The sequence below is a fragment of the Streptomyces sp. NPDC058697 genome (genome assembly GCF_042715345.1).
Lineage (GTDB): Bacteria > Actinomycetota > Actinomycetes > Streptomycetales > Streptomycetaceae > Streptomyces > Streptomyces liliifuscus.
This window is the reverse complement of the sequence record NZ_JBHXSU010000049.1, coordinates 1-44,480: the sequence shown is the minus strand read 5'-3', so window position 1 is coordinate 44,480 and position 44,480 is coordinate 1. Positions and strand designations below refer to the sequence as shown.

Sequence of the window (44,480 nt, the reverse complement as noted above, 5' to 3'; positions counted from 1 at the left end):
TCACCCTCTCGGGCTTTCCTCCGGGCTTCCCTTCGGTCTTGCGTTTCCGACTCTATCAGACCGTTTTCCGATCCGATTTCCTCGGTGCTTTCCAGGTTTTCGCTTTCGCGTTTCCCTTTCCGGCGACTCCGACTTTATCAGAACTTCTGAGTCGGAATTCCCGCCCCGGTTCGGGGTGGTCCGGACGCACAGTTGCGTCGGGTTCCCGTTCAGGCGGAGCCGTAAACGTACTGGAGCGGGGCGCCCCGATGCAAATCGAGGGGCCCCGCTCCGGGTTCACGCGTACGAGGTGCTCAAACCTCGACCACGACCGGCAGGATCATCGGCCGGCGGCGGTAGGTGTCCGAGACCCATTTGCCCAGCGTGCGGCGGATCAGCTGCTGCATCTGGTGGGGTTCGACCACGCCGTCCTGGGCCGAACGCTCCAGGACCTCGGTGATCTTCGGGAGGACATCACCGAAGGCGGAGTCGTCGATGCCCGAGCCTCGGGCCTGGATGTGGGGACCGCCGGTGATCTTGCCGGTGCTGGAGTCCATCACCACGAAGACCGAGATGATGCCCTCGTCACCGAGGATCTTGCGGTCCTTGAGCGCGGGCTCGCCGACATCGCCGACCGAGAGGCCGTCGACGTACACGTATCCCGCCTGGACCTTGCCGGAGATCTTGGCCTTGCCTTCGACGAGGTCGACGACGACGCCGTCCTCGGCGATGACGATCCGGTCGTGCGGGACGCCGGTGAGGGCGCCCAGCTCGGCGTTGGCGCGCAGATGGCGCCATTCGCCGTGGACCGGCATCAGGTTGCGTGGCTTGCAGATGTTGTAGAAGTACAGGAGCTCGCCGGCGGAGGCGTGGCCCGAGACGTGCACCTTGGCGTTGCCCTTGTGGACGACGTTGGCGCCCCAGCGGGTCAGGCCGTTGATGACGCGGTAGACCGCGTTCTCGTTGCCCGGGATGAGCGACGACGCCAGGATCACCGTGTCGCCCTGGACGATGCGGATCTGGTGGTCGCGGTTCGCCATGCGGGACAGCGCGGCCATCGGCTCGCCCTGTGAGCCCGTACACACGAGGACGATCTCGCGATCCGGGAGATCGTCGAGCGTCTTGACGTCGACGACCAGGCCCGGCGGGACCTTCAGATAGCCCAGGTCTCTGGCGATGCCCATGTTGCGGACCATCGAGCGGCCGACGAAGGCGACCCGGCGGCCGTACTCGTGAGCGGCGTCGAGGATCTGCTGGATGCGGTGGACGTGGCTGGCGAAGCTGGCCACGATGATCCGCTTGCTCGCGCCGGCGAAGACCTGGCGCAGCACGTTCGAGATGTCGCGCTCGGGCGGGACGAATCCCGGGACCTCGGCATTCGTCGAGTCCGAGAGGAGGAGGTCGATGCCCTCCTCGCTCAGACGCGCGAACGCGTGTAGATCTGTGAGACGGCCGTCCAGCGGAAGCTGGTCCATCTTGAAGTCGCCGGTGTGGACGACCATGCCCGCGGGGGTGCGGATGGCGACCGCGAGGGCGTCCGGGATGGAGTGGTTGACCGCGACGAACTCGCAGTCGAAGGGACCGATGCGCTCTCGGTGGCCCTCCGCGACTTCGAGCGTGTACGGACGGATGCGGTGCTCCTGGAGCTTCGCCTCGATGAGGGCGAGGGTCAGCTTGGAGCCGATGAGCGGGATGTCCGGCTTCTCGCGGAGGAGGAAGGGGACGCCGCCGATGTGGTCCTCGTGACCATGGGTGAGGACGATGCCCTCGATGTCGTCGAGGCGGTCCCTGATGGAACTGAAGTCCGGCAGGATCAGGTCGATTCCGGGCTGCTCCTCCTCGGGGAAGAGCACACCGCAGTCGACGATCAGAAGGCGGCCTCCGTACTCGAAGACCGTCATGTTTCGGCCGATTTCTCCGAGGCCGCCGAGGGGGGTGACCCGCAGGCCGCCCTTCGGGAGGACCGGCGGAGCGCCGAGTTCAGGATGCGGATGACTCAAAAGACTCTCCTCACCACACGCGCCACGTACCTGGCAGGGCACGTGGCGCGCGTGACGTTCGTGCAGTAGCAGTTGTCTGGTGGTGCAGGCCCTCCGGCCTGCGGGTCGTGCGTATTCAGTTGTGAAGTCTGTGGTTAGAGCTGTACCCCGCCGGCAGCAAGATCGATCTTGAGCTGGGCGGTCTCCTCGGGTGACAGGCCGACCATGGGCAGACGCAGCGGTCCGGCGGGCAGGCCCTGGAGGGCGAGCGCGGCCTTGGTCGTCATGACGCCCTGGGTGCGGAACATGCCGGTGAAGACCGGGAGCAGCTTCTGGTGGATCTCGGTGGCCTTCTGGACGTCGCCGCTGACGTACGCGTCGATCATGGCCCGCAGCTCGGGGGTGACGACGTGACCGACGACGGAGACGAAGCCGACCGCGCCCACGGAGAGCAGCGGGAGGTTCAGCATGTCGTCGCCGGAGTACCAGGCGAGGCCGGAGCTGGCGATGGCCCAGCTGGCGCGGCCCAGGTCGCCCTTGGCGTCCTTGTTGGCGACGATACGCGGGTGCTCGGCCAGACGCACCAGCGTTTCCGTGTTGATCGGGACGCCGCTGCGGCCGGGGATGTCGTAGAGCATCACCGGGAGTTCGGTCGCGTCGGCGATGACCTTGAAGTTCTGGTACAGGCCCTCTTGCGGGGGCTTGTTGTAGTACGGCGTGACGGTCAGGAGACCGTGTGCGCCGGCCTTCTCGGCCGACCGGGCGAGCTCGACGCTGTGGCGCGTGTCGTTCGTGCCGACGCCCGCGACGACGTGGGCCCGGTCGCCGACCGCCTCCAGTACGGCTCGTACGAGATCCGCTTTCTCCGCGTTGCTGGTGGTCGGGGACTCGCCGGTGGTGCCGTTGACGATCAGGCCGTCGTTGCCTGCGTCCACCAGGTGGGTGGCGAGCCGCTGAGCGCCGTCGAGGTCGAGTGCGCCGTCCGCCGCGAAGGGCGTGACCATGGCGGTGAGGACCCGCCCGAAGGGGGTCTGCGGAGTGGAGGTCGGAGCCATGGGTAACACGCTACTCGCTGCTCAACGTGCGGTCTGCCCTCGGGGGCGGCGACAAGTCATGACAAAGGAGGAGCCCGGCACTGCCTGCTCGGGGGTTCAAGCAGTGCCGGGTCCGTTTGATCAGGCTAGATGAACTTCTCGAAATGCCGCAATACGGACACTTCGCATGGTTGACCCGCACACATGTGCCCGACCGGGTGACGGAGGTGCGCTACGGCGCCACGCGCCCGTTGGCATTGAAGGCGGCGTGCGTGAGGGGCATGAGCCGGGCCCATTCCACCTCCATCTTCTCGCCGACCATCTCGATCTCCCGCTGGGGGAAGGACGGGACCTTCGCCAGCTCGTGCTGGGTGCGCAGGCCGAGGAAGTGCATCAGCGAGCGGGCGTTGCACGTCGCGTACATCGACGAGAAGAGGCCGACCGGGAGGACCGCACGGGCGACCTCGCGAGCCACGCCTGCGGCGAGCATCTCCTGGTACGCCTCGTACGCCTGGCGGTACGAGTCCTCCATGACGCGGCCCGTGAGCTCCTGCTGGGCCGGGGTGCCCTCCACGAAGACGTACTTGCCGGGGCGCCCCTCCTGGACCAGCTTGCGGGACTCACCCGGGACGTAGAAGACCGGCTGCAGCTCCCTGTACCTGCCCGACTCCTCGTTGTACGACCAGCCGACGCGGTGGCGCATGAACTCGCGGAAGACGAAGATCGGGGCGTTGATGAAGAACGTCATCGAGTTGTGCTCGAAGGGGCTGCCGTGCCGGTCCCGCATCAGGTAGTTGATCAGGCCCTTTGAGCGCTCCGGGTCTTTCTGCAGCTCTTCCAGGGACTGCTCCCCGACCGTCGAGACGCGGGCGGCGAACAGCACGTCGGAGTCGGAGGCGGTGTGCTTGACCAGCTCGACGGTGACATCGCTGCGGAAGCTGGGCTTGAGGTCGTCGGCGGGTGTGTCGGTCACGGCTTGGAGGGTCCTTCCCATCACTGTCTCGGGCGGCGTCCACTCTACGGCCCGGCACTGACAACGGGGCGTTCGGTGCCGTGCTGCGACATACTTCGCCGAACTTCTGCGAAGTCGGTGAAACTGGGCACCAATTGGGGCTCTCGCTCGTCTGTATTGGTGACAGCGATTCGTTCGAGTCGGCTGTTCCGTCAGACCCCCTTCGAGTCTCCAGAGGAGAAGCGCACTTCATGTTTCGTCGGCGCGAGCCCGTTCCGTTCGCCTTCATCGCCGAAGCCGACAGGTTCCGCAGCAATGTCACTCCCCCACCGCGCCAGCGGGCCTCCGCCAGTGAGCTGGCGGGCCGATGGCTCATAGGCCTCACCGTGGTCGCGGGCCTCGTGGGCTCCCTGCTCATAGGGACGCCCGCCCTGTCGGCCGACAGCTCACCTGCGCATACGCAACAGTCGGACGCGTCGCAGGGCCGTTGACCCTCCTCCGGCCCGGATGGCCTGGGAGCACCCCCATGGACCCCCGAGGGTGGTGACCGGAGATCCCGCTAGGTAGCCTCACCGGGCATAGTCCATGCGTGGATTGAGTGAGGATCAGTCGTGCCCCTGCCCTTTCTGACCGCCGATCGCGCTTTCGACGAGGCGGGCGAGGATCTCGCGCTGCCGTTCGACGATCGCGACCAGTGGCGACGCCCCTACCGGCCCGGACCGTGGCGTGTCGCCGCGGCGGCGCTTCTGCTGCTGCTCGCGTCGTACGTGCTGTTCGCGGCGGTCATCGTCGCGGCGGCCGGCAACCGGTCCGGTGGCGCGGTGTTCCTGGGGCTCGCGGCGCTCGTCATCGTGTGTGCCCTGCGGCTGCTGCGGATGGGCGCGTGGGTGAGCGCGTACGGGCTGCGCCGGGTCCGTTTCCTGGTCACGAGCACGGCTCCCTGGGCGAAGGTCCAGGCGGTGCGGACGGTCCAGCAGCCGGTGCGCTGGCTCGGGCTGCCGCGCACGGTGCAGGGGCAGGCACTCGTCCTGGTCAGCGCCGACCGCTCCGGTGCCGAGCCGACGCAGCTGCTGACCACGCACAACGCGGACTTCCTCGGGCGCCCCGACGCGTTCGACCGGGCCGCGGACGGCGTCGAGGTGTGGGCGGACGAGTACCGCGGGCACGCCTGACGGTCGGCGCAGCCGGCACAGCCACCACGGTCGCCTGAGTCAGTGACTCAGGCCCGTACGGGTTTCCCGTCGTGCAGGGCGATCGCGTGCTGCATCGCCTTGCGGGCCCGGGAGGTGTCGCGGGCGTCGTGGTAGGCGATGGCCAGCCGGAACCAGCTGCGCCAGTCGTCGGGGGCGTCCTCGGTCTCGGCCTTGCGCCTGGCGAAGACCTCGTCGGCCGAGTCGCGGTCGATCCGGCCGGCCGGGGTGCGCTTCAACTCGTCGACGGGCAGGCCGCCTTCGGCGTCGAGCTCGGCGGCGAGCCGGTTGGCCCTCTGGACGAACTGGGTGTTCTTCCAGAGGAACCAGATGCCGATCACCGGCAGGATGAGAACGGCCACGCCGAAGGTGACGGTGAGCAGGGTGCCGCTCTGTATGAGCATCACCCCGCGGCTGCCGACCAGGACGAAGTAGACGACCAGGACGGCGGCCGTGACGGCGTATGTGATCTTCGCGCCCATGGCGGTTACTTCAGATCCAGGAAGTGTTCCAGGCCGAAGGTGAGGCCCGGGGTGTCCACGACGCGGCGTACGCCGAGCAGGATGCCCGGCATGAAGCTGCTGTGGTGGAGGGAGTCGTGGCGGACGGTGAGGGTCTCCCCCTCCGCGCCGAGCAGCACCTCCTGGTGGGCCAGCAGACCGCGCAGGCGCACCGAGTGCACCGGGACGCCGTCGACGTCCGCGCCGCGGGCGCCGTCCAGGGCCGTGACCGTGGCGTCGGGCTGCGGGGCGCTGTCCGCCCGCTGCCGGGCGGCGGCGATGAGCTGGGCGGTGCGGTGGGCGGTGCCGCTCGGGGCGTCCACCTTGTTCGGGTGGTGCAGCTCGATGACCTCGACGGACTCGAAGTACGGGGCGGCCACCTCCGCGAACTTCATCGTGAGAACGGCGCCGATGGAGAAGTTCGGGGCGATGAGCACGCCCGTCTCCGGTGACGCGGCGAGCGAGGTGTTCAGCTGCGCGAGGCGCTCGTCGGTCCAGCCCGTCGTCCCGACCACGGCGTGGATGCCGTGGCGGACGCAGAAGTCGAGGTTGCCCATGACCGAGGCGGGCGTGGTCAGTTCGACGACGACCTGGGCGCCGGCGTCCACCAGCGTCTCCAGTTTGTCGTCGCGGCCCAGGGCGGCCACCAGCTCCAGGTCCTCGGCCGCCTCGACGGCTCGTACCGCCTCGGATCCGATACGGCCCTTCGCGCCGAGGACCGCCACGCGCAGCTTGCTCATCTTCTTGCTTCCTTACCGGATTCGGAGGGTTACGCGACCGCTTCGTGCAGACGGGAAGCCTGTTTGTCCTTCAGCGGGCCGATGACCGACAGCGAGGGCCGCTGTCCCAGGATCTCGCGGGCCACCTCCCGTACGTCGTCCGGGGTGACCGAGGCGATCCGGGTCAGCATGTCGTCCACGGACATCTGCTCGCCCCAGCACAGCTCGCTCTTGCCGATACGGTTCATCAGCGCGCCCGTGTCCTCCAGGCCGAGGACCGTGGAGCCGCGGAGCTGGCCGATGGCACGGCCGATCTCGTCGTCCGACAGGCCGTGCTCGGCGACCTGGTCGAGTTCGTCGCGGCAGATCTTCAGCACGTCGTGGACCTGGCTGGGCCTACAGCCCGCGTACACACCGAAGAGACCGCAGTCGGCGAAGCCCGAGGTGTACGAGTACACGCTGTAGGCGAGGCCTCGCTTCTCGCGGACCTCCTGGAAGAGGCGGGAGGACATGCCGCCGCCCAGCGCGGTGTTCAGGACGCCCAGGGCCCAGCGGCGCTCGTCCGTGCGGGCCAGGCCCGGCATGCCGAGGACGATGTGGGCCTGCTCGGTCTTGCGGCCGAGGAGTTCGACGCGACCGGCCGTACGGATGGTGCGGGAGCCGTCGCGCGGGGCGATCGGGGCCGCGTCCGGTTGCCTGAGGGCGCCCGACTTCTCGAAGGCGGCGCGGACCTGGCGTACGACCTTGTTGTGGTCGACGTTTCCGGCGGCGGCGACCACGAGGTGGGTCGGGTCGTAGTGCTTCTTGTAGAAGCGGCGGATGCGGTCCGCGGTGAGGGCGTTGACGGTGTCGACCGTGCCGAGGACGGGGCGGCCGAGAGGCGTGTCGCCGAGCATGGTGTGCGCGAACAGGTCGTGCACGCAGTCGCCCGGGTCGTCCTCCGTCATGGCGATCTCTTCGAGGATCGCGCCCCGCTCGACGTTCACGTCCTCTTCGAGGATGAGCGAGCCCGTGAGCATGTCGCAGACGACGTCGATGGCGAGCGGGAGGTCGGTGTCGAGCACGCGTGCGTAGTAGCACGTGTACTCCTTCGCCGTGAACGCGTTCATCTCGCCGCCGACCGCGTCGATGGCGGAGGAGATGTCCAGGGCGCTGCGCTTCTGGGTGCCCTTGAAGAGCAGGTGCTCCAGGTAGTGCGTGGCGCCGTTCAGAGTCGGCGTCTCGTCGCGGGAGCCGACGTGGGCCCAGATGCCGAAAGTCGCGGAGCGGACCGACGGCAGGGTTTCGGTGACGATGCGCAGGCCGCCGGGGAGGGTGGTCTTACGGACCGTGCCGATGCCGTTGGTGCCCTTGATCAGGGTTTGGGTACGGGCGACGGCCCGCGCCTCCGAGGAGGTGCGGGCCGTCGTCGTGGAGCTGGTCGACGTCACTTGTCGCCGTCGTCCTTCTTGTCGTCCTCGGCGTTCTCTTCGCCCTCGATGACCGGGATGAGGGACAGCTTGCCGCGGGAGTCGATCTCGGCGATCTCGACCTGGACCTTGGAGCCCACGCCGACGACGTCCTCGACGTTCTCCACGCGCTTGCCGCCGGCGAGCTTGCGGATCTGCGAGATGTGCAGCAGACCGTCCTTGCCCGGGAGCAGCGACACGAACGCACCGAAGGTCGTCGTCTTCACGACCGTGCCCAGGTAGCGCTCGCCGACCTCCGGCATGGTCGGGTTCGCGATGCCGTTGATCGTGGCGCGGGCGGCCTCGGCCTGCGAGCCCTGGGCGGCACCGATGTAGATGGTGCCGTCGTCCTCGATCGTGATGTCGGCGCCGGTGTCCTCCTGGATCTGGTTGATCATCTTGCCCTTCGGGCCGATGACCTCACCGATCTTGTCCACGGGGATCTTGACCGTGATGATCCGCGGGGCGTTCGGGGACATCTCGTCCGGCGTGTCGATCGCTTCCATCATCACGTCGAGGATGTGGAGGCGGGCGTCACGGGCCTGCTTGAGGGCCGCGGCCAGGACGGAGGCCGGGATGCCGTCCAGCTTGGTGTCGAGCTGGAGGGCGGTCACGAACTCCTTGGTACCGGCGACCTTGAAGTCCATGTCGCCGAAGGCGTCCTCCGCACCGAGGATGTCGGTGAGGGCGACGTAGTGCGTCTCGCCGTTGATCTCCTGGGAGATCAGGCCCATGGCGATACCGGCGACGGGGGCCTTCAGCGGCACACCGGCGTTGAGCAGCGACATGGTGGAGGCGCAGACCGAGCCCATGGACGTCGAGCCGTTGGAGCCGAGGGCCTCGGACACCTGACGGATCGCGTACGGGAAGTCCTCGCGCGAGGGCAGGACCGGGACGATCGCGCGCTCGGCGAGCGCGCCGTGGCCGATCTCGCGGCGCTTCGGGGAGCCGACGCGGCCGGTCTCGCCCACGGAGTAGGGCGGGAAGTTGTAGTTGTGCATGTAGCGCTTGCGGGTCACCGGGGAGAGGGTGTCCAGCTGCTGCTCCATCCGGAGCATGTTGAGGGTGGTGACGCCCAGGATCTGGGTCTCGCCACGCTCGAACAGCGCCGAGCCGTGCACGCGCGGGATGGCCTCGACCTCGGCGGCGAGCGTACGGATGTCCGTGACGCCGCGGCCGTCGATGCGGACCTTGTCCTTGATGACGCGCTCACGGACCAGGGACTTGGTCAGCGAGCGGTACGCGGCGGAGATCTCCTTCTCGCGGCCCTCGAACTGCGGGAGCAGCTTCTCGGCGGCGATCTCCTTGACGCGGTCCAGCTCGGCCTCGCGGTCCTGCTTGCCGGCGATGGTGAGCGCCTGGGAGAGCTCGCTCTTGACCGCGGCGGTCAGGGCCTCCAGGACGTCGTCCTGGTAGTCGAGGAAGACCGGGAACTCGCCGGTGGGCTTGGCGGCCTTGGCGGCGAGGTCGGCCTGGGCCTTGCAGAGCACCTTGATGAAGGGCTTCGCGGCGTCCAGACCGGAGGCGACGATCTCCTCGGTCGGCGCCTCGGCGCCGCCCGCGACCAGCGCGATGGTCTTCTCGGTGGCCTCGGCCTCGACCATCATGATCGCGACGTCGCCGTCCTCCAGGACGCGACCGGCGACGACCATGTCGAAGACGGCGTCCTCGAGCTCGGTGTGCGTCGGGAACGCGACCCACTGGCCGTTGATCAGCGCGACGCGGACGCCGCCGATCGGGCCGGAGAAGGGCAGACCGGCCAGCTGCGTGGACGCGGAGGCGGCGTTGATCGCCACGACGTCGTACAGGTGGTCGGGGTTGAGCGCCATGATCGTGGCGACGACCTGGATCTCGTTGCGCAGGCCCTTCTTGAAGGACGGGCGCAGCGGGCGGTCGATCAGGCGGCAGGTGAGGATCGCGTCCTCGGAGGGCCGGCCTTCGCGGCGGAAGAAGCTGCCGGGGATCTTGCCGGCGGCGTACATCCGCTCCTCGACGTCCACCGTGAGGGGGAAGAAGTCGAGGTTTTCCTTGGGCTTCTTGGATGCGGTGGTGGCCGACAGCACCATGGTGTCGTCGTCCAGATACGCCACGGCGGAGCCGGCGGCCTGCTTGGCCAGGCGGCCCGTCTCGAAGCGGATGGTGCGGGTGCCGAAGGATCCGTTGTCGATAACGGCCTCGGCGTAGTGGGTCTCGTTCTCCACTAGCGTTTTCTCCGATACTTTTCGTCTTTTGTCCCGATCCGCCCGTGTGGCGGGGGGACGTGAGCGGAGAAGCGCGCCTTCTGGTGCGGGCCGGTCTTCGATCGAAGCACCCGGGGTTCGCATCGCCCGGGAGCCACTACCGAGGACCGGCGGCGGCGAGGTGCACTTCATCCTCGTGATATTGCGTTGTGCTACCACACTACAAAGGTGCAGTGACACTCCGCACGTACAGCAAAGGGAGCGGCCCCCTAAGAGTGGGAACCGCTCCCTTCACGGCGTCTTACTTGGCGCCCGCCGCACCGCGGCGGATGCCCAGGCGGTCGACCAGCGCACGGAAGCGCTGGATGTCCTTCTTCGCCAGGTACTGCAGGAGGCGACGGCGCTGACCGACCAGGATGAGCAGACCACGACGGGAGTGGTGGTCGTGCTTGTGGGTCTTGAGGTGCTCGGTCAGGTCCGAGATACGGCGCGAGAGCATCGCGACCTGGACCTCGGGGGAGCCGGTGTCGCCCTCCTTCTGACCGAACTCGGTGATGAGCTGCTTCTTCGTTGCGGCGTCGAGCGACACGCGTACTCCTCGTAGTCTTTGAGTAGCCACCGAGTGCCCCTGGTCCACATCTCAGGGGAGCTTCCGTAACTCGGGAGGCGGGATCCGCTGGGCGCGTCCTCCAGGGCCCTTGAGGGCGGTCCGGGGGTGCGTACACATACGGCCGTCACACAGCGTACCAGGGGGTGGGGGTCCCGCTTACCGGGGTTCCGGGAGTCCGGGGAGGCCAGGGGCGGTCCCAGTAGGGTGACGCGACAGTTCGTTCGTCAGGTCGGGGCCGTACGTCGGACGCGTACGCCGGGAAGGGGTCGCTTCGCCATGGCCGAGGCAGAGGACAAGGACGTCAAGGCGCGCAAGGAGCGGGAGAAGGACGAGCTCTACGCCCTCGACATCTCGGGCGTCGAGTGGCAGAGCGCGCCGGGTACGGAGGAACACGAGGAGCGGGTCGAGATCGCCTACCTGCCCGGCGGCGCGGTGGCCATGCGGTCGTCCCTCGACCCGGACACGGTCCTGCGGTACACGGAGGCGGAGTGGCGGGCCTTCGTGCTGGGGGCGCGGGACGGCGAGTTCGATCTGGAGCCGGCACCGCACAACGGCGGGGTTTCGACGGAGTAGCGGAGCAGTCGAGCAGTCGCCTTCGAGCGCGCGGGGACCGGTGGCTTGTATGCCACCGGTCCCCTTTGTTGTGTCTTTGTCGTGTCGGGGGGCCGCCTTGTTGTGCCGGAGCGCAGCACGGTGGAGTGGATACGCGCTTCTTAAGCGCGCTTTTGTCCACTTTGCCGTCCGTGCAAGGCCGTTCATACGTCACTTCTGGGCAAGTTGTGACGCAGTGGGTGGGACCGGAGGGGTGGACGGGCCTGCCGTGGGGGTGGTTGTGGTGATTAGGCTGGGGTGGGCGCGGCAGCAGAACCCGGGGACGGGGCCGCCGCGTCGGACGGGGGGAGCCGGGGCGCGACGGACGGCCTCGGACGATCGGAACGGTCGCCCCAGCTCGGTATGAGGGTGCTCGACCACACCAGGAGGAATTGTGAACAGCGATCGGGACGGGATCCGCGGGGGCTGGGCCACACCCGGCGATGACCAGTCCGACGCGGAGTCCGCCGTCGAGACGACGGGCGAGTTCACCATCGACTACGCCCCTCCCGCCTGGTACACGCAGAACGCGTCGGGGAGTTCGGACGCTTCGTCGGCTCCCGTCGAGGAGGAGTCGGACGGGGCGGAGGTCTCGGACGGGTCCGAGGGGGACGGGGCCGCGGGTGCGGCTCCAGCTCCAGTTCCGGCCCCAGTTCCGGCTCCGGCTCCGGGGGCAGGTGCGGGGGTGCCCGAGGCGCCTGTGGTTTCGCCGGCTTCGGTGCCTACGTTCGCTCCTGGGGCTCCTTTCGCTCCGCCCGCTGCTGTTCCTCCCTCGCCTGTTCTCCCCTCCACTCCTCCTGACGGTGGTCCGGGTGCCGTTCCGCGGTTGCCCGTGGGGAGTGGGTTCGAGCCTCAGGCCCCGGCTCCTGTCGCGCCCACTGCAGGTCCTGCCGGTGTGCCGAATCTGCCGAACCTCCAGGCTCCGCCGGTGACGCCTCCGGACGAGATCGAGGAGGACAGCGGGGACATCGAGAGTGGCGCCACCATGCGGATCTCCGCTGTCGCCGTGAAGCGGGAGGTCTCGGAGCGGGCTGCGGCCTCGGGCGGGGTCGCGGCTTCGGACGAGGTAGCCGACGACGACGCCCAGAGTTCCGAAGGGAATTCCGGCGAGATCTCCGGCGATGCCTCCGACACGGGTGTCGACGCGAGTGTCGACGCGGAGGTCGTCGAGGTGGCGTTCGGGCGCGAGTCCGATGACGACGACGGTGTGGACGGCGTCGACGACGCTGACGACGTGGATGGCGATGGCGTTGACGAGGGAGCCGTGGTGGCGGCCTCCGAAAGCGTGACCGACGCGTCGGACGAGGTCGAAGCGACTGACGCGACCGCCGCGACCGCCGCGACCGCCGAAGACAAGGACGCCGTCGCGGACGATTCCGCGGGGGTGGTCGAGTTGCATCCGGTTGACGTCGACGCCGAGGACTCCGCTGACGTCAGCGATGCCGTGCCTGCGGCGGACGACGAGCCCCAGGACGCGGAGCCGAGGGATGCGGCTCCGGAGACCGCCGCCGACTCGGACTCGAACTCGGGCTCCGAGCCGGAGGATGCTCCGCCCGCGAGCCAGGCAGAGCCTCAGGACGCCGAGCCGCAGGACGCCGGCCCTCAGGATGCGGAGCCGCAGGACGTAGTGCCCGAGCCCGCCGTTGACGTGGCCGACGCCGTGCAGGACACGCCTCCCGCGTGGGCTCCGCCGCCGGTGCCGCAGGGCGGCCTTCCGCCGTTGCCGCCCTCGTACCAGCCTGCCGCGCCCGCTTCGGCCGCTCAGTGGCCCGCGTCCGCGGAGGATGAGGGCGGGCCGTCTGCGGTGCAGACTCCGGCTCAGCCGTCCGTACCGCCGCAAGGGCAGCAGCCCTTCCAGCCGCAGGCTCCGCAGCCTTCGCCGCCGGCCTGGCCCGCCGCACCTGGTACGCCTGCCACGGCCGAAGCTCCTGCCGCAACCGCGTCGCCCGTGCCGCCCGCGCTGCCTGCCGTTGACGTGCCGGCTCCGGCCGCTCCCGGGCAGCCGGGCGGTTACGGATTCCCGCAGTTCAGCGCTCCGGGTACGGCTCCCGGTCCGCAGGACAGCACTCCCCGTACGACTCCGGAGCCCCAGGACAGCGTCCCTGGTACGGCCCCTGCGGCGCAGGCCTCTCCCGGCTTCCCGCAGCCCGGACCCACGACCGCGCCTCCGGCTCAGGCCCCTGCGCCTGCGCCCTCACCTGCTCAGCAGAACCCGGCCCCGGCACCCCAAGGCGGCTACGGCTTCCCGCAGTCCGGCCCCGTCGCCGCCCAGCCCACTCTCCCGGCGCCTCAGGCACCCCAGGCCCCGGATGGCTACGGTCTCCAGCAGCCGGGCCTTCCCACGCCGCCCCAGCAGCCCGCTCAGGTTCAGCCCGCTGCGGCCCAGCCCGCTCCGGTGGCGCCGAACGCCCCGGCGCAGGCTCCCGGTTACGGGTTCCCGCAGCAGGGGTCCCCCACCCCGAGCACGCCCAACGCGCCCGGCCCGCAGCCCGGTTACGGGTTCCCACAGCCCGGCGCTCCCGCTCAGAGCGGGCCCGGCGCGCCCGCGCAGCCGCCCGCGGGTTACGGGTTCCCCGCGCAGGGGACCCCTGCCGCGAACCCGCCCAACGCGCCGGGCCCGCAGCCCGGTTACGGGTTCCCACAGCCCGGCGCCGCGCCCGCCGCGAACCCCCCGGCGCCGCACGTGCCCAACCAGCCGACCGGAGCCGACGCCGGAGCCGGATCGGGCTACGGATTCCCGTCGCCCGGGACGCCCAACCCGCCCGTTCAGCCGGGAGGTTACGGATTCCCGCAGCCGCCCGCCGACCAAGCCCAGGCCCAGGCCCAGGCCCAGGCTCCTGCACCGCAAGCCCCGGCGCCCCAAGCTCCGGCCCCGCAACAGGCACCCGCGCCTCACCAGCCCGTCGCCCAGCCGCCCGCCGCGCAGCCGCTCCCCCAGCAGGGGCAGCCCCACCAGCAGCAGCCCGTACCGCAGCAGCCGAACGCCGGTGCCGGCCAGCCCGGCGTACCCCAGCCGGGGGCCCATCAGCCGCAGGCTCACCAGGCCCAGCCCCAGGGCCAGGCCCCGCAGCCGCAGCACCAGCCCGGTCAGCAGGCCCCCGTCGACCCCCGTACCGGCACCGCCTGGCCGCAGCCCGTGCAGCACGATCAGCGGCAGCCGACCAATCCGGGGGCGCCGCTCGGCTACACGGCGGCCGTGGAGCTGTCGTCGGACCGGCTGCTCAACAACAAGAAGCAGAAGGCGAAGAGCGGTCGGCCCGCCGCCGGTTCCTCCCGGTTCAAGATCGGTGGGAAGAAGGAAGAGGCCGAGCGGCAGCGGAAGCTCGAACTGATCCGTACGCCGGTGCTGTCGTGCTACCGGATCGCCGTCATCAGCCTCAAGGGCGGTGTCGGCAAGACGACCACGACCACCGCGCTCGGCGCCACGCTCGCCACGGAGCGGCAGGACAAGATCCTCGCCATCGACGCCAACCCGGACGCCGGTACGCTCGGCCGCCGTGTGCGCCGGGAGACCGGGGCCACGATCCGCGACCTCGTCCAGGCGATCCCGTACCTCAACTCGTACATGGACATCCGGCGGTTCACGTCCCAGGCGCCCTCCGGTCTGGAGATCATCGCCAACGACGTCGACCCGGCCGTCTCCACGACGTTCAACGACGAGGACTACCGGCGCGCGATCGACGTGCTCGGCAAGCAGTACCCGATCATCCTCACGGACTCGGGTACGGGTCTGCTCTACAGCGCGATGCGGGGCGTACTCGACCTCGCCGACCAGCTCATCATCATCTCGACGCCGTCGGTCGACGGTGCCAGCAGCGCCAGTACGACGCTGGACTGGCTGTCGGCGCACGGGTACGCGGATCTGGTGTCGCGGTCCCTGACCGTCATCTCCGGGGTGCGCGAGACCGGCAAGATGATCAAGGTGGACGACATCGTCAGCCACTTCGAGACGCGCTGCCGGGGCGTCATCGTCGTGCCGTTCGACGAGCATCTGGCGGCGGGCGCCGAGGTCAATCTCGACATGATGCGGCCGAAGGTGCGCGAGGCGTACTTCAACCTCTCGGCGCTGGTCGCCGAGGACATCGCGCGCCACCAGCAGTCGCAGGGCCTGTGGACGTCGGACGGCAACCCGCCGCCGGTCGCCGCCCCTCCGATGCCGGGCCAGCCCCTGCCCGGTCAGCCGATGCCGGGTCAGCCGTATCCCGGCCAGATCCCCCAGCAGGGCCAGCCGCCCGCACAGCCGGGTCAGCCCTATCCGCCGCAGCAGCACCAGCAGCCCCATCAGCACCCGGGCCAGCCGTACCCGCCGCAGCCCGGAGCCCAGCCCCAGCACGGGCACGGCACCCCGCCGCAGCCCGGCGGCTACCCGCAGCCGCCTCAGCAGCAGCACGCCCAGCCCGGTCAGCACGCTCAACCCGGTCAGCCGGGCCAGCAGGGTCACCCCGGCGCCGCACCCCAGGGCTGGCAGCCCCAGCCCGCCCCGGTCCAGCCGGGTCAGCAGCCCGGTCAGCCGGGTCACCCCCAGCCGGGCGCCCCCTTCCAGCAGCCCCCGGCCCCGGTCGCCCCCGGCCAGCCCTTCAACCCCAACGCCCCCGCGCCGACAGCGGCACCGGCACCGGCACCGGCACCGGGTCAGCAGTTCCAGCCGGGCCAGCCCTACCAGCCCCCGCAGGCGGACCAGGGTGCGCAGGATCCTCAGGCCCCGGCCCCGCAAGCCCCCCAGGGTCAGACCCCGCCGCCTCCGCCGCCCCACCAGTAACCGGCGTCTCCCGTAACCCATACGGCCGAACTCGCCGCTCCCGTTCCACCCCGAAGGGCCCGCCCCGTGAGCCGCGGCGCGGGCCCTTCGCGTACCCCCGGACACCTCCCGGAGCCGCCCCGCCCATCGCGGCCCAAAACGCCACCACACCAGCCACGTTCCCTGCCGCCACGCTCCGACCAGGGCCCCTTCACCGGTATGGACCAATGGCCGTGAAATCAGCGTCAACTCGTTATTTCCGCAGGCCACACGGGGTTCCCGGGCCGTTGACGGGTGCGACCAGCGCTGATAGACACTCACATCTGCCCGGCCGCGGTCACCGGATCGAGCAGTGCAACAGCCCATCTCCGTGCGAGTGATGACGCGAGGTCAGCGACCCATGGACACACACGACCAGTACGGCGCGAGAGGCACTGTCCTCCGCCTCCTCGCGGCCGCCGGTGCCGCCGCCCTCACCCTCACGGTCGGTCTCGTGACCCCGCTCAATCCGGCGCCCCAGCAGGCCGAGGCGGACGGCAAGAAGGTCCTGACGGTCGCGGTGGCGCAGAGCGTCGACTCGCTGAGCCCGTTTCTCGCGGCTCGCCTGGTCAGTACGAGCATGCACCGGCTCACGTACGAGTACCTGACCAACTACGACCCGAAGGACAACCACGCGATCCCGGGTCTTGCCACCAAGTGGGAGCCCTCCGCGGACAAGCTCACCTGGACCTACACGATCCGCGACAACTCCAAGTGGTCCGACGGCAGGCAGGCCACCGCCGAGGACGCGGCGTGGACGTTCAACACGATGATGACCGACGAGGGCGCGGCCACCGCGAACGGCAGCTTCGTCGCGAACTTCGAGAAGGTCACCGCCCCGAGCCCCACCAAGCTCGTCATCGAGCTGAAGAAGCCGCAGGCGACCATGGCCGCGCTGGACGTGCCGATCGTGCCCAAGCACGTCTGGGAGAAGGTCGACGACTTCTCGAAGTTCAACAACGACAAGTCCTTCCCCGTCGTCGGCAACGGCCCGTTCGTCCTCTCGGGCTACAAGGCCGACAGCTACGTACGGCTGAAGCCCAACAAGTCGTTCTGGCGCGGGGCCCCGAAGTTCGACGAGCTGGTGTTCAAGTACTACAAGGACGGTGACGCGGCGGTCGCGGCCCTGCAGAAGGGCGAGGTGTCGTTCGTCTCCGGGCTCACACCCGCGCAGGCGGCGGCGCTCAAGGGCCAGGCGGACGTCACGGTCAACGACGCGCCGGGGCGCCGCTTCTACGCGCTCGCCACCAACCCGGGCGCGCAGTCGAAGGACGGCGAGAAGTTCGGCGACGGCCACGAGTCGCTGCTCGACCAGCGGGTCCGCCAGGCCCTGTTCATGGCCGTGGACCGCCAGACCGTCATCGACAAGGTCTTCCAGGGCCACGCGGAGGAGGGCGAGGGCTACATCCCGCCGCGCTTCTCCACGTACTACTGGCAGCCGGCCGACGGCCAGAAGATCACGTACGACCCCGGGAAGGCGGCTCGGCTCCTCAAGGAGGCCGGCTACCTGAAGAACGGTGACGGCAAGCTCGTCGGCAAGAACGGCAAGCCGGTCACCTACCGCGTCCTGTGCCACGCGACGGACCCGCAGGACAAGGCGGTCGGGAAGTACCTGCAGGAGTGGTGGGGCAAGCTCGGTATCGGGGTCGAGCTCGACTGCCGGGACAACGTGAGCGATCCCTGGCTGGCGGGTGAGTACGACCTCGCCTTCGACGGCTGGTCCGTCAACCCCGACCCCGACTTCGTCCTCTCCATCCACACCTGCTCCGCGCTCCCGGCGACGCCCAAGGACATCGGCGCGACCGACAACTTCATCTGCGACAAGAAGTTCGACGAGCTGTACGCGCAGCAGCTCGCCGAGTACGACCCCGCCAAACGGGCGGAGATCGTCAAGCGGATGGAGTCGCGGCTGTACGACACCGGGTACATGAACGTCATGGCGTACCCGAACGCGGTCGAGGCCTACCGCACCGACCAGATCGCGTCGATCACGAAGATGCCGGAGGCCGCGGGCAACATCTACGGCCAGGACGGCTACTGGAGCTGGTGGTCGGCGACTCCGGCCGCCGCCAGCGAGTCCTCCGACGACTCCAGCCAGACAGGCGTCATCATCGGCATCGTCGCGGGTGTCGTCGTCCTGGCGGGTCTCGGGGTGTTCTTCGCGATGCGCCACCGCGCCACCGCCGAGGACCGCGAGTAGCGGCCCGGTACCGCGCACAGTCAGCCAGTCGGGAGTGGCCGAGAGTTGAGAACCGTTCATGACCGCTGAAGCGACACCCCCGCTGGTCGGGAAGACCGACGGTCCGGCCTCCGCCGGAGCGCCGGTCCGCGGACCGCGGGCGCGCACCACCGCCGGGTATCCGCGGTACGTGGCGGGCAAGCTGGGCGGCGCGGCCGTCTCGCTGCTCGCCGTCCTCGTCACGAGCTTCTTCCTCTTCCGGCTGATCCCCGGCGATCCGGTGAAGTTCATGACCGGCGGGCGTCAGGTCTCGGCCGAGCAACTCGCCGCCTACCGGCGGGAGTTCGGGCTCGATCTGCCCATGTGGGAGCAGTTCACGGACTACTGCGGCAAGGCGCTGACCGGCGATCTCGGTACGTCGTACCAGTTCCGGGCGCCCGTCATCGACAAGATCACCGAGGCCCTGCCGAACACACTGCTGCTCACCGGCACGTCGTTCGTGCTCTACACGGTGCTCGGCATCTTCCTCGGCACGCGGGCGGCCTGGCGCAACGGCCGGCTCGGCGACCGGATCAACACCGGTCTGGCGCTGACCCTCTACTCCATCCCGTCGTTCTGGCTGGGGCTGCTGCTCATCATCGTCTTCGCGGTGGGCATCGGGCCGGTCCCCGGTCTCTTCCCGACGGGCGGCATGGAGTCCGGCGACGAACAGGGCTTCGCGTACGTCCTCGACGTCGCCCATCACCTCGTCCTGCCCGTCGTGACGCTGGTCGCGGTCGAGTACGGGCAGACGCTGCTCGTCACGCGCTCGGCGCTGCTCGACGAGATGGGCAGCGACTATCTGACGACCGCCCGGGCCAAGGGCCTGCGCGACGATCTCGTACGCCGTCGTCATGCCGTGCCGAACGCGCTGCTGCCGACGATGACGCTGATCTTCATCAACCTCGGCCGGACCGTCGCGGGCGTGATCCTGGTCGAGACGGTCTTCTCCTGGCCGGGCCTCGGCGGGCTCTTCTACCAGGCGCTGAGCGTGCCCGATCTGCCGCTGGTGCAGGGGCTGTTCTTCGTCTTCGCCGCCGCGGTGATCGTGATGAACACGCTCGCCGACCTGATCTATCCGCTGCTCGACCCCAGGGTGGGCCGATGACGACGACGGACCCGGACGAGCCGATGGCCACCGAGGCGCCGCCCCCGGTGGCTCCCTCCGAAGTCCCCTCGCCTCCGAAGGCGGGTCCCCGCGCGCTCGCGTGGCAGCGCCGCCGTCGCTCCGCCGCCCGCTTCTGGCAGCGGTACCGCGCCCATCGCGCGGGCGTCCTCGGTCTGACCGCCCTCGCGCTCTTCGCGCTGATCGCGCTCACCGCGCCGCTGACCGTCGGCTCCGACGTGCAGAGCGTGACGAACGCGCCGGGACGGCCCATGGAGAGCCCGAGCACCGAATTCCCGCTGGGCACCGACCAGTTCGGGCGCAGTCTGCTCGGGCTCTTGGTGTGGGGATCGCGGGTCTCCCTCCTTGTCGGGCTGCTGGCGGCCGTCCTCTCGGTGGCGATCGGCGCGCTCATCGGCATCACCGCCGGGCACTTCCGGGGCTGGTTCGCGACGGTGATGATGCGGATCACGGACTGGTTCCTGGTCATGCCTACGCTGGTGCTCGCGATCGCGCTCGCGACCGTGATGTCCCGCTCGCTCGGCACGATCATCCTGGCGATCGGCGTCACGACCTGGCCGACGACGGCCCGGCTGGTGCGCGCGCAGACCCTCGCCGTGGAGTCCCGGCCGTACATCGAGCGTGCCAAGGCGCTCGGCGGCGGCCACTGGCACGTCATGTCCCGGCACGTGCTGCCCAACGTCATGCCGCTTGTCCTGGCGCAGACGACCCTGATCATCTCCTCCGCGATCCTCGCCGAGGCGACCCTCGCCTTCCTCGGCCTGGGCGACCCGACGGTCGTCTCGTGGGGCGGTCTGCTCCAGGACGCGCGCGAGGCGGGCGCGGTCAGCGCCGGGAAGTGGTGGTACCTCGTGCCGCCGGGTATCGCCATCGCCGTCGTGGCCCTCGCCTTCACGCTGTGCGGGCGCGCGGTCGAGTCCGTCCTCAACCCCAAGCTGGGGGTGACCCGTTGAGCACCTTGACCGCACAACCCCTGCTGGACGTACGGGACCTGGAGGTGACGTACGCCGGAGGAGCGGCCGCCGTGCGCGGGGTGAACCTCACCGTGGACGCGGGCCAGAAGCTCGGCATCGCGGGCGAGTCGGGCTGCGGCAAGTCCACTCTGGCTCTCGCGCTGCTGCGGCTGCTGCCGGCCGGGACCCGGGTGACCGGGGAGATCCTCCTGGACGGCGAGGACGTACTGACCATGAAGTGGGGGCGGGTCCGGGCGGTCCGCTGGGCCGGTGCCTCGATCGTGTTCCAGGGCGCGATGCACTCCCTCAACGCCGTGCACCGCGTCGGCGACCAGATCGCCGAGCCGATCCTGCTGCACAGGAAGGCGACCCCGGCGGGCGCGCAGAGGAAGGCCGGCGAACTCCTGGAGCACGTGGGGCTTCCGGCGGCGCGGGCGTCCGCGTATCCGCACGAGCTGTCCGGCGGCCAGCGCCAGCGCGTGATGATCGCCATGGCCCTGGCCTGCGATCCCCGCCTGGTCATCGCCGACGAACCGACGACTGCGCTCGACGTGATGATCCAGGCACAGATCCTGCGGCTGATCCAACAGCTCGTCTCCGAGCAGGAGTTGGGGCTCGTCATGATCAGTCACGACCTGGCGGTCCTGTCCGACACCTGCGACCGGCTCGCGGTGATGTACGCCGGGCGGGTGGTGGAGGAGGGTCCGGCCCGGCAGGTGTACGAGGACGCCCAACACCCGTACGGACAGGCGCTGTCGGATGCCTTCCCGCGGATCGGGGACGCCGGTTCGCGGTTCGCGCCGCGCGGGCTGCCGGGTGATCCGCCGGATCCAGCGGCCCTCCCGAGCGGCTGTACGTTCCATCCGCGGTGCGCGGTGGCGCTGGACTCGTGTGCCGCGGAGGACCCGGCGCTGCGGGCGGCGGCGGAGGGCCGGCGGGCGGCTTGTGTGCACGTGGGACCGGTGGCCGTGGCCGACGAAGCGAGGAGCACCCCATGACGACGACCGAGACGGTCCCGCCGCTCCCCCAGGCCCCCTCCGCTCCCCTGCTGAGCGCCGAGGGCCTGCACGTCACGTTCCCCGCCCGGCGCGGCGACACCGCCCGGGCCCGGGCCGTCGACGGCGTGGACCTCGACATCCGGGCCGGTGAGATCGTCGCCCTGGTCGGCGAGTCGGGCTGCGGCAAGACGACCCTGGCGCGCTCGCTGCTCGGTCTCGTCCCGCCGACCGCGGGCCGCGTCACCTTCGCGGGCCGCCCCCTCGACTACTCCTCGCGCGCTCTCAAGGCGTACCGCAAGCGCGTCCAACTGGTCCTCCAGGACCCGAGCGGCTCGCTCAACCCCCGGCACACGGTGTACGACGCGGTGGCGGAGGGCCTGCGCATCCACCGGTACGGGGGCGACGAGCGCGAGGCGGTCTCAACGGCCCTCTCCCGGGCGGGACTTCGCCCCCCTGAGCGCTTCTTCCTGCGCTACCCGCACGAACTCTCCGGCGGCCAGCGCCAGCGTGTCGTCATCGCGGGCGCGCTGGTCCTGAACCCCGAACTCATCGTCGCCGACGAGCCGGTGGCCTCCCTCGACGCGTCGGTACGCGGCGAGATCCTGGCCCTGCTCCTGCGGCTGCGCTCCGAACTCGGCCTGTCCGCCCTGGTGGTGACACACGACCTGGGCCTCGCGTGGAACATCGCGGACCGGGTCGCGGTGATGTACCTGGGCCGGATCGTCGAGACGGGAGCGGTGGAGGACGTCCTGACGGCCCCTCAGCACCCGTACACCCAGGCCCTGTTGTCGGTCCTCCCCGAGGCCCCCGGCGACCCGGTCGTCCTCACCGGCGAGCCCCCCGACCCCTCCCGAATCCCCACCGGCTGCCGCTTCCACGCCCGCTGCCAGATCCTGGCAACGGGCGAGGCGGAGCGCGCAGGCGTCGCGGACGCGTGCAGAGGGGAGGACCTACCGGTGCTGGACGGGGGAGGCGGGGCACAGGTGGCATGCCACTGGGCGAGGGCGTCCTCGGTGGCTAGTGGTCCAGCAGGGGCGCCCCTTTAGGGGCGCGGGGAACTGCGCGACCAGCCACGACGGCGCCGCAGCCGACCACCCACCGGCGGGACGCCTACAGCCCGCCGTCGTACGCCGAAATCAGCTCCCGCGACCGCTTGACATCGTCAGAGATCGCCTCCAGCAACGCCTCGATGGACTCGAACTTCGCCTGCCCCCGCACAAAGGCCAGAAAATCCACGGCCACATGCAGCCCGTACAGATCGAGCCCCACCCGATCGATGGCGTAAGCCTCCACCGTGCGCTCGGTCCCGTCGAACTGCGGATTCGTCCCGACGGAGATCGCCGCGGGCATCGCCTCACCCTGCGCGTGCAGCCACCCGGCGTAGACGCCGTCGGCGGGGATCGCGGTGTGCGGGAGCGTCTCGACGTTCGCCGTGGGGAAGCCCAGCTCACGGCCGCGCTGGGCACCGCGCACGACGATGCCCTCGACGCGGTGCGGGCGCCCGAGGATCTCGCGCGCGCCTTCGACATCGCCCTCGGCGACCAACCGCCGGGTCATCGTGGAGGAGAAGGGCTCGCCGCCGCCGGCGTCACCGGTCACGTAGAGATCCACGACCTCGACCTCGAAGTCGTACGTCTTGCCCTGCTCGGCGAGGAAGGCGACGTTGCCGGCGGCCTTGTGGCCGAAGCGGAAGTTGGGGCCCTCGACGACGGCCTTGGCGTGCAGCTTGTCGACCAGGACCTTCACCACGAAGTCGGCGGGTGACAGCTTCGAGAACTCGGTGGTGAAGGGCAGGATGAGCAGCGCGTCGACGCCCAGCTCGGCCATCAGCTCGGCACGGCGGTGGTGCGGGGCGAGCAGGGGCGGGTGGCTGCCGGGGCGCACGACCTCGCTGGGGTGCGGGTCGAAGGTGACGACCACTGACGGGACGCCCAGCTCACGCGCCCGTTCCACGGCATGCGTGATGATCAGCTGGTGCCCGCGGTGGACCCCGTCGTACGAGCCGATGGTGACGACGCTGCGCCCCCAGTCCTGGGGGATGTCCTCCAAGCCACGCCAGCGCTGCACTGTGACCGCTCCTCGTCGAACCTGTGTCCGTGTCTGCCTCATTACGCAGCTCTAAGAGTGCCATGCCGGGTCCGCTCGGCCCGCATCGGCATGGGGCGCTGTGACAGGGGGCACGTGACGGCCGCGGGGCACCTGCGGTCACACCGGAACCCGTGCCCCCGTCAGGTTCTCGATCATGCGCCGCGTGCTGGGTCCGACCAAGGTGGACCAGTCCTCGGGAGCGTCGGTGAGCCAGCCGGCGACCAGGGCGGCGAAGCCGGGAACACGGCGGCTCTGGTCGAGAAGGGCCCGGTCGAACACGGTGGCGCCGTCCGGGGTGCGGACGAGCAGGAGGCCCGCGCTGTGGACCAGCGCGCGGGTGTGTTCCTCACCGCTGCGGGACACGCTGCCAGCCGCGCCCTCCGCGGCGGCCCGTACGAGCGCGTCGAGCACCACCGGGTCGTCCTCGCGTGTCAGCAGCAGATCCAGGAACTCGCGGCGCAGCGGGTGGGCCATGAGCGTGCCGGGTGCCGCGAACACCTTGGCGAGCGCGGCCCGCAGCTGCGGCCTGCCCCCGTCGAGCAGCCCGGTGACCAGGGGATACAGCACGGAACGGGCGGCGGGGCCGTGCTCAAGGCGCCGGTCCACGTACGCCGCCACATGCGCGGCCGCCTCCGGACGCCGCTCCACGACATCCCGTACGAGCACGGCGACGCGGCGGGCCAGCGCGGGGGTGGTGACCTCGGCGAGCGTGCGCAGCGCCTCGCCCGTGTCCGGCTCGCGCAGCCGGTCTCCGAAGGCGGCGAGGACCGGTTCCGGATGCGTCGCCAGCGCCGCCACCAGCGCGCTCGCGGGCAGGCGCGGGTCGCCCGCCCTGAAGCGCGCGAGGGCTCCCGGCAGATGGCGGGCCCGGGTGTGCGGATCGCGGACGAGGAGCGCAAGCGCGGCCCCGTGCAGGGTGCAGTCGCCGGGGCGGGCGAGCACGAAGAGCGCGGCATAGCGCAGCAGCTCGCGGTCGGCCTCGGTACGTACGTGCGGCGCGGCCCGCAGTCCGTGGGTCATCGCCGCCGCCCGGCGGGCCGGCCGCTCGTCGTGCGTCCAGCGGTCGACCGCCCGGCACACCGCTGACGGTTCCTCCTCCGCGAGGACGGCCAGGAGCTCGTCGGCACGTGGGTGCGCACTCTCGGCCAGGGCCTCCGTGAGGTCGTCCAGGGCGCGGCGCCGATGAGTGTGGAGAAGGGCCTGGGCCGCGGTCGCGACGGTGGCGTCGGGGGTCGCGGGCAGCGGGCGCTCGTCGTCGAACCAGTGGGTCAGGTGGGGCTGAGCGCTGGCCGGGTCGGCGGCCAGCAGCCCGGACACGGCATCCAGGTAACGGAGTTCGGTGGCCGGCGGTGCCTCGTCCGCGACGACGAGCCGCCTCAGCAGATCGAAGCGGTGCGCCTCCGGCAGCGGCAGCCGGGTCCAGAAGACGGGCCCGAACTCCCCCGGCATGGCCCGCCCTTCGGCCCGCCACGTCACCACCCGCTCGGCGAGGTGCCGCAGCACTCCGACGTACGGGGTCGCGTCGGGGACCCGGAGCAGTACGCCACTGAGGAGGCGGGTCGCCCACCAGGCCCCGGCATCCGTCGGCTCCAGCTCGTCGACCGCGCGAAGCAGCTCACGCAGCCGGAGGGTGAGGTCGGCGTCCCCCTGTTGACGCGGCAGGAGGAGCAGCGCCTGGAGGACGGGGCCGATGCGGTGAGGGGGGACGGGGGGCGACTCGGGCTCGTACTGGAACTCGGGCTCGTACCGATGCTCGGCGCTGCGGTGGTGCACCAGCGCCCGGAGTGCCGCGTCGAGGTCGAGGTGCGTGCCCTGGATCCAGTCGGCCAGCTCCTCGTGGGCGAAGCGGTAGCCGTCTCCGGCGGGCACGAGGAGGCCCTCTGTCAGGACCGCGGAGGCCCATCCGGTACAGCCGCCGAGCCGCCGGTCGGGCACCGGCCCCCACGGGAACACGGACTCGAACCCCGCCCGGTCCAACTCCCCCTGCCCCGGCCCCAGACAGCGCCGCGCGGCCGCGTGCACCTGCCCGGAGACCCTGGCCGCGAGCCGCCGTACGGCCGTGCCGCGCAGGCCGTTCGCCGCCGCGAGCCGTACGGCCACCCGCAGGCACATCAGATCGAGGTACGCGGCGAAGACCTCGTCCCGCCCGACAGGCTCGACCGACTCGTCCCGCCCCACCGGACCCACCGGCTCCGCCGGCCCGACCAGCTCGTCCCGCTCTTCCCGCTCTTCCGAGGCGGAAGGCAGCGACATCGCGGCCCGTACCTCCGACAGCAGTCGCAGCATCAGCGGATGGCGGGCGTCGGGGCCGTCCAGGGCTCCCTCCGGCACGCCGTAGCGCGCCCTGGCCCGCCGTGCCTCGCCCTCGTCCAGATCCCCGAGCCGTACACAGGCGGGCAGCTCGCCGGGCGCCTCGGCTCCGCCCAGCTCGGACCCGTACAGCAGCTCGCGCGGAAACTCCGCGCCCGCCCGCTCCCAGTACTCGGCCCGGCACGCCACGACAAGACGTGCCCCGTGCGCCCGCAGCCACTCGGCGGTGCCCTCGGTCCACTCGGACAGCCGGTGCGCGAGAGCGGGCGGCATCTCCTCGGGGCTGTCGAGGAGGAGCAGGAGGGGGCGTCCGGCATCCCGGGCGAGACGGGCCAGACGCTCGGGCCCGATGTCACCGAGTTCACCGCCCGAGGGCCCGGGCTCCGACGAAAGAGCCCATGCGCCGACTCCCCCGACCTCCGCCGCACTACCGGGGGCCGAGACCGAAGCGTAAGCCGAAGCCGCCACGATCCGCCCCGCCCGCTCCAGCGCCCTCCTCGCCGCGTCGGCCACCGAGGAGTCGGTGTCCAGCAGGTCGGCGCCGCGCAGCCACAGCGTCGGGGCCGGTTCCGCGCCCCGGTCGCGCCGGGCGGCGAGGGCCGCCAGTTCCGTCGTACGGCCGCTTCCCGGAGCCCCGACGAGCCCCAGAACGGCGTACGGACCTTCGCCGAAAGCCCTGAACTCCCGTGCCGCATCGGCCCGTTCGACGGGGTCGACCCCACCGGAGCCCGGCGGGGCCTCGACGGTGGCTGCCAGTTCCAGCACACCCGCCAGATTGAGGTCGTCCCCGTACGCGGGGACCGTCGCCGCGTTGCGAGCCAGTAGTTCGGCGAGCGCACCGCCGGAGCCGGAGCCAAAGGCCGCCAGCGGCACGGCGAAGCCCCCCACCCGTCGACCGGAGTGAAGTGCCGTTCCCAGAACGGCGACGACCGCACCGGTGGCCGCGTCGACCACCGGCCCCCCGGCCGCCCCGCCCCCGAGCCGCAGCGCATCGCTTCCCGCCGTGCCGATCGCCAACTCCAGGGCGTCGTCGAGGAGATGGAAGCGGTCGGTCGCCGTGTACGTCACGGCGGACGTGCCCAGCACCCGGGCCTCGCGCCAGCCTCCCGCGGCGATACGGACGTACGTGCCGCTCTCCACGGAGTCCCGGACGGTGATCGGGAGGGGATCGAGGCCAAGCCCGTCCGAGCCAAGCCCGTCCGAACCGAGACCATCCGAACCGAGACCGTCCCTGTGGAGGCCTCTCGTGTGGATCAGGGCGAGGTCCAGGGACGGAAAGGGCGTGACCGAGTCGGCCGTCACCAGGCAGGTGCGGTCACCAGGGGCGTGCAGGACGAGACGGGCGAGCCCGTCGACCGCCTCGTGGCTGGTGATCACCGTGCCCTGGTGGTCGGCGACGAACCCGGTGCCGCGCGGCCGCCCGGCGAGATCACTGATCCGCACCAAGGCCCGGTCCGCGGCTTCGACCACCGCTTCGACCACCGCGTCGGCCGGGTGCGCTGCTTCGGCGGCGTATCCCGCGTCGGCCGATCGCGTCGCCTCGGGTGCGTGCCGGGCAGCGACCGGCAACTGATGACGGCCCCCGGTCCGCGGGCCCCGTCCCGCCATGCTCGAACCTCCCCGCCGCGCGCGTCGCACCGTGCCACCGACGCCTCGTCTCCGACGGTAGGCGCGAGGTGATCGGGTGCGACAGATCGCAAGCCGAACGAGCCCCCTTCCGCTCCCCCGGTTCACTCCGAGCGCCTGCCCGGACGGGTGAATAGACGAGGTCGGATGGATACACCCTTGGGTGGGGGAACCGAGGGGGACAGTGGAGCGGCGCACACAGGAATCCCCGTGAACGCCGCTCCACGACGAATCGGGCCGAGCGGACCGACGCGGCCGACCCGGCTGACCCGGCTGACCCGGCTGACCGCAGAAGGCAACCGGGGCCGACCACTCCAGGTCAGCCGAACACGGCCAGGCTCTTCGCCTTGCCCTTCTGCTCCTCCACCAGTGCCAGGAACCGCCCCTCGGGATCGAACACCCCGACGGCCCCGGCCCCTGCGTACTCCTCGGGCATCTCCAGCCGCACACCGTTCGTCAGCAGCTGCCCGCGCTTGGCGTCCACGTTCCAGCGGGGGAACGCGGCCGCGGCGGCCTCCGCCATCGGCATCACGGTCAGCTCCTCCTGGAGCTGGTCGAGGGTCCGGGCGGAGTCGAGCTTGTACGGGCCGACGCGGGTGCGCCGCAGCGCCGTCAGATGGCCGCCGACGCCCAGGTCGGCCCCCAGGTCACGGGCGAGGGCGCGGATGTACGTACCGGACGAGCACACGACCGAGACGACCAGGTCCAGGACGGGCGTACCGTCCTCGGCGACCGCGTCCCGGATGTCGTACACGGCGAACGACGAGATCCGTACCGGACGGGCCGGGATCTCGAAGTCCTCGCCGTCGCGTGCCCGCTTGTACGAGCGCACTCCGTCGATCTTGATGGCGCTGACCTTGGACGGCACCTGCATGATGTCGCCGCTGAGCTTGGCGATACCGGCGTCGACGGCGTCCCGGACCACCTTGGAGGCGTCCGTGGACGAGGTGATGTCACCCTCGGCGTCGTCGGTCAGGGTGTTCTGCCCGAGCCGGATGGTGCCGAGGTACTCCTTCTCGGTCAGCGCGAGGTGTCCGAGGAGCTTGGTCGCCTTCTCGACGCCGAGGACGAGCACGCCCGTCGCCATGGGGTCGAGGGTGCCCGCGTGTCCGACGCGGCGGGTCTTCGCGATCCCGCGCATCTTGGCGACCACGTCGTGCGAAGTGAAGCCCGACGGCTTGTCCACGATGACAAGGCCGTCGGGCGTCTTCTGCTTCTGCGTCATTCCGCGGCGTCGCCGTCCGTCTCGTCGTCCTCGCCCGGCTTCTTGTACGGGTCCGCCTCACCGGCGAAGGTGGCGCCGGCCGAGACCTCGCGCACCTTCGCGTCCGAGGCCCGTGCCTTGTCGAGCAGGTCCTCGATGGTCTTGGCGGTGTCCGGCAGAGCGTCCGCCACGAAGGTGAGGGTCGGCGTGAACTTCACGCCGGCGGCCGCACCCACGGCCGAGCGGAGCACGCCCTTGGCGCTCTCCAGGCCCGCGGCGGCCTCCGCACGCTCCTGGTCGTCCCCGTACACCGTGTAGAAGACGGTCGCCTCCCGGAGGTCCCCGGTGACCCGGGTGTCCGTGATGGTCACATGCGAACCGAGCCGCGGGTCCTTGATCCCGCGCTGCAGCTTCTGGGCCACCACCTCTCGGATGAGGTCCGCCAGCTTCTTCGCCCGCGCGTTGTCGGCCACTGGTCCGTCTCCCTCTTTCTTACTGTTCTGTGTACGGCCGATCCTCGTCGCCGCACGCTGCATACGCTCAGTCGTCGTCTTCGCCGTGGAACCGCCGTCTCACCGACAGCAGCTCCACCTCGGGACGGCCGGCGACCAGACGCTCGCAGTGGTCCAGTACGTCGGTCAGGTGCCCCGCGTCCGCCGACACCACCGCGAGGCCGATGCCGGCCCTCCGGTGGAGGTCCAGGTGGTCGACCTCCGCCGCGCTCACCGCGTACTTCCGCTGGAGTTCGGCCACGATGGGGCGGACGACGGAGCGTTTCTCCTTCAGTGACCGTACGTCGCCGAGGAGCAGATCGAAGGACAGAGTCCCCACGTACATATGTGTATCCGGATGTCCCGCCGGTACGGGGTAGATGGCCCGGCCAAGCTCTTGGCGGGACACCAGAACGGTACAACGAACGGCCGGGGCCGCTCGACGGAGTTTTCGCCCCCGCCGCCCCTACCCATTCCCGTCACTTACTCAGGGGCTCCGCCCCCGAACCCCCGCTCCTCAAACGCCGGAGGGGCTGAGTTGTAGCGGGGGTCTAGGGGCGGCGGGGGCGAAAAACCCCGCAGGGGCCGGTCGACGAGGACGTGTGTCCTCGTCGACCAACCCCACACGGTTCAAACCCCGCGGGCTACGACCGCGGCTTCTCGCGCATCTCGTACGTCGCGATGACGTCGTCGATCTTGATGTCGTTGAAGTTTCCGAGGTTGATACCGCCCTCGAAGCCTTCGCGGATCTCGGTGACGTCGTCCTTGAAGCGGCGCAGACCGGAGATGGTGAGGCTCTCCGCGATGACCTTGCCATCGCGCAGCAACCGCGCCTTGGTGTTGCGCTTGACCTCGCCGGAGCGAACAAGCACACCGGCGATGTTGCCCAGCTTGGACGAGCGGAAGACCTCGCGGATCTCCGCCGTGCCGAGCTCGACCTCTTCGTACTCCGGCTTGAGCATGCCCTTGAGGGCTGCCTCGATCTCCTCGATGGCCTGGTAGATCACCGAGTAGTAGCGGACGTCGACGCCCTCGCGCTCCGCCATCTGTGCCGCGCGGCCCGCAGCGCGGACGTTGAAGCCGATGACGATCGCGTCGGAGCCGGTCGCCAGGTCGATGTCCGACTCGGTGACCGCACCCACGCCGCGGTGCAGGACGCGGATGTCGACCTCTTCGCCGACGTCGAGCTGGAGCAGCGAGGACTCGAGAGCCTCCACCGAACCGGACGCGTCGCCCTTGATGATGAGGTTGAGTTCCTGCACCAGACCGGCCTTGAGCGCCTCGTCCAGGTTCTCCAGGGAGAACCGGACTCCGCGCCGGGCGAAGTTGGCGTTGCGCTCGCGCGCCGCGCGCTTCTCGGCGATCTGACGTGCCGTGCGGTCCTCGTCGACGACCAGGAAGTTGTCGCCGGCGCCCGGGACGTTGGTGAGACCCAGGACCAGGACGGGGGTCGACGGACCCGCTTCCTCGACGTTGTTGCCGTTGTCGTCGAGCATCGCCCGGACACGGCCGTACGCGTCGCCGACCACCATGGTGTCGCCGATGCGCAGCGTGCCGCGCTGGACCAGGACCGTCGAGACGGCACCGCGGCCACGGTCGAGGTGGGACTCGATCGCAATACCCTGCGCGTCCTGCTCCGGGTTGGCCCGCAGGTCGAGCGAGGCGTCCGCGGTGAGGACCACGGCCTCCAGCAGGCTCTCGATGTTGAGGCCCTGCTTGGCGGAGATGTCGACGAACATCGTGTCGCCGCCGTACTCCTCGGCCACCAGACCGAACTCGGTGAGCTGACCGCGCACCTTGGTCGGGTCGGCGCCCTCGACGTCGATCTTGTTGACCGCGACCACGATCGGCACCTCGGCCGCCTTGGCGTGGTTCAGCGCCTCGATCGTCTGGGGCATCACACCGTCGTTGGCCGCCACCACGAGGATCGCGATGTCGGTCGACTTGGCACCACGGGCACGCATGGCGGTGAACGCCTCGTGACCCGGCGTGTCGATGAAGGTGATCCTGCGCTCTTCGCCGTTGACCTCGGTCGCCACCTGGTAGGCACCGATGTGCTGGGTGATGCCACCGGCCTCGCCCGCGACGACGTTCGTCTTGCGGATGGTGTCGAGGAGGCGGGTCTTACCGTGGTCGACGTGACCCATGACGGTCACGACCGGCGGACGCGCGACGAGGAACTCCTCGCCACCCTCGTCCTCGCCGAACTCGATGTCGAAGGACTCGAGCAGCTCGCGGTCCTCCTCCTCGGGGCTGACGATCTCGAGGACGAAGTTCATCTCGTCCGCGAGGAGCTTCAGCGTCTCGTCGGAGACGGACTGCGTGGCAGTGACCATCTCGCCGAGGTTCATCATCACGCCGACGAGCGACGCCGGGTTGGCGTTGATCTTCTCGGCGAAGTCGGTGAGGGACGCACCGCGCGACAGACGGACGGACTGTCCGTTGCCACGAGGCAGCATCACACCGCCGACCGACGGGGCCTGCATGGCCTCGTACTCCTGGCGCCTCTGCCGCTTCGACTTGCGGCCACGACGCGCGGGACCGCCGGGACGGCCGAAGGCGCCCTGCGTGCCACCACGGCCACCCGGACCACCGGGACGGCCACCGAAGCCGGGACGACCGCCGCCGCCACCGCCGGGACCACCCGGACGGCCTGCGAAACCGCCGCCACCGCCACCGGGACCACCGGGACGACCGGCGAAACCGCCACCGCCGCCACCGGGACCGCTGGGACGACCGGCGAAGCCGCCGCCACCCGGACGACCGCCGCCACCGCCACCGCCGGGACGACCGCCGCCGCCGGGACCGCGGCCACCGGGGCCACCGCCGCCGGGACGCGGCGTACCCGCAGCGGGACGCTGCGGCATCATGCCGGGGTTCGGACGGTTACCACCGGGGCCGCCACCGGGACGCGGAGCGCCACCGGGACCACCCTGCGGACGAGGCATGCCGCCCGGGCTCGGACGGTTGCCGCCGGGGCCGCCACCGGGACGCGGAGCGCCACCGGGACCACCCTGCGGACGGGGACCACGGTCCTGGCCCGCGCCCTGGGGACGCGAGCCGCCCGGAGCACCGGCACCGGGGCCGCCGGGACGCGGGGCACCGCCCGGACGGGGCGCCTGCGGGCGCGCCATACCGGTGGAGCCACCAGAGGTGAACGGGTTGTTGCCCGGACGGGGACCGGCGGGACGACCACCGGGACGCGTGCCCTGGCCGCCGGGACGCGGGGCGCCCTGACGGTCGCCACGGTCACCGCGGTCGCTGCGCTCGCCACGGCCCTGACCCGGACCACCCTGACCGCCCTGTGCGGGACCGGCCGGACGGACACCGGGCTTCGGGGCGCCGGGACGGGCACCGCTGGGACGGGGACCCGCGGCCGGAGCCGCGGGGGCCGCCGGAGCGGCGGGAGCCGCCGGGGGTGCCGTGAACTCGGGCGCGGCCGGAGCCGGAGACGCCGGAGCGGGCTTCGGGGCCGGCGCCGGGGGCTTGGGACCCGGAGTCGGACGCGGACCCGCGGCCGGAGCCGCCGGGGACGCGGGCGTCTCCGCGGCGGCCGGCTTCGGGGCCGGCGGGCGCGGCGCTGCCGGACCGGGACGGGCGGCCTGCGCCGGAGAAGGCGCGCCGGGCCTGGCGGGCGCGGCCTTGCGCGGGGCGGGCTTACCGCCGCCGTTGCCCTGCTGCAGGGCATCGGTCAGCTTGCGTACTACGGGCGCCTCGATCGTCGAGGACGCCGAACGGACAAATTCACCGAGTTCTTGGAGCTTGGCCATGACGACCTTGCTCTCCACCCCGAACTCCTTGGCGAGTTCGTATACCCGGACCTTAGCCACTTCGCTCCTTTTAGGTCCGGGTTGCGTCCGGACCGTCGCTACTTCATGGGCGTACTCATCGCGTGCTCATCGAGTGCTCATCGCAATCTCGACCTACTTCCAACTCGCGGGGTACCAGGGCCGCACGGGGTTCCGTGCGACACGTTTTACGGTGTTGCCTGCTCAGCAACTGTCTATCTGCTCGACGTACAGGCGCAACGCCTTTGTGTCGAGCGGACCCGGGGCACGCAGCGCCCTCGTGAACGCCCGGCGGCGGACCGCCAGGTCGAGACAGACGAGGGCGGGGTGTACATACGCACCCCGGCCGGGCAGCGTACCGCGAGGATCGGGGGCGCATTCGCCCTCGGCCGCCACGGTGCGCAGCAGATCGATCTTGGCCGCTCGCTCCCGGCACCCCACACAGGTGCGCTCAGGGCATGCGCGGGCATGCGTCCGGCCAGACACTCTTAAGTCTACCTCCCCGCACCGACCTCACCCCTTTGGGGCAAGAACCGAACGGTTGTTGTCGTAATCCAAGCGTCACACGGCGTGATCTATTCCCGATCTTGCCGTTGACGCCCCCCGACCTGGGCCTGTTTCGGCTCAGTCCTGGTTCTCGGCGGGCTGCTCGGTGTCCGGGCGGATGTCGATGCGCCAGCCGGTCAGGCGGGCGGCGAGCCGGGCGTTCTGCCCTTCCTTGCCGATCGCCAGGGACAGCTGGTAGTCGGGGACCGTCACGCGCGCGGAGCGGGCCGCGAGGTCGACGACCTCGACCTTGGAGACCCGGGCCGGGGACAGCGCGTTCGCCACCATCTCCGCCGGGTCGTCCGACCAGTCGACGATGTCGATCTTCTCGCCGTTCAGCTCGGCCATGACGTTGCGCACGCGGCCGCCCATGGGGCCAATGCAGGCACCCTTGGCGTTCAGGCCTGACCGGGTGGACCGGACGGCGATCTTCGTGCGGTGGCCGGCCTCGCGGGCGATCGCGGCGATCTCGACGGAACCGTCGGCGATCTCCGGCACCTCAAGCGCGAAGAGCTTCTTCACCAGGTTCGGGTGCGTGCGCGAGAGGGTCACGGAGGGACCGCGTACGCCCTTCGCCACCCGCACGACGTACGAGCGCAGCCGCACGCCGTGCTGGTACGACTCGCCGGGGACCTGCTCCTGCACCGGCAGGATGGCCTCCAGCTTGCCGATGTCGACGAGCACGTTCTTCGGGTCGCGGCCCTGCTGGACGACACCGGTGACGATGTCGCCGTCGCGGCCCGCGTACTCGCCGAGCGTCGCGTCGTCCTCCGCGTCCCGCAGGCGCTGCAGGATGACCTGCTTGGCGGTGGAGGCGGCGATCCGGCCGAAGTCGGACGGGGTGTCGTCGAACTCGCGCGCCTCCTGCCCCTCCTCCAGGTCCTCGGGGTCCTCCTTCGCCCACACGGTCACATGGCCGGTGTCCCGGTCGAGCTTGACGCGCGCGTGGCGGCGGCTTCCCTCGGTGCGGTGGTAGGCGATGAGGAGGGCCGACTCGATCGCCTCGACCAGCAGGTCGAAGGAGATCTCCTTCTCCCGCACCAAGCCCCGCAGGGCACTCATGTCGATGTCCACGGCTACGCCTCCTCCTCTTCCTTCATGTCTGTGTCGTTCTCGTTGGCCTTGCGGTTGAACTCGACCTGGACGCGCGCCCTGTCGATGTCCGCGAAGGCGATCCTGCGGGCGGTGGCCTTGCGTCCCTTGACGCCGGGCACCTCCAGGTCGATCCCGTCCTCGTCCACCGTCAGGATCCGGGCGACCAGTTCGTCGCCGCTCGTCAGCTGGAATCTCACCAGGCGGTCCGTGGCGCGTACGTAGTGACGGTGTTCCCTGAGCTCGCGCTCGGCACCGGGGGTTCCCACTTCGAGGGTGTACTCGCCCTGGCCCATCGCGTCGGTCTCGTCGAGCTTCGCCGAGAGCGCGCGGCTCACATCGGCGATCGCGTCCAGATCGGCCCCTTCGTCGGAGTCGACCACGACGCGCAGCACACGCTTGCGTCCTACCGAGTCCACCTCGATCTCCTCGAGATCGAGTCCCTGCGAGCTGACGAGCGGTTCCAGGAGCTCTCGAAGCCTCTCGCTCTGGGTGGTGCTCATCCGGGTGACTCCTCGGCCGCGTGTGCTGTTGTGGGTAGGTCGCGTGTCAGGTCAAAGGGTATCCGGTCCCAAGGGGTGTTGCCGTCCACCGTGGGCCGCCCGACGGCGGGACGGCGCCGCTGGTGGGTGCGGGGGCGGTACACGGGTACCGTGATCACGGGCCTGCCGCCCTTCCGTTCGTACGAGCCCTCCGAGGACGTCTGCCGTGCCGTTCACCCTGCCGTCGCGCATCCCCTCGGGGCCGCGCCGAAGGAGCCTGCTCGCCGGGGCCGCCGGTGTCGGCGCCGCGCTGCTCACGGGCTGTTCCTCCTCCGACTCCTCCTCCGAGACCACCAAGGGGAGCGCGTCCGCCGCCGAGCGGGCACGCGCGCGTGCGGCCCTGGACAGCGAGCGGCTCTTGGAGCGGTACGGGGCCGTGCTCGCCGTGCATCCCGCGCTGGCCGAACGCCTGTCGCCGCTGCGGGCGGAGGTCGTACGGCACGCGGAGGCGTTCGGCGGAGGCAGGAAGGCCTCCGGGAGTGCGTCGGCGAGTGCTGCCGCCGATCCGTCCGGGGCGCCTTCCCCCGGCCCGTCCGCCGAGGTGCCGGCCGTGGAGAGGGACGCCCTCGCCGAACTCGCCACGGCGGAGCGGACGCTGGCGGACCGGCGTACGAAGGCGCTCCTGGACGTGCCGGGAGAGCTGGCGCGGCTGCTGGCCTCGGTGGCGGCGGCCGGTGCGGTGCACGCGTTTCTGCTGACGGAGGGCGAGAAGTGAGCGGTTCCGGAACGGCCGGAGAAGCAGAGCGGAAGGCCAAGGCGCCGGCGGAGCTGACAGCCGTGCAGGCCGCGCTCGCGGCCGAGCATGCCGCCGTGTACGGCTACGGGGTCGTGGGCGGGAAGATCGGCGAGGCCCGGCGCGGCGAGGCCCGGGCGGCGTACGACGCGCACCGGGCCAGGCGGGACGAACTGGGGCGGGCGGTGCGCGACCTGCGAGCGAAGCCCCGGCCCGCGGCGGCCGCGTACGCGCTGCCGTTCCCGGTGACGGACGCGGAGTCGGCAGTGCGGCTCGCCGCCGAGTTGGAGGACCGGGTGGCCGGGGTGTACTCCGACCTGGTCCGCGCCGCGGAGGGCGACCGGCGCCGGGCGGCGGCCGAGGCGCTGCGGGACGCGGCGGTGCGGGCGGTGCGCTGGCGGGGCGAGAGCGTACCCTTCCCTGGGCTCGCGGAGCGGTCGGCCCGGTCCACCGCGTCGGCGGCACCGCCGTCGTAACGCGTACAGGAAGGAAACGACTCGCGCATGGCTTTCGAACCGCCGCGGCGTCTGGTCAAGGCGCTCGGCGAGACGGCACCGAGCGGTGACGACTGGCTGGAGAAGCTGCCCGAGGCGGCTCAGCAGGCCGTCGCGCTACGCGAGTTGACCGTGGAGCGCGTTCAGGTGCCCGGTGGGCGCAGCAGTCTGGTGGTCCTGGTGCGGCTGCCGGACGGCACCCCCGCCGTCCTGAAACTCGCGCCTGGCCGGGCCCGTCCGGAGAGCGAGCGGGCCGCGCTCGCGCACTGGGACGGCCTGGGTGCGGTACGGCTCCTGGAGCCGGCCGGTGCCGAGGGTGTGCTGCTCCTTGAGCGGCTGCATCCCGATGTGTCGGTGCGTTCGCTGGCCGAGGCCAAGTCGATGCTGGAGGCTGCGGGGGCCCTGCGCCGCCTGTGGGTCGAGCCGCCGGCCGGCACGGTCTTCGAGACGGTGGCCGAGCGGACCGGGCGGCAGGCCGAGGCGATGCGGGCGGGCGCCGACGCGGAGGCGGCGCCGCTGGTCGAGGCGGCCCTGGCGGTACGCGACGAACTGCTGGCCTCCCCGCCCGAGTCCCGCCTCCTGCACGGCACCTTCCGGCAGAGCAAGGTGCTGGCAGGCGAGCGCAGCCCCTGGCTGGCCGTGGGGCCCGACCCCGTCGTCGGCGAGTGCGCCTTCGACCTGGCCCGGCTGGTCCGTGACCGGGTCGAGGACCTGATCGCCTCCCCCTCCGGTTCCGCCATCACCCGCCGCCGGGTGAAGCGCCTCGCGGAGTCCCTGGACCTGGACCTGGAGCGGCTGCGCGGCTGGACCCTGTTCCGGGCCGTGGAGTCGGGCGTACGGGCCCGGCGGGTGGGCCGGTCCCAGGACGCGGAGCTGTTGCTGGAGTTCGCGAGCTGGCTGTAGGGGTCGGCGGTTCGTCGTGGGTGGCTTGGATGGCTTGGATGGCATGGGTGGCTTGGGTGCCTTCAGGCCGCCGCGAGTCTGAGGGCCAGGACCGGGCAGTCCGCCGCCGCTCTGCGGGCGCGTTTCAGGGTTCGGGCGGGGACGGGGCGCGCGTCGACGAGCGGGTAGCCCCACTCATCGAGGGTGACGTGTTCGGGGAGCAGTTCGGCGCAGAGGCCGTGGGCCCGGCAGGACGTCCAGTCGATGTCGAGGTGCTGGGGCAGCTGGTCCATGTCTGTCAGCTCCGGTGGTCGGGGACGGGCAGCAAGGGGGTGCGGTCGGTCGCGGTGCACAAGCCCCGGGCGTGGGCGTCGAGTTCGGCGGCAAAGGTGGTCAGGGCGCTGCGGACCAGTCGGACCGTGCCGTCGGGGTGGTGGCAGGCGCCACGGCCCTCGACGAGTCCGGCCCAGCGGGCGACGTCGTCGCGGGCGGTGCCCTGGGGGCCGGGGGCGGCCAGGGTGCGGAAGGCGGCGGCGATACGCGGCAGGCCGTTGAGGCAGGGGCCGCACTGGCCGGCCGACTCCAGGGCCAGGTAGCGCAGGACGCGGGCGGTTTCGGCGGGGCCACAGCGGTCGGCGGGGAGGGCGGCGAGGACACCCGCGCCCAAGGTGGCGGCGGACAGGCCGAGTTGAGCGACCTCGGCGGTCGGGAGCCAGGTGCCGTGGTAGCCGCCGAGCAGGATCGCGCCGGTGCCCTCCAGCGGGAGCAGCCGGTGCACGGCCATGCCGAAGGGGGCCTCCACGATCTGCGGCTCGCGGCCCGGCACGTGGACCGTGCACAGGGCGCTGCCCGGTTCCGACGGGGTGCCGGCCGAGCGGAACCAGTCGGCTCCGTAGCGGGCGATCAGCGCGAGGTGGGCGAGCGTCTCGACGTTCTGGACGAGGGTGGGCGCCCGGCGTACGCCCTGTTCGCGCACCGGAGGGTCCTGGTGGCGGGGCAGGGCCGCGTGGCCGGAGAGGTGCTGGGCGAGGGCGGAGGACTGGCCGGACAGGAAGCGTTTCGGCACGCGTACGACGCGTACGGGGAGGGGATCGTCGCGTTCGGCCAGGGTCGATTCGAGGCGGGTGGACCCGTCCTCCACTGCCAGGACCGCCTCCCCCGCTCCGGTCGCCTGCGCCGCCAGCCGCAGCCCGTCCAGGACCAGATGGGGCGAGAGGCTCAGCAGGGTTTTGTCCTTGGCGCTCGCCGGTTCGCCCTCGGCGCCGTTCGCGACGACGACCGGGGCGCGGCCGGTGCGGCGGCTCGCGTCGACGACCGAGACGAACTTGCGGTACGTGGGGAAGGCGGCGCCGCCCCTGCCGGTGAGGCCGGACTCCGCGAGGGTGCGCAGGAGGGCCGCCGGGTCGGTGTGGGTGAGGGGGCCGTAGCGGGTCTCGTGCGTGGCGCGGTCGGCGGGGGCGCCGCCGGGGGCGAGGAGGCGCGGGGGCATGAGGGTGTCCGTGAACGTGCTGGTCATGGTCGCGCTCCTTCGGCGGTGAGGAGGGTGGCGGGGGTGCGGCGGTTGGCCCGGGCGGCCTGGGTGACGCGGATCGTGAAGGCGGTGAGGACCGCTGCCACGCAGGTGACCGTCAGCCAGAGCATCCAGTCGGTGCCCGTGTCGGTGCCGATGCCGATGCCGTGGATCAGGGCCACCGGCCAGGACGCGTAGGCCAGCCAGTGGACGGCTCGCCAGGTGCGGTGGCCGAGCTTCGCGCGGAGGAGGCTGGTGATCAGGACGGCGAGCATCAGGTCCAGGGCGACCGTGCCGAGGCCCAGCCAGAGGGGCTGGTAGTCGGAGGCGAACGGGATCAGGACGTCGAGGGCGGTGATGTCGACGTAGCCGTCGATGACCGCGGTGGCTATGTGGATGGCCAGGAACGCCGTCGCGGAGAGGGAGATCGTTCGGTGGAGGGAGACCGTGCCGAAGAGGGGGAGGCCGGGGAGGCGGGTTCTCAGGCGTACCGCCACACCCAGGAGAACCACAACGGTGAAGAGCACCAGGCAGACGGCTCCGGTGGCCCGGTTGGCGTACCAGAGAACGGAGTCGTCGGTCATGGGGCCGTCTCCGTGACGCCCGCCACCGGGGATTCCTCGCCCCCGCCGCCCCTACCCGTCCCATCCCTGGGGGCTGCGCCCCCAGACCCCCCTTTGTCCTCAAACGCCGGACGGGCTGAGTGGGCCTGGACTCGGCTGTAGAGGTTCGGCCCTGCCGCGAAGTATTCAGCCCCTCCGGCGTTTGAGGAGCGGGGGTTCGGGGGCTGGCCCCCGAGAGGGACGGGAACGGGTAGGGGCGGCGGGGGCGAGAACCGCGGTGTCCCGGCCCTCGGCCAGCCCGGTGTCGTCACCACCGTGCCGTCCTGGGTCACCAGTCTCGCCGGGAGGCCCAGGACGGACAGCCAGCGTTCCGCGCCGGTGCCCTTGATGAGGGCCGCCGTGCTGGCCGCGTTGGCGTCGGCGCAGGTCGTGGCGGCGACCGAGACCGTGCGCCAGGGGGAATCCGTCGGAAGGCCGGTGTTCGGGTCGAGGATGTGGTGGAGGGTGTGCGGGCCCGAGCGCCAGGCACGGGCGGCTGTGCCCGAGGTGGCGAGCCCGCCGCCGTGCAGGCCGACCGTCGCGTACGGGCCCTGCGAGGGCGTCTCGTCGACCGGGCCTGTGACGTCCTGGACGCGGATCCGCCAGCCGCCGACCGGGGGTTCGCCCGCGACCGCCGTGTCGCCGCCGAGGCTCACCAGGACTCCGCAGCCGGCCGCCCGCGCGAGCGTCGCCGCGGCCTTGTCTGCCGCCCAGGCCTTGGCCGTGGCGCCGAGGTCGAGGCGGACACCTGCCGGGACGGTGACCGTGCCGGTCGCGCGGTCCAGGCGTATCAGGCGCCAGCCCGGGACGGGGCGCACGGTGAGCTTCACCGGTCGCCCGTCCTCCTGGACGAGCCGGAAGTCGCGGTCGTAGCCGATGGCGTTCATCGCCGAGCCGACCGTCGGGTCGACAGCTCCGTCCGTCGCCGCGGCGGCCCTCAACGCGACCGCCAGCGCCTCCGCGAGCAACGGGCTGACCCTGACCGGCCGCCCTCCGGCCCTGTCGAGCGCGGCCAGCTCGGAATCCTCGCGGAACCTGCTGCACGCCGCGTCGACCTCGGCCAGCTGCCGGGCGAGCAGCAGGTTGCAGGAGTCCAGCAGCGCCGGGTCCGTCGTGACGAGCCGGACGCTCGTACCGAGGGCACGCCAGTTCGCGGCGGCCGTGGGGCGGACGGCCGTGCCGCCCGGGGCGGCGGCCATCACGACGCCCCCGAGGTGGAGTCGGCGGTCCCACTGTCGTCGGCGGAAGTCAGGTCGTCGGACGAGCCCTGCAGCGACGAGGAGGAGTCGCTCCCGCTCTCCGAGGCCGATGAGTCCGACGACGACGAGGAGGAGGAAGAAGACGAGTCTTCCGACTGCGATGTCGACGACGATGACGATGACGAGTCCGTGGTTCCGCTCGCCGTCGTCGTCGCCGTCGACTCCATCGTGCCGATGAGTGCGAAGACGCCCGCCGCGGCCGCCAGTGTCACCGCCGCTGCCGCGGCAGCCGTACGCCGTGCGCCTCTGCGGACCGCCGCGGCGGCCCCCCGTTCGCTGCCTGACATGACTGCTCCCCTCCCGAATGACGCTGTGTCACGTCCTACGGTCGGGGAGCAGCCTGAGAGAAAACTGTGCGGCGCCCATACGCCCGGCAAGAAGTCTCTGAGAGGCTTCTTAACCGCGCGGGGTCAGCCGCTCAGGGCCGACGTCAGTTGCTCAGGCGGGCGATCGCCTCGTCCACCGTCAGCTCCTCGCGCTCGCCGGTGCGGCGGTCCTTCAGCTCCAGGACGCCCTCGGCGGAGCGCCGGCCGGCCACCAGGATCTTCGGTACGCCGATGAGCTCGGCGTCGGTGAACTTCACGCCCGGCGAGACACCCGCCCGGTCGTCAACGAGCACACGGACGCCCGCCGCGCTCAGCTTCTCCGAGACGTCCAGGGCGAGTTCGGTCTGGAGTGCCTTGCCCGCGGCGACGACGTGGACGTCGGCCGGCGCGATCTCGGCGGGCCAGACCAGGCCCTGCTCGTCCGCGTGCTGCTCGGCGAGCGCCGCGACCGCACGGGAGACACCAATGCCGTACGAGCCCATCGTCACGCGGACCGGCTTGCCCTGCTGGCCGAGCACGTCGAGCTGGAGGGCGTCGGCGTACTTGCGGCCGAGCTGGAAGATGTGGCCGATCTCGATGGCACGGTCCAGCTTGAGGCCGGTGCCGCAGACGGGGCAGGGGTCGCCTTCCTGCACGACGACCGCGTCCACGTACTCGTCGACCTCGAAGTCACGGCCCGCGACGACGTTCTTCGCGTGCACGCCCTCCTTGTTGGCGCCGGTGATCCAGGCGGTGCCGGGGGCGACGCGAGGGTCGGCGAGGTAGCGGACCTTCTCCAGGCCCTGCGGGCCGACGTAACCCCGTACGAGGTCGTCGCGGCCCGTGAAGTCCTCGGCCGTGACGAGTTCGACGGCGGCGGGGGTGAAGTGCGCCTCGACCTTGTCCATGTCGACCTCGCGGTCGCCGGGCACGCCGATGGCCACGATCTCGCCGTCCACCTTGACCAGCAGGTTCTTCAGAGTGGCGGAGGCGGGGACCTCCAGGTACGCGGCGAGCGTCTCGATGGTCGGGGTGTCGGGGGTCGGGATCTCCTCGAGAGCGGGGACGGCCGAACCGTCGACCGGATGGAGCGCGTAGGTGATCGCCTCGGTGTTGGCCGCGTAGTCGCAGTTCGGGCAGTCGGCGAAGGTGTCCTCGCCGGCCGCTGCCGGGGCGAGGAACTCCTCGGACTTGGAACCGCCCATGGCACCGGCGGTGGCCGCGCAGATGCGGTAGTCCAGGCCGAGACGCGTGAAGATCTTCTGGTACGCCTCGCGGTGCAGGGCATACGACTTGGCCAGGCCCTCGTCCTCCGTGTCGAAGGAGTACGAGTCCTTCATCAGGAACTCACGGCCGCGCAGGATGCCCGCGCGCGGGCGGGCCTCGTCGCGGTACTTGTTCTGGATCTGGTAGAGGATCACCGGCAGGTCCTTGTAGGACGAGCACTGGTCCTTGACCAGGAGGGTGAAGATCTCCTCGTGGGTCGGGCCGAGGAGGTAGTCGCCGCCCTTGCGGTCGTTGAGGCGGAACAGCTCGGGGCCGTACTCCTCCCAGCGGCCGGTCGCCTCGTAGGGCTCCTTCGGCAGCAGGGCGGGCAGCGCGACCTCCTGGGCGCCGATGGCGTCCATCTCCTCGCGGACGACCCGCTCCACGTTGTTCAGGACCTTCTTGCCCAGCGGCAGCCAGGACCAGAGGCCTGCGGCGGTACGGCGTACGTAGCCGGCGCGCACCAGCAGTTTGTGGCTGAGTACCTCGGCGTCCGCCGGGTCGTCACGCAGTGTCTTGACCATCAAACGGGACATGCGCTGGACCTGGGCCATGGTTCTCGACTCCTGCTGCGTAAGGGTGATGGCTAGGAGGTTAGCCGGGGGGCCGCCGTCGCCGGAAATCCGTTTACGGCGCCGGAGGGATCGGTCAGCGGCGCCGGAGGGGCAGGGGGGCGCCCATCACCGCGTACGGCTTCGGTGCGCTGGGGAACAGGACCTGCCTGGCGAGGTCCTCGTATCCGAGCGAGCGGTACAGGCCCCGGGCCGGGCTCTCCGTGTCGATGGCGGAGAGGATCGAGCGGGGCTGGGCGGCGCTGTCCGTGATGGTGGTGATCAGGGCGCGGCCCACGCCCTGGTTCTGGAAGCCCGGGTGGACGTGCAGCTCGGTGATCACGAAGGAGTCGTCCAGCCACCCGTCGGATCCCTGGCTGCGCAGATAGGGCTCGACGACGGTGGACCACCAGTGCGTCCTGTCGTTGGGCATGCCGTAGACGAAGCCGACGAGACGTCCGTCCATGGTGGTCGCCCCGAGCGCGCGGGCGCCGGGGTACGCGAGGTGCCGCAGCACGATCTGTCGTCGTACGGCGATCTCGTCCGAGCCGAGTCCGAACGCCAGGGCTTGGACGGCCAGCGCCTCGTCGATCCTGGCGGCCAGGTCCAGGGGGCCGATGACGATGTCGTCGGGCGTGACGGGGCCGTGACCGGGGAAGCGCAGCATGCCCGGAGACTACCCGGGCGATTCGTTGGAGGGGGCTGCGAGTCGGGTGGTCCTGTTGGGTGCGGGCCGGATGTGGCTGGTCGCGCAGTTCCCCGCGCCCCTAGCGGGCGTGCCCCTGACGGGGCTCTGCCCGCCCTCAGAACAGGATGCTCATGAATGCGCCGACCTCTTGGAAGCCGACTCTGCGGTAGGTGGCTCTGGCGGCTGTGTTGTAGTCGTTGACGTAGAGGCTGACGATGGGGGCCACGTCGGCGAGGGCGTAGCGGAGGACCGCTGCCATGCCGGGGGCCGCGAGGCCCTGGCCCCGGTATTCGGGGGCCACCCAGACGCCCTGGATCTGGCAGGCCTCGGTCGTGGCCGCGCCGATCTCCGCCTTGAAGACGACCCGGCCGTTGTGGTCGAGGCGGGCGAACGAGCGGCCGGAGCCGACGAGTTCGGCGACCCTGGCCTGGTAGAGGAGTCCGCCGTCGCCCGCGAGCGGGGAGACGCCGACCTCCTCGGTGAACATCGCCACGCATGCCGGCATGATCGTCTCCATCTCGTCCTTGCGGATGCGGCGGACGTACGGATCCGGGGCCATGTCGGTGGGGAGGCGGTCGGTGACCATCAGGGGCTGGTGCGGGCGGACCTCACGGGCCGGGCCCCAGTTCGGTTCCAGGAGGCGCCAGAGCTGGGCGGTGGCGTCGGACGGGCCGACGATGGAGGAGCAGCGGCGGCCTGCCCTGCGGGCGCGGTCCGCGAAGGCGCGTACGGCTCTGGGGGTGGCGCAGATCGGGACCAGGTTGGCGCCGGCGTAGCAGAGGGACGTCAGCATGCCGTCCTCGTACCAGCCCCACATCTCGCCGCCGAGGCGCCAGGGGTCGAGGCCGGCGACCTGTACGCGGGAGGCCACGAAGGCGTTCGCCACCGGCTCGCGGTCGAGGACGGCGAGCGCGGCGTCCAGGTCGCTCGGTTCGAGGACCCTGGTGGTCGTCTGCGTCAACACGTGCGGGGCCTTCACCATCAGGTCTGCTGATCTCCGCACTGTACCTGGCGGAATTGTGCGGCGCCGCCTGATGGGTCGGGGCCGGGTTCTCTCGCCCCCGCCGCCCCTACCCATCCCATCCTTCTGGGGCTCCGCCCCAGGCCCCGTCCGTAGCGATTTCGGGTGCGGGCCGGTGGGGGCTTGTCGCGCAGTTCCCCGCGCCCCTTTCAGGGGCGCGGGGAACTGCGCAGTCTTTTGGGGGTTCGGGGGCGTAGCCCCTGAGTAAGTGACGGGAATGGGTAGGGG

General features: G+C 71.2%; 37 protein-coding genes and 1 pseudogene. 13 read left to right on the top strand and 25 right to left on the bottom strand.

From position 1 onward, the window contains the following. Positions 1-293: 293 nt before the first annotated feature. The 3 genes from ACFWXQ_RS46885 to thyX all read right to left on the bottom strand — a co-directional run bounded on the left by ACFWXQ_RS46885 (position 294) and on the right by thyX (position 3,965). Positions 294-1,979, bottom strand: coding sequence for a ribonuclease J (locus tag ACFWXQ_RS46885; protein WP_200395538.1), 1,686 nt, complete (start codon positions 1,977-1,979; stop codon positions 294-296). Between the two features lie 134 nt (positions 1,980-2,113). Then, a complete protein-coding gene (gene dapA / locus ACFWXQ_RS46880; RefSeq protein ID WP_383946634.1) occupies positions 2,114-3,013 on the bottom strand; it encodes a 4-hydroxy-tetrahydrodipicolinate synthase in 900 nt (299 codons plus the stop codon). 211 nt (positions 3,014-3,224) lie between these two features. Next, entirely contained in the window at positions 3,225-3,965 is a 741-nt protein-coding gene (gene thyX, locus ACFWXQ_RS46875) for an FAD-dependent thymidylate synthase (RefSeq protein ID WP_383946631.1), read from the bottom strand. A 230-nt stretch (positions 3,966-4,195) separates the two neighbouring features. Between thyX and ACFWXQ_RS46870 the strand changes: the two genes are divergently transcribed. Both ACFWXQ_RS46870 and ACFWXQ_RS46865 read left to right on the top strand, forming a co-directional pair. Next, positions 4,196-4,435: a hypothetical protein gene (locus ACFWXQ_RS46870; RefSeq protein WP_190232463.1), complete on the top strand. Its 240-nt coding sequence runs from the start codon at positions 4,196-4,198 to the stop codon at positions 4,433-4,435. 120 nt (positions 4,436-4,555) lie between these two features. After that, positions 4,556-5,116 (top strand): hypothetical protein, encoded by a 561-nt coding sequence (locus ACFWXQ_RS46865; protein WP_383946627.1) that lies wholly within the window; start codon positions 4,556-4,558, stop codon positions 5,114-5,116. Between the two features lie 47 nt (positions 5,117-5,163). Here ACFWXQ_RS46865 and ACFWXQ_RS46860 read toward each other — a convergent pair whose 3' ends face one another. The 5 genes from ACFWXQ_RS46860 to rpsO form a co-directional block, all read right to left on the bottom strand. Continuing rightward, entirely contained in the window at positions 5,164-5,616 is a 453-nt protein-coding gene (locus tag ACFWXQ_RS46860) for a hypothetical protein (RefSeq protein ID WP_383946624.1), read from the bottom strand. Positions 5,617-5,621: 5 nt separating this feature from the next. Continuing rightward, positions 5,622-6,374 (bottom strand): 4-hydroxy-tetrahydrodipicolinate reductase, encoded by a 753-nt coding sequence (dapB, locus tag ACFWXQ_RS46855; RefSeq protein ID WP_383946621.1) that lies wholly within the window; start codon positions 6,372-6,374, stop codon positions 5,622-5,624. Between the two features lie 29 nt (positions 6,375-6,403). Beyond that, a complete protein-coding gene (locus ACFWXQ_RS46850; protein WP_384093191.1) occupies positions 6,404-7,783 on the bottom strand; it encodes a M16 family metallopeptidase in 1,380 nt (459 codons plus the stop codon). Beyond that, positions 7,780-10,002: a polyribonucleotide nucleotidyltransferase gene (locus ACFWXQ_RS46845; protein WP_383946614.1), complete on the bottom strand. Its 2,223-nt coding sequence runs from the start codon at positions 10,000-10,002 to the stop codon at positions 7,780-7,782. Before ACFWXQ_RS46845 ends, ACFWXQ_RS46850 begins: the two co-directional genes overlap by 4 nt. 280 nt (positions 10,003-10,282) lie before the next feature. Continuing rightward, a complete protein-coding gene (gene rpsO, locus ACFWXQ_RS46840; protein ID WP_019075416.1) occupies positions 10,283-10,570 on the bottom strand; it encodes a 30S ribosomal protein S15 in 288 nt (95 codons plus the stop codon). Between the two features lie 297 nt (positions 10,571-10,867). On the opposite strand from rpsO, the gene ACFWXQ_RS46835 reads away from it, so the two are divergent. The 8 genes and pseudogenes from ACFWXQ_RS46835 (at position 10,868) to ACFWXQ_RS46800 (ending at position 22,300) form a co-directional block, all read left to right on the top strand. Further along, positions 10,868-11,164, top strand: a complete 297-nt coding sequence (locus ACFWXQ_RS46835) for a DUF397 domain-containing protein (RefSeq protein WP_383946609.1) — start codon at positions 10,868-10,870, stop codon at positions 11,162-11,164. A gap of 412 nt (positions 11,165-11,576) precedes the next feature. Then, positions 11,577-11,705 (top strand): annotated as a pseudogene (locus tag ACFWXQ_RS46830) (SCO5717 family growth-regulating ATPase); the annotation flags it as partial. An 861-nt stretch (positions 11,706-12,566) separates the two neighbouring features. After that, a complete protein-coding gene (locus ACFWXQ_RS46825; RefSeq protein ID WP_383946640.1) occupies positions 12,567-15,941 on the top strand; it encodes an AAA family ATPase in 3,375 nt (1,124 codons plus the stop codon). Positions 15,942-16,320: 379 nt separating this feature from the next. Further along, entirely contained in the window at positions 16,321-18,159 is a 1,839-nt protein-coding gene (locus ACFWXQ_RS46820; RefSeq protein ID WP_383946606.1) for an ABC transporter substrate-binding protein, read from the top strand. A gap of 58 nt (positions 18,160-18,217) precedes the next feature. Next, positions 18,218-19,285 carry an ABC transporter permease gene (locus ACFWXQ_RS46815; RefSeq protein WP_383946603.1) on the top strand — a complete coding sequence of 356 codons (1,068 nt, stop codon included), beginning with the start codon at positions 18,218-18,220 and terminating at the stop codon, positions 19,283-19,285. 23 nt (positions 19,286-19,308) lie between these two features. Further along, positions 19,309-20,256: an ABC transporter permease gene (locus tag ACFWXQ_RS46810; RefSeq protein WP_383946637.1), complete on the top strand. Its 948-nt coding sequence runs from the start codon at positions 19,309-19,311 to the stop codon at positions 20,254-20,256. Beyond that, on the top strand, positions 20,253-21,254 hold the full coding sequence (locus ACFWXQ_RS46805; RefSeq protein ID WP_383946600.1) for an ABC transporter ATP-binding protein: 1,002 nt from the start codon (positions 20,253-20,255) through the stop codon (positions 21,252-21,254). Before ACFWXQ_RS46810 ends, ACFWXQ_RS46805 begins: the two co-directional genes overlap by 4 nt. Beyond that, positions 21,251-22,300: an oligopeptide/dipeptide ABC transporter ATP-binding protein gene (locus tag ACFWXQ_RS46800; RefSeq protein WP_383946597.1), complete on the top strand. Its 1,050-nt coding sequence runs from the start codon at positions 21,251-21,253 to the stop codon at positions 22,298-22,300. Before ACFWXQ_RS46805 ends, ACFWXQ_RS46800 begins: the two co-directional genes overlap by 4 nt. 64 nt (positions 22,301-22,364) lie before the next feature. On the opposite strand, the gene ACFWXQ_RS46795 is transcribed toward ACFWXQ_RS46800, so the two are convergent. From ACFWXQ_RS46795 to rimP, 9 genes are all read right to left on the bottom strand, one after another. Continuing rightward, positions 22,365-23,321, bottom strand: a complete 957-nt coding sequence (locus tag ACFWXQ_RS46795) for a bifunctional riboflavin kinase/FAD synthetase (protein WP_383946594.1) — start codon at positions 23,319-23,321, stop codon at positions 22,365-22,367. A gap of 138 nt (positions 23,322-23,459) precedes the next feature. Next, positions 23,460-27,260, bottom strand: a complete 3,801-nt coding sequence (locus ACFWXQ_RS46790; protein WP_383946591.1) for a serine protease — start codon at positions 27,258-27,260, stop codon at positions 23,460-23,462. 337 nt (positions 27,261-27,597) lie between these two features. Beyond that, positions 27,598-28,503, bottom strand: a complete 906-nt coding sequence (truB, locus tag ACFWXQ_RS46785) for a tRNA pseudouridine(55) synthase TruB (protein ID WP_383946588.1) — start codon at positions 28,501-28,503, stop codon at positions 27,598-27,600. Continuing rightward, positions 28,500-28,955 carry a 30S ribosome-binding factor RbfA gene (gene rbfA / locus ACFWXQ_RS46780; protein WP_055616320.1) on the bottom strand — a complete coding sequence of 152 codons (456 nt, stop codon included), beginning with the start codon at positions 28,953-28,955 and terminating at the stop codon, positions 28,500-28,502. The genes truB and rbfA overlap by 4 nt, the downstream gene beginning before the upstream one ends. Positions 28,956-29,022: 67 nt before the next feature. After that, positions 29,023-29,319 (bottom strand): DUF503 domain-containing protein, encoded by a 297-nt coding sequence (locus tag ACFWXQ_RS46775; protein WP_055616319.1) that lies wholly within the window; start codon positions 29,317-29,319, stop codon positions 29,023-29,025. A 298-nt stretch (positions 29,320-29,617) separates the two neighbouring features. Continuing rightward, positions 29,618-32,803: a translation initiation factor IF-2 gene (infB, locus tag ACFWXQ_RS46770; RefSeq protein ID WP_384093215.1), complete on the bottom strand. Its 3,186-nt coding sequence runs from the start codon at positions 32,801-32,803 to the stop codon at positions 29,618-29,620. A gap of 162 nt (positions 32,804-32,965) precedes the next feature. Beyond that, positions 32,966-33,247 (bottom strand): YlxR family protein, encoded by a 282-nt coding sequence (locus ACFWXQ_RS46765; RefSeq protein ID WP_143640747.1) that lies wholly within the window; start codon positions 33,245-33,247, stop codon positions 32,966-32,968. A gap of 138 nt (positions 33,248-33,385) precedes the next feature. Continuing rightward, positions 33,386-34,381: a transcription termination factor NusA gene (nusA, locus tag ACFWXQ_RS46760; RefSeq protein WP_383955579.1), complete on the bottom strand. Its 996-nt coding sequence runs from the start codon at positions 34,379-34,381 to the stop codon at positions 33,386-33,388. A gap of 2 nt (positions 34,382-34,383) precedes the next feature. After that, on the bottom strand, positions 34,384-34,902 hold the full coding sequence (rimP, locus tag ACFWXQ_RS46755; RefSeq protein ID WP_383955576.1) for a ribosome maturation factor RimP: 519 nt from the start codon (positions 34,900-34,902) through the stop codon (positions 34,384-34,386). Positions 34,903-35,107: 205 nt separating this feature from the next. On the opposite strand from rimP, the gene ACFWXQ_RS46750 reads away from it, so the two are divergent. From ACFWXQ_RS46750 to ACFWXQ_RS46740, 3 genes are read left to right on the top strand one after another with little or no spacing between them, the layout of a single operon-like run. Beyond that, complete coding sequence (locus ACFWXQ_RS46750) at positions 35,108-35,656, top strand: hypothetical protein (protein ID WP_383955573.1); 549 nt, start codon at positions 35,108-35,110, stop codon at positions 35,654-35,656. After that, positions 35,653-36,150, top strand: a complete 498-nt coding sequence (locus ACFWXQ_RS46745) for a ferritin-like domain-containing protein (RefSeq protein WP_383955570.1) — start codon at positions 35,653-35,655, stop codon at positions 36,148-36,150. The genes ACFWXQ_RS46750 and ACFWXQ_RS46745 overlap by 4 nt, the downstream gene beginning before the upstream one ends. Positions 36,151-36,177: 27 nt before the next feature. Further along, complete coding sequence (locus tag ACFWXQ_RS46740; protein WP_383955567.1) at positions 36,178-37,071, top strand: aminoglycoside phosphotransferase family protein; 894 nt, start codon at positions 36,178-36,180, stop codon at positions 37,069-37,071. Positions 37,072-37,133: 62 nt separating this feature from the next. Here the strand turns inward: ACFWXQ_RS46740 and ACFWXQ_RS46735 are convergent, their stop codons facing one another. From ACFWXQ_RS46735 to ACFWXQ_RS46700, 8 genes are all read right to left on the bottom strand, one after another. After that, complete coding sequence (locus ACFWXQ_RS46735; protein ID WP_383389907.1) at positions 37,134-37,343, bottom strand: ferredoxin; 210 nt, start codon at positions 37,341-37,343, stop codon at positions 37,134-37,136. 5 nt (positions 37,344-37,348) lie between these two features. Continuing rightward, entirely contained in the window at positions 37,349-38,566 is a 1,218-nt protein-coding gene (locus ACFWXQ_RS46730; protein WP_383955563.1) for an NADH-ubiquinone oxidoreductase-F iron-sulfur binding region domain-containing protein, read from the bottom strand. Then, entirely contained in the window at positions 38,563-39,144 is a 582-nt protein-coding gene (locus tag ACFWXQ_RS46725) for a ferric reductase-like transmembrane domain-containing protein (protein ID WP_383955560.1), read from the bottom strand. Before ACFWXQ_RS46725 ends, ACFWXQ_RS46730 begins: the two co-directional genes overlap by 4 nt. Then, positions 39,141-40,361, bottom strand: coding sequence for an FAD:protein FMN transferase (locus tag ACFWXQ_RS46720; RefSeq protein ID WP_386270370.1), 1,221 nt, complete (start codon positions 40,359-40,361; stop codon positions 39,141-39,143). Before ACFWXQ_RS46720 ends, ACFWXQ_RS46725 begins: the two co-directional genes overlap by 4 nt. After that, positions 40,361-40,708, bottom strand: coding sequence for a hypothetical protein (locus tag ACFWXQ_RS46715; protein WP_383956489.1), 348 nt, complete (start codon positions 40,706-40,708; stop codon positions 40,361-40,363). Before ACFWXQ_RS46715 ends, ACFWXQ_RS46720 begins: the two co-directional genes overlap by 1 nt. Before the next feature lie 143 nt (positions 40,709-40,851). After that, a complete protein-coding gene (locus tag ACFWXQ_RS46710; RefSeq protein ID WP_383956492.1) occupies positions 40,852-42,546 on the bottom strand; it encodes a proline--tRNA ligase in 1,695 nt (564 codons plus the stop codon). A gap of 94 nt (positions 42,547-42,640) precedes the next feature. Beyond that, positions 42,641-43,210 (bottom strand): GNAT family N-acetyltransferase, encoded by a 570-nt coding sequence (locus ACFWXQ_RS46705; protein WP_383956494.1) that lies wholly within the window; start codon positions 43,208-43,210, stop codon positions 42,641-42,643. Between the two features lie 136 nt (positions 43,211-43,346). Continuing rightward, entirely contained in the window at positions 43,347-44,195 is an 849-nt protein-coding gene (locus ACFWXQ_RS46700) for a GNAT family N-acetyltransferase (protein WP_383956497.1), read from the bottom strand. Positions 44,196-44,480: the final 285 nt, after the last annotated feature.

Coding starts and splice junctions, on each gene's coding strand:
- ACFWXQ_RS46870 (WP_190232463.1), top strand. CDS start 4,196: ATGTTTCGTCGGCGCGAGCCCGTTCCGTTCGCCTTCATCGCCGAAGCC.
- ACFWXQ_RS46835 (WP_383946609.1), top strand. CDS start 10,868: ATGGCCGAGGCAGAGGACAAGGACGTCAAGGCGCGCAAGGAGCGGGAG.
- ACFWXQ_RS46720 (WP_386270370.1), bottom strand. CDS start 40,361: ATGGCCGCCGCCCCGGGCGGCACGGCCGTCCGCCCCACGGCCGCCGCG.
- ACFWXQ_RS46815 (WP_383946603.1), top strand. CDS start 18,218: ATGACCGCTGAAGCGACACCCCCGCTGGTCGGGAAGACCGACGGTCCG.
- ACFWXQ_RS46725 (WP_383955560.1), bottom strand. CDS start 39,144: ATGACCGACGACTCCGTTCTCTGGTACGCCAACCGGGCCACCGGAGCC.
- ACFWXQ_RS46800 (WP_383946597.1), top strand. CDS start 21,251: ATGACGACGACCGAGACGGTCCCGCCGCTCCCCCAGGCCCCCTCCGCT.
- ACFWXQ_RS46730 (WP_383955563.1), bottom strand. CDS start 38,566: ATGACCAGCACGTTCACGGACACCCTCATGCCCCCGCGCCTCCTCGCC.
- ACFWXQ_RS46715 (WP_383956489.1), bottom strand. CDS start 40,708: ATGTCAGGCAGCGAACGGGGGGCCGCCGCGGCGGTCCGCAGAGGCGCA.
- rimP (WP_383955576.1), bottom strand. CDS start 34,902: ATGAGCACCACCCAGAGCGAGAGGCTTCGAGAGCTCCTGGAACCGCTC.
- truB (WP_383946588.1), bottom strand. CDS start 28,503: ATGACGCAGAAGCAGAAGACGCCCGACGGCCTTGTCATCGTGGACAAG.
- ACFWXQ_RS46740 (WP_383955567.1), top strand. CDS start 36,178: ATGGCTTTCGAACCGCCGCGGCGTCTGGTCAAGGCGCTCGGCGAGACG.
- ACFWXQ_RS46860 (WP_383946624.1), bottom strand. CDS start 5,616: ATGGGCGCGAAGATCACATACGCCGTCACGGCCGCCGTCCTGGTCGTC.
- ACFWXQ_RS46710 (WP_383956492.1), bottom strand. CDS start 42,546: ATGGCCCAGGTCCAGCGCATGTCCCGTTTGATGGTCAAGACACTGCGT.
- ACFWXQ_RS46810 (WP_383946637.1), top strand. CDS start 19,309: ATGGCCACCGAGGCGCCGCCCCCGGTGGCTCCCTCCGAAGTCCCCTCG.
- ACFWXQ_RS46790 (WP_383946591.1), bottom strand. CDS start 27,260: ATGGCGGGACGGGGCCCGCGGACCGGGGGCCGTCATCAGTTGCCGGTC.
- ACFWXQ_RS46775 (WP_055616319.1), bottom strand. CDS start 29,319: ATGTACGTGGGGACTCTGTCCTTCGATCTGCTCCTCGGCGACGTACGG.
- ACFWXQ_RS46705 (WP_383956494.1), bottom strand. CDS start 43,210: ATGCTGCGCTTCCCCGGTCACGGCCCCGTCACGCCCGACGACATCGTC.
- ACFWXQ_RS46820 (WP_383946606.1), top strand. CDS start 16,321: ATGGACACACACGACCAGTACGGCGCGAGAGGCACTGTCCTCCGCCTC.
- dapB (WP_383946621.1), bottom strand. CDS start 6,374: ATGAGCAAGCTGCGCGTGGCGGTCCTCGGCGCGAAGGGCCGTATCGGA.
- dapA (WP_383946634.1), bottom strand. CDS start 3,013: ATGGCTCCGACCTCCACTCCGCAGACCCCCTTCGGGCGGGTCCTCACC.
- ACFWXQ_RS46735 (WP_383389907.1), bottom strand. CDS start 37,343: ATGGACCAGCTGCCCCAGCACCTCGACATCGACTGGACGTCCTGCCGG.